This is a genomic window from Catelliglobosispora koreensis DSM 44566 (assembly GCF_000379685.1).
GTDB lineage: Bacteria > Actinomycetota > Actinomycetes > Mycobacteriales > Micromonosporaceae > Catelliglobosispora > Catelliglobosispora koreensis.
This window is the reverse complement of the sequence record NZ_KB903290.1, coordinates 1-54936: the sequence shown is the minus strand read 5'-3', so window position 1 is coordinate 54936 and position 54936 is coordinate 1. Positions and strand designations below refer to the sequence as shown.

At 64.6% G+C, this 54936-nt stretch carries 60 protein-coding genes and 1 pseudogene (1 of these 61 only partly in view); 34 read left to right on the top strand and 27 right to left on the bottom strand.

The genetic code is table 11. From position 1 onward, the window contains the following. Positions 1 to 172: the beginning of a TetR/AcrR family transcriptional regulator gene (locus A3E1_RS0130280; protein ID WP_020524563.1), read on the bottom strand. Its footprint begins 419 nt before the window's first position; 172 of the gene's 591 nt are visible here — the first part of the coding sequence; it begins with the start codon at positions 170 to 172; its stop codon lies off the left edge, out of view. Positions 173 to 242: 70 nt separating this feature from the next. Between A3E1_RS0130280 and A3E1_RS0130275 the strand changes: the two genes are divergently transcribed. From A3E1_RS0130275 to A3E1_RS42890, 4 genes are all read left to right on the top strand, one after another. Further along, complete coding sequence (locus A3E1_RS0130275) at positions 243 to 1049, top strand: alpha/beta hydrolase (RefSeq protein ID WP_020524562.1); 807 nt, start codon at positions 243 to 245, stop codon at positions 1047 to 1049. A gap of 40 nt (positions 1050 to 1089) precedes the next feature. Continuing rightward, the gene (locus tag A3E1_RS42895) at positions 1090 to 1458 is read left to right on the top strand and encodes a cupredoxin domain-containing protein (RefSeq protein WP_157631829.1); all 369 of its coding nucleotides are present in this window, start codon (positions 1090 to 1092) and stop codon (positions 1456 to 1458) included. Positions 1459 to 1472: 14 nt separating this feature from the next. Beyond that, positions 1473 to 2009 (top strand): DUF6529 family protein, encoded by a 537-nt coding sequence (locus A3E1_RS0130265; protein WP_020524560.1) that lies wholly within the window; start codon positions 1473 to 1475, stop codon positions 2007 to 2009. 178 nt (positions 2010 to 2187) lie between these two features. Next, positions 2188 to 2529: an STAS domain-containing protein gene (locus A3E1_RS42890; RefSeq protein WP_083929704.1), complete on the top strand. Its 342-nt coding sequence runs from the start codon at positions 2188 to 2190 to the stop codon at positions 2527 to 2529. 81 nt (positions 2530 to 2610) lie between these two features. Here the strand turns inward: A3E1_RS42890 and A3E1_RS0130255 are convergent, their stop codons facing one another. Both A3E1_RS0130255 and A3E1_RS42885 read right to left on the bottom strand, forming a co-directional pair. Then, complete coding sequence (locus tag A3E1_RS0130255) at positions 2611 to 3543, bottom strand: zinc metalloprotease (protein ID WP_026208985.1); 933 nt, start codon at positions 3541 to 3543, stop codon at positions 2611 to 2613. Between the two features lie 146 nt (positions 3544 to 3689). Further along, on the bottom strand, positions 3690 to 3968 hold the full coding sequence (locus A3E1_RS42885; protein WP_020524557.1) for a DUF1772 domain-containing protein: 279 nt from the start codon (positions 3966 to 3968) through the stop codon (positions 3690 to 3692). Between A3E1_RS42885 and A3E1_RS47450 the strand changes: the two genes are divergently transcribed. Further along, the gene (locus A3E1_RS47450; protein ID WP_157631828.1) at positions 3955 to 4113 is read left to right on the top strand and encodes a hypothetical protein; all 159 of its coding nucleotides are present in this window, start codon (positions 3955 to 3957) and stop codon (positions 4111 to 4113) included. The two genes, A3E1_RS42885 and A3E1_RS47450, sit on opposite strands and share 14 nt — an antisense overlap. A 19-nt stretch (positions 4114 to 4132) precedes the next feature. Next, positions 4133 to 4555 (top strand): GNAT family N-acetyltransferase, encoded by a 423-nt coding sequence (locus A3E1_RS0130245; protein WP_026208984.1) that lies wholly within the window; start codon positions 4133 to 4135, stop codon positions 4553 to 4555. A gap of 99 nt (positions 4556 to 4654) precedes the next feature. Here A3E1_RS0130245 and A3E1_RS47795 read toward each other — a convergent pair whose 3' ends face one another. Continuing rightward, complete coding sequence (locus A3E1_RS47795) at positions 4655 to 4798, bottom strand: GPGG-motif small membrane protein (protein WP_020524554.1); 144 nt, start codon at positions 4796 to 4798, stop codon at positions 4655 to 4657. A 79-nt stretch (positions 4799 to 4877) separates the two neighbouring features. Between A3E1_RS47795 and A3E1_RS0130235 the strand changes: the two genes are divergently transcribed. From A3E1_RS0130235 to A3E1_RS0130220, 4 genes are all read left to right on the top strand, one after another. Further along, entirely contained in the window at positions 4878 to 5216 is a 339-nt protein-coding gene (locus tag A3E1_RS0130235) for a DUF2795 domain-containing protein (protein WP_020524553.1), read from the top strand. Positions 5217 to 5688: 472 nt separating this feature from the next. Further along, the gene (locus A3E1_RS0130230; RefSeq protein WP_157631827.1) at positions 5689 to 6441 is read left to right on the top strand and encodes a hypothetical protein; all 753 of its coding nucleotides are present in this window, start codon (positions 5689 to 5691) and stop codon (positions 6439 to 6441) included. Between the two features lie 94 nt (positions 6442 to 6535). Further along, the gene (locus A3E1_RS0130225; protein WP_020524551.1) at positions 6536 to 7042 is read left to right on the top strand and encodes a hypothetical protein; all 507 of its coding nucleotides are present in this window, start codon (positions 6536 to 6538) and stop codon (positions 7040 to 7042) included. A gap of 52 nt (positions 7043 to 7094) precedes the next feature. Next, entirely contained in the window at positions 7095 to 8066 is a 972-nt protein-coding gene (locus A3E1_RS0130220; RefSeq protein ID WP_020524550.1) for an aldo/keto reductase, read from the top strand. Positions 8067 to 8122: 56 nt separating this feature from the next. Here A3E1_RS0130220 and A3E1_RS47445 read toward each other — a convergent pair whose 3' ends face one another. From A3E1_RS47445 to A3E1_RS0130195, 3 genes are all read right to left on the bottom strand, one after another. Beyond that, positions 8123 to 9025 (bottom strand): LPXTG cell wall anchor domain-containing protein, encoded by a 903-nt coding sequence (locus A3E1_RS47445; protein ID WP_157631826.1) that lies wholly within the window; start codon positions 9023 to 9025, stop codon positions 8123 to 8125. A 232-nt stretch (positions 9026 to 9257) separates the two neighbouring features. Further along, positions 9258 to 10469, bottom strand: coding sequence for a hypothetical protein (locus A3E1_RS0130200; RefSeq protein WP_026208983.1), 1212 nt, complete (start codon positions 10467 to 10469; stop codon positions 9258 to 9260). 10 nt (positions 10470 to 10479) lie between these two features. Further along, positions 10480 to 12018 carry an alkaline phosphatase D family protein gene (locus tag A3E1_RS0130195; protein WP_026208982.1) on the bottom strand — a complete coding sequence of 513 codons (1539 nt, stop codon included), beginning with the start codon at positions 12016 to 12018 and terminating at the stop codon, positions 10480 to 10482. A 97-nt stretch (positions 12019 to 12115) separates the two neighbouring features. On the opposite strand from A3E1_RS0130195, the gene A3E1_RS0130190 reads away from it, so the two are divergent. The 3 genes from A3E1_RS0130190 to A3E1_RS0130180 are packed head-to-tail and all read left to right on the top strand — an operon-like array spanning position 12116 to position 13718. Further along, positions 12116 to 12649, top strand: a complete 534-nt coding sequence (locus A3E1_RS0130190; protein ID WP_157631825.1) for a hypothetical protein — start codon at positions 12116 to 12118, stop codon at positions 12647 to 12649. Next, a complete protein-coding gene (locus A3E1_RS0130185; RefSeq protein ID WP_020524544.1) occupies positions 12646 to 13206 on the top strand; it encodes a hypothetical protein in 561 nt (186 codons plus the stop codon). The genes A3E1_RS0130190 and A3E1_RS0130185 overlap by 4 nt, the downstream gene beginning before the upstream one ends. Further along, positions 13203 to 13718 carry a hypothetical protein gene (locus A3E1_RS0130180; RefSeq protein ID WP_020524543.1) on the top strand — a complete coding sequence of 172 codons (516 nt, stop codon included), beginning with the start codon at positions 13203 to 13205 and terminating at the stop codon, positions 13716 to 13718. The genes A3E1_RS0130185 and A3E1_RS0130180 overlap by 4 nt, the downstream gene beginning before the upstream one ends. Here A3E1_RS0130180 and A3E1_RS0130175 read toward each other — a convergent pair. Then, positions 13608 to 14507: a hypothetical protein gene (locus A3E1_RS0130175; RefSeq protein ID WP_020524542.1), complete on the bottom strand. Its 900-nt coding sequence runs from the start codon at positions 14505 to 14507 to the stop codon at positions 13608 to 13610. The two genes, A3E1_RS0130180 and A3E1_RS0130175, sit on opposite strands and share 111 nt — an antisense overlap. A gap of 23 nt (positions 14508 to 14530) precedes the next feature. Here A3E1_RS0130175 and A3E1_RS45250 point away from each other — a divergent pair, with 23 nt between their 5' ends. The 4 genes from A3E1_RS45250 to A3E1_RS0130155 all read left to right on the top strand — a co-directional run bounded on the left by A3E1_RS45250 (position 14531) and on the right by A3E1_RS0130155 (position 18640). Continuing rightward, positions 14531 to 15202: a GNAT family N-acetyltransferase gene (locus tag A3E1_RS45250; RefSeq protein ID WP_020524541.1), complete on the top strand. Its 672-nt coding sequence runs from the start codon at positions 14531 to 14533 to the stop codon at positions 15200 to 15202. A gap of 74 nt (positions 15203 to 15276) precedes the next feature. Further along, the gene (locus A3E1_RS0130165; RefSeq protein ID WP_020524540.1) at positions 15277 to 15906 is read left to right on the top strand and encodes a hypothetical protein; all 630 of its coding nucleotides are present in this window, start codon (positions 15277 to 15279) and stop codon (positions 15904 to 15906) included. Positions 15907 to 15988: 82 nt separating this feature from the next. Further along, complete coding sequence (locus A3E1_RS0130160) at positions 15989 to 17836, top strand: hypothetical protein (RefSeq protein ID WP_157631824.1); 1848 nt, start codon at positions 15989 to 15991, stop codon at positions 17834 to 17836. Positions 17837 to 17845: 9 nt separating this feature from the next. Then, positions 17846 to 18640, top strand: coding sequence for a DNA-formamidopyrimidine glycosylase family protein (locus A3E1_RS0130155; protein WP_020524538.1), 795 nt, complete (start codon positions 17846 to 17848; stop codon positions 18638 to 18640). On the opposite strand, the gene ypfJ is transcribed toward A3E1_RS0130155, so the two are convergent. Further along, positions 18624 to 19517, bottom strand: a complete 894-nt coding sequence (ypfJ, locus tag A3E1_RS0130150; protein ID WP_020524537.1) for a KPN_02809 family neutral zinc metallopeptidase — start codon at positions 19515 to 19517, stop codon at positions 18624 to 18626. The genes A3E1_RS0130155 and ypfJ overlap by 17 nt on opposite strands. Positions 19518 to 19563: 46 nt before the next feature. Between ypfJ and A3E1_RS42870 the strand changes: the two genes are divergently transcribed. Further along, positions 19564 to 20502, top strand: a complete 939-nt coding sequence (locus tag A3E1_RS42870) for an anti-sigma factor RsbA family regulatory protein (protein ID WP_040392311.1) — start codon at positions 19564 to 19566, stop codon at positions 20500 to 20502. Positions 20503 to 20529: 27 nt separating this feature from the next. Further along, positions 20530 to 22116: a GAF domain-containing SpoIIE family protein phosphatase gene (locus A3E1_RS45245; protein WP_157631823.1), complete on the top strand. Its 1587-nt coding sequence runs from the start codon at positions 20530 to 20532 to the stop codon at positions 22114 to 22116. On the opposite strand, the gene A3E1_RS46710 is transcribed toward A3E1_RS45245, so the two are convergent. Beyond that, on the bottom strand, positions 22113 to 22445 hold the full coding sequence (locus A3E1_RS46710) for an STAS domain-containing protein (protein WP_020524534.1): 333 nt from the start codon (positions 22443 to 22445) through the stop codon (positions 22113 to 22115). The genes A3E1_RS45245 and A3E1_RS46710 overlap by 4 nt on opposite strands. Before the next feature lie 114 nt (positions 22446 to 22559). Between A3E1_RS46710 and A3E1_RS42860 the strand changes: the two genes are divergently transcribed. After that, positions 22560 to 23279 carry a hypothetical protein gene (locus A3E1_RS42860; protein WP_020524533.1) on the top strand — a complete coding sequence of 240 codons (720 nt, stop codon included), beginning with the start codon at positions 22560 to 22562 and terminating at the stop codon, positions 23277 to 23279. On the opposite strand, the gene A3E1_RS42855 is transcribed toward A3E1_RS42860, so the two are convergent. Continuing rightward, positions 23249 to 23806 carry a GNAT family N-acetyltransferase gene (locus tag A3E1_RS42855; protein WP_051105197.1) on the bottom strand — a complete coding sequence of 186 codons (558 nt, stop codon included), beginning with the start codon at positions 23804 to 23806 and terminating at the stop codon, positions 23249 to 23251. The genes A3E1_RS42860 and A3E1_RS42855 overlap by 31 nt on opposite strands. 62 nt (positions 23807 to 23868) lie before the next feature. On the opposite strand from A3E1_RS42855, the gene A3E1_RS0130120 reads away from it, so the two are divergent. Then, positions 23869 to 24153 carry a DUF4193 family protein gene (locus A3E1_RS0130120; protein WP_020524531.1) on the top strand — a complete coding sequence of 95 codons (285 nt, stop codon included), beginning with the start codon at positions 23869 to 23871 and terminating at the stop codon, positions 24151 to 24153. A gap of 1 nt (position 24154) precedes the next feature. Here the strand turns inward: A3E1_RS0130120 and A3E1_RS0130115 are convergent, their stop codons facing one another. After that, complete coding sequence (locus tag A3E1_RS0130115) at positions 24155 to 24610, bottom strand: group II truncated hemoglobin (RefSeq protein WP_020524530.1); 456 nt, start codon at positions 24608 to 24610, stop codon at positions 24155 to 24157. Between the two features lie 464 nt (positions 24611 to 25074). On the opposite strand from A3E1_RS0130115, the gene A3E1_RS0130110 reads away from it, so the two are divergent. Further along, positions 25075 to 25557, top strand: coding sequence for a hypothetical protein (locus tag A3E1_RS0130110; protein WP_020524529.1), 483 nt, complete (start codon positions 25075 to 25077; stop codon positions 25555 to 25557). A 6-nt stretch (positions 25558 to 25563) separates the two neighbouring features. Here A3E1_RS0130110 and A3E1_RS0130105 read toward each other — a convergent pair whose 3' ends face one another. Both A3E1_RS0130105 and A3E1_RS0130100 read right to left on the bottom strand, forming a co-directional pair. After that, complete coding sequence (locus tag A3E1_RS0130105; RefSeq protein WP_020524528.1) at positions 25564 to 27978, bottom strand: ATP-binding cassette domain-containing protein; 2415 nt, start codon at positions 27976 to 27978, stop codon at positions 25564 to 25566. A 58-nt stretch (positions 27979 to 28036) separates the two neighbouring features. Beyond that, entirely contained in the window at positions 28037 to 28249 is a 213-nt protein-coding gene (locus tag A3E1_RS0130100) for a hypothetical protein (protein WP_020524527.1), read from the bottom strand. Positions 28250 to 28362: 113 nt separating this feature from the next. Here A3E1_RS0130100 and A3E1_RS42850 point away from each other — a divergent pair, with 113 nt between their 5' ends. Further along, the gene (locus tag A3E1_RS42850; protein WP_020524526.1) at positions 28363 to 28965 is read left to right on the top strand and encodes an alpha/beta hydrolase; all 603 of its coding nucleotides are present in this window, start codon (positions 28363 to 28365) and stop codon (positions 28963 to 28965) included. Here the strand turns inward: A3E1_RS42850 and A3E1_RS0130090 are convergent. Together A3E1_RS0130090 and A3E1_RS0130085 are read right to left on the bottom strand one after the other, a co-directional pair. Next, positions 28900 to 29463 carry a GNAT family N-acetyltransferase gene (locus A3E1_RS0130090; protein WP_020524525.1) on the bottom strand — a complete coding sequence of 188 codons (564 nt, stop codon included), beginning with the start codon at positions 29461 to 29463 and terminating at the stop codon, positions 28900 to 28902. The two genes, A3E1_RS42850 and A3E1_RS0130090, sit on opposite strands and share 66 nt — an antisense overlap. Before the next feature lie 363 nt (positions 29464 to 29826). After that, entirely contained in the window at positions 29827 to 30333 is a 507-nt protein-coding gene (locus A3E1_RS0130085; RefSeq protein ID WP_020524524.1) for an FBP domain-containing protein, read from the bottom strand. Between the two features lie 89 nt (positions 30334 to 30422). Between A3E1_RS0130085 and A3E1_RS42845 the strand changes: the two genes are divergently transcribed. The 3 genes from A3E1_RS42845 to A3E1_RS0130070 all read left to right on the top strand — a co-directional run bounded on the left by A3E1_RS42845 (position 30423) and on the right by A3E1_RS0130070 (position 33088). Next, positions 30423 to 31520, top strand: coding sequence for a sensor histidine kinase (locus tag A3E1_RS42845; protein ID WP_020524523.1), 1098 nt, complete (start codon positions 30423 to 30425; stop codon positions 31518 to 31520). Next, a complete protein-coding gene (locus A3E1_RS0130075; RefSeq protein ID WP_040392256.1) occupies positions 31465 to 32154 on the top strand; it encodes a LytR/AlgR family response regulator transcription factor in 690 nt (229 codons plus the stop codon). The genes A3E1_RS42845 and A3E1_RS0130075 overlap by 56 nt, the downstream gene beginning before the upstream one ends. A gap of 61 nt (positions 32155 to 32215) precedes the next feature. Then, positions 32216 to 33088 carry a TolB family protein gene (locus A3E1_RS0130070; RefSeq protein WP_026208979.1) on the top strand — a complete coding sequence of 291 codons (873 nt, stop codon included), beginning with the start codon at positions 32216 to 32218 and terminating at the stop codon, positions 33086 to 33088. 7 nt (positions 33089 to 33095) lie between these two features. Here the strand turns inward: A3E1_RS0130070 and A3E1_RS0130065 are convergent, their stop codons facing one another. Further along, positions 33096 to 35957 carry a helix-turn-helix transcriptional regulator gene (locus A3E1_RS0130065; RefSeq protein WP_020524520.1) on the bottom strand — a complete coding sequence of 954 codons (2862 nt, stop codon included), beginning with the start codon at positions 35955 to 35957 and terminating at the stop codon, positions 33096 to 33098. A 387-nt stretch (positions 35958 to 36344) separates the two neighbouring features. Between A3E1_RS0130065 and A3E1_RS0130060 the strand changes: the two genes are divergently transcribed. Both A3E1_RS0130060 and A3E1_RS0130055 read left to right on the top strand, forming a co-directional pair. Continuing rightward, positions 36345 to 37025, top strand: a complete 681-nt coding sequence (locus A3E1_RS0130060; RefSeq protein ID WP_020524519.1) for a ThuA domain-containing protein — start codon at positions 36345 to 36347, stop codon at positions 37023 to 37025. Further along, positions 37022 to 38086 carry a Gfo/Idh/MocA family protein gene (locus tag A3E1_RS0130055; protein WP_020524518.1) on the top strand — a complete coding sequence of 355 codons (1065 nt, stop codon included), beginning with the start codon at positions 37022 to 37024 and terminating at the stop codon, positions 38084 to 38086. The genes A3E1_RS0130060 and A3E1_RS0130055 overlap by 4 nt, the downstream gene beginning before the upstream one ends. A gap of 52 nt (positions 38087 to 38138) precedes the next feature. On the opposite strand, the gene A3E1_RS0130050 is transcribed toward A3E1_RS0130055, so the two are convergent. Together A3E1_RS0130050 and A3E1_RS0130045 are read right to left on the bottom strand one after the other, a co-directional pair. Next, positions 38139 to 40046 carry a glycoside hydrolase family 5 protein gene (locus A3E1_RS0130050; protein ID WP_020524517.1) on the bottom strand — a complete coding sequence of 636 codons (1908 nt, stop codon included), beginning with the start codon at positions 40044 to 40046 and terminating at the stop codon, positions 38139 to 38141. Between the two features lie 79 nt (positions 40047 to 40125). Next, positions 40126 to 41169, bottom strand: a complete 1044-nt coding sequence (locus A3E1_RS0130045; RefSeq protein ID WP_020524516.1) for a substrate-binding domain-containing protein — start codon at positions 41167 to 41169, stop codon at positions 40126 to 40128. A 126-nt stretch (positions 41170 to 41295) separates the two neighbouring features. Between A3E1_RS0130045 and A3E1_RS42840 the strand changes: the two genes are divergently transcribed. The 4 genes and pseudogenes from A3E1_RS42840 (at position 41296) to nadE (ending at position 46391) form a co-directional block, all read left to right on the top strand. Next, positions 41296 to 43002: a DUF5107 domain-containing protein gene (locus tag A3E1_RS42840; RefSeq protein ID WP_020524515.1), complete on the top strand. Its 1707-nt coding sequence runs from the start codon at positions 41296 to 41298 to the stop codon at positions 43000 to 43002. Between the two features lie 211 nt (positions 43003 to 43213). After that, on the top strand, positions 43214 to 45256 hold the full coding sequence (locus A3E1_RS0130035) for a glycoside hydrolase family 27 protein (RefSeq protein WP_020524514.1): 2043 nt from the start codon (positions 43214 to 43216) through the stop codon (positions 45254 to 45256). Between the two features lie 136 nt (positions 45257 to 45392). Beyond that, positions 45393 to 45570, top strand: a pseudogene (locus A3E1_RS47440) (SMP-30/gluconolactonase/LRE family protein); the annotation flags it as partial. Then, on the top strand, positions 45567 to 46391 hold the full coding sequence (gene nadE / locus A3E1_RS0130025) for an ammonia-dependent NAD(+) synthetase (RefSeq protein ID WP_020524512.1): 825 nt from the start codon (positions 45567 to 45569) through the stop codon (positions 46389 to 46391). The pseudogene A3E1_RS47440 and the gene nadE, both read left to right, overlap by 4 nt. Here the strand turns inward: nadE and A3E1_RS0130020 are convergent. Next, complete coding sequence (locus A3E1_RS0130020; RefSeq protein WP_020524511.1) at positions 46388 to 47182, bottom strand: hypothetical protein; 795 nt, start codon at positions 47180 to 47182, stop codon at positions 46388 to 46390. The genes nadE and A3E1_RS0130020 overlap by 4 nt on opposite strands. A gap of 50 nt (positions 47183 to 47232) precedes the next feature. Beyond that, positions 47233 to 47625, bottom strand: a complete 393-nt coding sequence (locus A3E1_RS0130015; protein WP_083929702.1) for a S1 family peptidase — start codon at positions 47623 to 47625, stop codon at positions 47233 to 47235. Positions 47626 to 47876: 251 nt separating this feature from the next. Between A3E1_RS0130015 and A3E1_RS0130010 the strand changes: the two genes are divergently transcribed. Then, positions 47877 to 48116: a hypothetical protein gene (locus tag A3E1_RS0130010; RefSeq protein ID WP_020524509.1), complete on the top strand. Its 240-nt coding sequence runs from the start codon at positions 47877 to 47879 to the stop codon at positions 48114 to 48116. Here the strand turns inward: A3E1_RS0130010 and lexA are convergent, their stop codons facing one another. The 4 genes from lexA to A3E1_RS0129990 all read right to left on the bottom strand — a co-directional run bounded on the left by lexA (position 48117) and on the right by A3E1_RS0129990 (position 51505). Then, a complete protein-coding gene (gene lexA, locus A3E1_RS0130005; RefSeq protein WP_020524508.1) occupies positions 48117 to 48746 on the bottom strand; it encodes a transcriptional repressor LexA in 630 nt (209 codons plus the stop codon). Positions 48747 to 48797: 51 nt separating this feature from the next. After that, positions 48798 to 49457 (bottom strand): class I SAM-dependent methyltransferase, encoded by a 660-nt coding sequence (locus A3E1_RS0130000; RefSeq protein ID WP_020524507.1) that lies wholly within the window; start codon positions 49455 to 49457, stop codon positions 48798 to 48800. Between the two features lie 62 nt (positions 49458 to 49519). Then, positions 49520 to 50488 (bottom strand): alpha/beta hydrolase, encoded by a 969-nt coding sequence (locus A3E1_RS0129995; RefSeq protein WP_020524506.1) that lies wholly within the window; start codon positions 50486 to 50488, stop codon positions 49520 to 49522. 75 nt (positions 50489 to 50563) lie between these two features. After that, the gene (locus tag A3E1_RS0129990; protein WP_020524505.1) at positions 50564 to 51505 is read right to left on the bottom strand and encodes a GlxA family transcriptional regulator; all 942 of its coding nucleotides are present in this window, start codon (positions 51503 to 51505) and stop codon (positions 50564 to 50566) included. Between the two features lie 75 nt (positions 51506 to 51580). On the opposite strand from A3E1_RS0129990, the gene A3E1_RS0129985 reads away from it, so the two are divergent. Then, positions 51581 to 52174 carry an MBL fold metallo-hydrolase gene (locus A3E1_RS0129985; protein WP_040392293.1) on the top strand — a complete coding sequence of 198 codons (594 nt, stop codon included), beginning with the start codon at positions 51581 to 51583 and terminating at the stop codon, positions 52172 to 52174. A gap of 39 nt (positions 52175 to 52213) precedes the next feature. Here A3E1_RS0129985 and A3E1_RS0129980 read toward each other — a convergent pair whose 3' ends face one another. Both A3E1_RS0129980 and A3E1_RS0129975 read right to left on the bottom strand, forming a co-directional pair. Then, positions 52214 to 52546, bottom strand: a complete 333-nt coding sequence (locus A3E1_RS0129980) for a hypothetical protein (protein WP_020524503.1) — start codon at positions 52544 to 52546, stop codon at positions 52214 to 52216. Between the two features lie 68 nt (positions 52547 to 52614). Next, on the bottom strand, positions 52615 to 54936 hold a 2322-nt coding region (locus tag A3E1_RS0129975), incomplete at its 5' end, for an RICIN domain-containing protein (RefSeq protein ID WP_020524502.1).

The following is a 54936-nucleotide window of genomic DNA, read 5'->3' as shown; positions in this document are numbered from 1 at the left end:
AGGCGATCAGTTCCTCACGTGAGGAGAAGGCGTAGTGCACGCTGGCCAGCGACATCCCCGCCTCGGCGGCGATGGCCCGGGTGGTGGCGGCGGCGACGCCCTGTGCGGCGATCACGCGCAGTGCGGCCTGGGCCAGGGCGTTGCGGCGTTCAGCCGCGGGAATGCGTGGCAACGGAAAGCCTCTCCCTTCGCGAAGCGAAGTGGGTCAAGTGACCCACACGATAACAAGGCATCATCTTCCTGTGAAGGAATTCATCCCTCCCCCGGCGCCCCGGCCGACCGTCACCCACGCCAACTGCATGGTCTCCGAGCTTGAGGGCTTCCGCCCGCTGCTGCTCGACCTGCACGTTCCAGCCCACGGTGACGGGCCGTTCCCGGTGCTCCTGTGGATTCATGGCGGCGCGTGGGCCTGGGGTAGCCGAACGGGGCTGCCGCCAACGGTTGATGCGCCCGCGTTCTACGAAACGTTCCTCAGCCGCGGCTACGCTGTCGCGGACATCGACTACCGGCTGTCCTCTGAGGCACCATATCCAGCACCGCTCATGGATATTCAAGCCGCGATTGAGTGGTTGCGGCATTTCGCCGCTCAGCTGAACATTGACCCGCTCAGATTCGCCGCCCTGGGCGAGTCGGCCGGCGCCCATCTAGCCAACATGGCTGCCCTTTCGGGTGAGGGCGACACGGCCATTCAGGCGGTCATCAGCTGGTACGGGCCCGCTTCGTTCGACGTCATTGATCAGGACGACCCGCACCACGTGATCGCCCGGTTGTTCGGCGGAGCGCTGCGTGAGCGCCAAGAGCTCGTACGCGAGGGCAGCCCGCTCTACCAGGTGCACCCCGCGGCGCCGCCATTCCTGCTCATTCATGGCACCGCCGACGACACGGTCCGGCATATCGAAAGCCTCAAGCTCGCCGACGCCTTAAAAGCCCAGGGGGTACGCGCCGAAGTGATGCTTGTGGACGGTGCCGGGCACTGCTTCGAAGGTCATGACGACATCAACGGACTCGTCAAAGCCGGCGTGGACTTCCTCGACACCGTCCTGCGCTAAACGCCACCTTTCGCCTGCGGCAGCGGCGAGAATGAAGATCGTGAACGGTCGTCAGAGCATCGCCGCCGCCCTGTGCACGCTGCTCCTGGCCACCGGCGCCAGCGCCCCAACGCCCGGCGACGCCCAAGTCGTGACCAAGGTGCTCGAATTCGAGCCCGAGACGCTCACCATCCTGGCCGGAACCAAGGTGACCTGGACGGTCAGCGACCGCATCGCTCACACCGTGACCACGGGAACGTTCACGCTCGGCGGCAACGGGCTGCGCACCTCACAAAACCCGGACGGGCGCATCGACTTGCCGCTGACCAAAGCTCACGAGGTGTCCTACACGTTCAGCACGCCAGGCACCTATTCCTATTACTGCACCCTGCATCAGGGCATGACCGGCCATATCATCGTCACGCCTTAGAAAGGTTGGCAGGCATGGCTTCAGCGGCACGGATCCTCATCCCGCTCATAGCCGGGGCGGCAGTCGCGGTCACGCTGGGCGTGTATGGCCGTGTGCACCAGGCCACCGGCGAAAGTGTCTACACCGGACCGTTCTCCAGCGTCTTCGCGATGAAATCCTGGCTGGCCACCGTTGTTGCCGTGCTCGCGATCTGGCAAGCGATCAGTGCACTGTGGATGTACGGCCGTCTGGGCCGGCGGGCCGCCCCGCCATGGGTCAGGCAAGCGCACCGGATCACCGGCGCGTTTGCCTTCCTGGTGAGCGTGCCGGTGGCGTACAGCTGCTTGTGGGCCTTGGGTTTCCAGGACTACTCGCCACGCGTGCTCATCCATTCGCTGCTGGGCTGTCTGCTCTACGGCGTCTTCGTCACCAAGATGCTGGCGCTGCGTCTTCCCGGAGTGCCGGCACGATTCATCCCCGTGGCCGGAGGGCTCGTGTTCGCTACTGTGATCGCTCTGTGGTTCACGAGCTCCTGGTGGTATTTCACCAACGTCGGTTTCCCCGCTTGGTAGGCGGCTCGCAAATAGAATGCGTACTTGTCGCGGCTGGCCAATTTTCGCCAGCGTGATCCCCGGCTGGGGGGTACAGGGCCCGCCGTGGCGAGATCAAGAGAAACTACGGATCCGCAGCCGCTGTCACCACGTCGCCTCGGCACAAACTGTCAGAGCACTAGCCCCGTAACATGTACCGATGACAAGGCAGCGGCCACCGGCGGCGCGATGCGAAGTACAGCGACTCCCCTCAGGAGCGCGCATCAGCCTGACTGGTGAAATCGACCTGTCGGCCGCAAACCAGGTCAGCATGTGGCTAGCCGAACTGATTCGAGCCCATCCAGGCCAGCCGATCGAAGCCGATCTCGCCGGTGTCCGGTTCATGGATTCCACCGGCATCCGCGTTTTTATTAACGCCCAGGCCAAGGCGGCTAACGTGCAGGGTGGCAGCCTCTATATCATCAACGCACACGGCCTGGTCCGGGATCTGCTGCAGATCACCGGTGTCTACAACGTCCTATGCGGAAACCAGCCCACCTAGCGGAAACCTACACGCCTTGGTCCTGATGAGGCACGAGGGCCGTCACACCTTGTGGTGTAACGGCCCTGGTGTCAGTCGCTGTCAGGAGCGGTAAGCGACCCAGTTGTTGCTGATACGGGTGCTCTGGCCTGGCGTGAACTGGTTGTAGCAGGTGTCGTACGAGTAATCCATGTAGTTGTGGATGGGGTCGATTCCCGCCAGCCGACAGGAGTCCCGGCCCACCGGGCAACCGCTGGTGGGGCTGGACTGCGCTGGGGTGTCGGCGACCTCATCGTTGCGCTTGGTGCAGCCGCCCTGGAACGTGTGGTACAGACCGAACCAGTGCCCTGCCTCGTGCGTTGCTGTTTCGCCCAGGTCGAAGTTGGTGGCGCTGCCACCCGGCAGGCTCGCGTAGTGCACGCGAATGCCGTCGATGCTGGGGTTCTTGTTGTAGTCCCAGGGGAACGTGGCGACACCAAGGTTGTCGAAGTCAACGAGCCACATGTTCAGCGCGTTGGCACCGCCCTTGCGCGTCTGCGAACGGTAGGTGGTGCTTGCCCCGTCAACGTGCCAGGTGTCGTTATAGAAACGGTCGGTCCCAGCCAGGTAGAAGGTGAAACCTGTGTTGGCCGCGGCCGTCGCTTCCTGACCGGCGAAGGTCTTGTTGAGCACCGCGATCTGTTCGCTGATCTGCTGGTCGGTCACGTTTCCGGCGCCGTTGACGGCCGCCATGACGTGCACGTAGACCGGAACGCTCGCCGCGGCAAGCGCGCCCTGCGGAATGCCCGCACCGCGATCCTGCTTGGCTTTCAGGATCGAGGCGGTGCGCGCTTCGATCTCCGACTGTTCCTTCGCACTGATCTCCCGCGTGTCCGCGCCACGTCCACCCTTAGCGCTGGCACCGGTTTCGGGCGTGATGCAGACATCAGCTGCGGCCGCCGCGACCAGTGGAGTGGATACCGCGCTGACCGTGCCCACAGCCAGGCCGGCCGTTAGAGCTAAAGCAACGGTTGAGGGTAGAAACCGTCGTCGCATAAGGGATGCTCCCGGGGGTTGTTGCCCGACGGGGGTGTCGGGCCCTTAGCGGCGAAAAGTATTACGGCTGTTAACTGCGTTGGAAGGGCTTTCTTCGATATGCCGCCGAAGACAAGGGAAATCCTTCAGCGTGTTCGGCTATTCCTTCAGGGCCGCCACCGTTGGCGTGAAGCCGTGCTGCCGCAGCCAAAAGGCCAGCGTGGTTCGATCGCCTCGCGCACAGCGGCAAGGTCAGCGGTGCGGCCCGGATCCTCAGCGCTCGCGAGCTGATCGTTGAGCGGCACGTTGACCCCGGCGGTAACGGCGAGCATCACCACGCAGAGCACCGGGCCAGCGATCACCCAGGACAGCGCACGGCGAAGGCCGGCTCGCACGTGCAAGCCCGCGGCCAGCATGGCCAAGAGCCCGCCCATGAACACGGTCATGAAGAGCGGATTGCGCCTCACCAGGAAATATGGCCAGGACTACTTCCTGGTCCCCGATACCGGCGACTTGGCTGGGGATTTGCGCAGCTGGATCCACACCATGGTCGCGGTTTCAACGATGACGATGTGCGCGAGCAACCAATAGTTGACCTAAACTCCGCCTAGTGATCGTGCGGAGGGCCAGCGTGGCCGATGTGGAAGCGCTCGCGGAACTGCGGGGCATCGAGCAAGGCAAGCGCGCGGCATTCGCCGCCTGGGTGGCCGCACACGCGGAGACTCACCTGCCATTTGTCGCCGAGGTGGACGGATCTGTGGTCGGCTCAGCCTGGTTGCACATCGCGGAACGGGTGCCAGGCAACGAATCGCTGGACCGGCGTTACGGCGACGTCCAGTCGGTCATGGTCCGCGAGGAACACCGCAACCAGGGCATCGGCGCCGCGCTGATGACCGCGATCCTGGCCGAGGCCCGTGCCCAGGGTCTGCTGCACGTGACCGTCCATTCCGGGCGCCGCGCGGTCGACTTCTACCTGCGCAACGGCTTTAGCCACCACCGCCAGATCCTGCTCTGGGAACCCGCGTCCACCTGAGCGGACACCCGTGACATCGCTGGAGCACCGTCACGGGTGAGGCGCCCGCCGTGGTAGCTCAGACCAGCCTGCTGAACCTGACGGTTCAGTGGAGGTCTGCTACGTAAATATGCTCACTCCTCCGGGGCCGACCAGGAGACCGACGACGATCAGAACGATGCCCCAAAGGACCGATCCGCGGAAGATCGCGAAAATGCCTGACACGACCAGGATGGCGGCCAGAATCCACAGCACAAGTTCCATAGGTGATCTTTACCCGCCATGGCCGGTCTCAAACTGAGTAACGCCCACCCCCTGGCGAGTTGCTGGGTACGTTGCTGTTATGACCCACGAACACGACGATGGCCCAGGGTTTGACGCCGAGCTCAACGCTGGGCGTCCTGGCGATGACGAACAGCGATGGGATCGTCCAGGCCACGATGGGGTCATCGGTGAGCATGACACCGACCCAGACCGCCGCAATCTGCGTGCCGAGATCGGCAAGTATGTTTCCCTGGCAACGTTTCCGGCCACGGCCCACGACTTGGTGGTCGCCGTGTCCGCCAACAGTGCGCCAGACGAAGTGATTTCCGCGCTGGGCACTCTCGCGCCAGACGCGAACTTTGAGACCGCTCGCGACTTGTGGTTAGCGCTGGGTTTGGAAGCACGCGAACGGTTCTAAAGAACCTAAGTGATGAATTTCAGGCACCACCGGGTACCGTGCTCGAATGATTTTGAGCGGGGGCAGACGATCGTGCGCCGGCGCCTGTACGCGTCGGTTCGGTGCTGTGCGGCAAGGTCGTCAGCGACGACGAATGTGGGCTAGCGCTGTGGATCGAGGCGGGTTCCCAGGCGATGCGCCGCGTTGACGGTGCCCGCCGGCCCGGCAGCTGTCCCTGCTAAAGCGATGCCGCACTGGTGGGAGCTGCCTGCGACCACGACCCGCTGGGGCTCCGAGACTTCCAGGTATGACCGGGCGGGCGTGCGCGAGTGATTCATGATTTGCTGCGCGAATGATGCGGTCGGTAGCGTTTGTCCTTTGTGGACTACTGATAACTGGATTAACAGTGTTTTCAGCTGGTTCCGCTGCTGGAGAGTTACCGCCTGAGCCCGTGCAACCGCGCAAGGGCCCACTGCAACACACGATCATGCTCTTGGACAGCACGAAGCGGTTCTCCTTAGAGCGCAAAGGCATTCAGGGCAACCGCGAATACTTCGTCATCGCCTCGGCCGAAGGAAACCAGGCCCACACTGCCGAACTGTCCATTTACGAGCCTGGAACATTCACTGGAGGGTCCCGGTTACTGGGCGGGCACCGGGTCAAGATCGTAGGACCGGCCCGTGAGTTCCTCATAGGCTACTTCTTAGCCGATGGTCACATTCTTGGCTGGCATTGGGGCGATACTTGGTTCGTCTTGAGGAGCCACACTCCGGGTGACGCGAGGAAGCGGCTTCTCAGCATCGCCGGGCAGATCGGCGGAACAGGCGGAAGCCCCTACCGCGTCCCGTTCTCGGTGGGATACCGGCCGGCCGGCTTCTCGCCCTCGCACGCTCTGCACCTCTACAGTGAGGGCGGCGCAGAAACGCTTGGCATGACTAAAGGCGCGGTAGGCGAGGAAGCTCAGCTCAGCTTCACCGTTAAGCGGCTCCTCGGCAAAGACAACGCTCACATGAGGCAGAGTCTCGGCAAACCTGATTCCACCGCGCACGGCCGGGAAGTGTGGTTCACCAAAATGCCCAGTGCGGCTGAAATCGTGGTGCGCACGGGCGATTGCTTCGCGCACATCATAGTGCGCGACGTCGCTCTCATTCCACGCGCGGAACAGGAAAAGCTCGTTAACGGATTCATCCTGGGCAACTGCGGCGACACCACTAACTGGGCCTACCCCTTCGCCGGCCTGTCATAACGCGTACATCACGAAGCCGTCCAGCAGGTCACACAGCTTTAGGAGCTGCGATAGGCTGCGCCGGTTTCACCCCTCAATCTCTAAGGAATTCACCATGCGCCGCTTCCTGGCCGCTTCTGTTCTGGCTGTCGCTGCCTTCGGCATGGCCGCTTGCAACACGACGTCAGGCACCGAGGCTCAGTCGACGCCGTCGGCCACCGCCTCCCCCACTCCTTCGATCACACTGGTCGACAAGAAGACCACGTGCAGCAACTTTGAAACCGCGACGATGGCCGCGGGGCTGAAGATGCTCGGCGCCATGGGCGAGGCTCTCAAGACCGCTGATGAGAAGGACCCGGCCAAGGTCGAAGCCACCCTGCTGAAGGTGGTCTCCGACCTGAAGGTTGGCATCGCCGAAATGCGCCAGGCCGCCGAGAAGGAAGCCGCCCAGGCCGCCGACGCGGAGCTCAAGGGGCACCTCGTGACCGCGGCCGCCGAGCTCAAGAAGCTCGAAGACGAGATGGCCAAGGTCTCCAAGGTCAGCAGCGCTGACGATCTGCCGAACATGGAGACACCGGCGCTCGACGCGGCGACCGACAAGATCGAAGAACTCTGCAAGTAGCGATCGCGGTGCGGGGCGTGCATAGCGGACGCCCCACACTAGGCTCGGCGGTATGCAATACACACGCTTGGGGAACTCGGGACTCAACGTTAGCCGGATCGCCTTGGGCTGCATGAGTTTCGGTGACACGTCGCGCGAATTCAACAAGTGGGCACTAGACGATGACGCCGCGGAACCGATCTTCCGCCAGGCGATCGACCTTGGCGTGACGTTCTGGGACACCGCCAACATTTACGGGCACGGCTCGTCTGAGGAGATCGTTGGCCGCGCGATCCGCAAATACACGCGACGCGACGACATTGTCTTGGCCACCAAGGTTTTCTTCAAGATGCAGGACGGTCCGGGCGGTTCGGGCCTGTCGCGTAAGGCGATCCTGCAGCAGATCGACGCTTCGCTGAGCCGCCTGGGCACCGATTACGTTGACCTGTACCAGATTCACCGCTTCGATCCGCACACGCCGGTCGAGGAGACGATGGAAGCCCTGCACGACGTCGTCAAGGCTGGCAAGGCCCGTTATCTCGGGGCGTCGTCGATGTGGGCGTGGCAGTTCGCCAAGATGCAGCATGCGGCGCAACAGCACGGGTGGACCCGGTTCGTATCGATGCAGAATCAGTACAGCCTGATGCAGCGCGAAGAGGAACGCGAGATGTTCGGCCTGCTCGCAGATCAGGGCGTCGCCTCGTTGCCGTGGAGCCCACTGGCCAAGGGGCGTCTGACGCGGCCGTGGTCGCAGAACACGACGTTGCGTGCTGAGACGGATCCGCTGCAGGCACGGTACCCAGCTGAGGCCAACGAGACGATCGCCGATGCGGTGCAGCAAGTGGCCGAGGCGCGCGGCATTCCGATGGCGCAGGTGGCTCTGGCGTGGGTGCTCAAGCACCCGATCGTCGATGCCCCGATCGTTGGCCCGACGAAGGCGCATCATCTGCCCGATGCTGTCGCCGCACTTGACGTTGTGCTCACAGACGAGGAGATAGGCGTGCTCGAGCAGGCCTACACCCCGCGGCTGCCCACCGGTTTCTGAGTCAAAAAGCAAGCGCCGGAACGTGAACACGTTCCGGCGCTTGTTTCGTGCGGCTATTAGTCAGCCAGTTCCAGGCGCCTGCGGGTCCCCAGGGCCAGCAGTCCCGCACCGACGAGCATCATCACGCCGGCACCCATGAGCAGCACGCTGATCGGGCTGCCCGTGCGCGGCAGTTCGCCGCCCGGGCTGGGCGACGGTGCCGGGGTGAGGCTTTCCGAAGCCGAAGCACTAGGCGATGCCGACGCGCTAGCCGACGCCGAAGCGCTGGCCGATGCGGAGGCGGAGGCACTCGCCGATGCGCTAGCGGAAGCCGAAGCAGACGCCGACGCGGAAGCACTGGGCGAAGCGCTAGCTGAAGCACTTGGCGAGGCGGAGGCACTCGGCGAGGCGGAAGCACTAGCCGACGCCGAAGCTGACGCCGAGGCCGAAGCGCTGGCCGAGGCGGAGGCCGACGCCGAAGGACTCGGTGAGGTCGGCGTTCCCGGGCACGTGTGGCTCAGGTTGAACTGTGCGTTGGCCTTTTCGTTGACCAGCACTGCCGTCGCACCGGTCAGCTGCCAGCCCGCGGTCGTGAAGACATAGGCGTGCCGGAATTCACCACCCGCGTCGTCAAGGAACGCGGTCCAGCCCGGACCGCTGTCCGGCGTGGACGCGTCCGTGCTGGTGATCGGGCCGGCCACAAGCGGGCCGCCGGGGGTCGAGAAGGTCAGGGTGAGCGAGGTGAAGCCGTCGCCTTGCGCCGCAGGGGCGACAAAGTGCCAGCCGTCCTCGTCGTCGGCGAGCCCCTCGAACGGGCCTTTGCATTCCTTAGTCGGGAACGCCTGGGCCGTGGTCGGCACGTGGCTGGGGTTGATGTTGGCCGCGTAAACCCCTGCGGCGAGGGTGACAGTGCCGATAACAGCCAGAACGGTCGGAAGCCCGAACCGCCGGATGTATGTGCGCGTGCGGCTAGATGTCACGAATTGACTCCGGGTTGAATAGACAGGTGGACAGCGCACGCTAACGCCCCCGGCCAGGCATGCGGCATCGCATGAGCGGTCTGACCAGCAGGCCGAAAGGCCGCCAAGGATAGGCGTGTGGGCAGTATCGATGGATGCCAGTGCCGTAACCAGAATGAGCAGCCACAACTAGCTGGGCACTGATCCCTAGAGGACCAGCGCCCAGCACCGTCGCGGCATTATGTGCGGGAGATCACCAGCCGCTGTTGGCTATGCCGAGGCCGAGAACGATCTGGTCGTAGAGGTTGCCGTCGTTGTCGTCGGTGTACGCGGCGCTGACTTCACCCCACGGCGATACAGCCACGACGAGACCGTTCTGTTTGCCGGCCGTCACCTGGCTGAGCTGCTGGTTTTCCAGACGGCCGGTGCCGTCGCCGTCGGGGCCGTAACCGCGCACCCACGTGTCCACTCCGGACACGGTCCACGCGACGACGACGTTGCCCTGATCGTCGAGCCCAATCGAGGCCAAGGTGCCAGAAGTGGCCGCGGTCACGTCAGCATGCGACGGTGTGCCAGCGGAACTGAAGCCGCGAAACGCCACGGCCCCTTCGCTTTCGAACGCCACGGCGAAGTCGCCGTTGAAACTGCAAGCGACCGAAGCGCCGAACTGCTGACCGTCGCCCACAGAGTTAGCGATGGTTTTCGTCAACGTCACCGTGCCAGCGGCGTTGAAGCGGGTCAGGCCGATGTTGTAAAACCCGTTGTTGTCGATGTCTTCGTCCCAGACGACGAGTGCCGAGCCTGAGGCTGACACCGCGACGTCGGGGCGCTTGTTGACCCCGCCGGTGGCGTGGACCTGCTTTTCATACGAGCGGGTCGCGTTCTTGAACCCGGCCACGCGCACGGTCGGCGATGCCGTGCCCTGAGTGTCTTCCCACGCCACGGCATAGGCGATGGTCGAAGGCGCCGACGGTACGCCGTCAAGATCCACCGACACGGAAGGATTGACCTGCTGACCGTCAGCCGAGGTATTGGCCGTAGCAGAGTGCAGCAGCGTGCCCGTCGGCCCGAACACGCGAACGGGAATGTTGTAGAACCCGTTGGCGTCTGGATCGTCTTGCCACACCACGACAGCGTTGCCCTTGTCGTCAAGGCCAACGTCGGGGTTCAGGTGCCGCCACGCCGCACCCGTGCCGCCAGCGGAAACCTTCTTCTCGTAAACGCTGGTGCCGTGCCGGAACAAGCGAATCCACACGTCGCTGTGCGCGTTGTCGTCAGGTGCGCTGGTGTCACGGTCGTCTTCCCAGACGATGGCCACGTGACCGTTGCGGTTAGCCGCGATGGCGACCGTGTCCTGATCCCCCGTCGAGACGGAATTGCCAGGCAGCCACTCAGGCGCCGCCACGACAGGAGCGGCGGCAGCGAGCATCGATCCACTTAAGACCAAAGAAAAAAGGAGCTTCACCGCGTACCCCCTAAAGGTTTTGAAGGCCTGGAAGGCCCTCTTGGATGACGAAGGAACGCAGGGTGCTCGCCGCGGCGCCGTGTTCGGTAACCGTGGCCACGGCACGGAAATCGGCCTGGATCTGAGTAGGTGTGATCAGCGTGCGGACGTAGCCGCGGTGGTCGGAGTAGAACTTCAGGTGTGGGTTGTTGGCCACGTCGGGGATGGTCGTGGACCCGGATCCGTTGCCACCGGAGGAAATCGAGGTGGTCACCAGCTCCGTGCCGATAACAGCCGAGTTGGCATTGGCGTAATCGGCTTTGAGGTTGTTGCCCCAGGAGCGGTGGACATCGCCCGTGAGCACGACCGGGTTGCGCACCCCACGGGCGACCCAGCCGTTTTGGATGCGGGCACGTGAGGCACGGTAGCCATCCCACGAGTCCATCGAGGCCGCACCGGCGGCATCGAATCGGCGGGCGAAAAACACTTGCTGGCCAAGGATGTCCCAGGTTCCCAGGCGCTGGCCCAGGCCGTCGAGCAGCCATGTCTCCTGCGCGTTGCCGGGCAGGGAGCGGGTCGCCAGGTCGGCGTCGGAGCAGACCTTCCAGCCGTCGCCGCAGGCTTGGTCGTGGCGGTACTGGCGGGCGTCGAGCATGTGGAACGTGGCCAGTGATCCCCAGCGGATCCGGCGGAAGAGCGGAATGCTGTTGCCGCTGTACTTTTGCGCGTTGCGCAGCGGCAGGTTCTCCCACAACGCGCGGTAGGCGGCACTGCGGCGCGCGGTCCATTGGGCCGCTGTCAGGGCCGGAGTGTTGTTTTCACGGACCGTTCCGGCGTAGTTGTTCTCTACTTCATGGTCGTCTGGCACGCACAGCCACGGCGCGATCGCGTGCGCGGCCTGCAAATCGGGGTCCATCTTGTACTGCGCGTAGCGCCGCCGGTAGTCAGCCAGCGAAACGATCTCAGCGCCAACGTTTTCGCGCACCGACCCGGCCGTGGCCGCGTCCTCGTAGATGTAGTCCCCCAGGTGCAGCACGAGCTCTGGACGGTCCTCGGCCAGCCGCCGGTAGGCGGTGAAGTAGCCGGCCTCCCAGTGCGCGCAGGAGGCGAAGGCCATCAACAGGTCCCGCCCGGCGGCACCAAACGCGGGCGCCGTGCGGGTGCGGCCCACGGGAGAAATGTGGCCCTGAGCACGGAAGCGGTAGAAGTAGTCGAAGTCGGGGTTCAGGCCGCTGACTTCGACGTGCACCGAGTGCGCGTCGGCGTAGAGTGCCGTCACCGAACCCGAGGCTGCCAGCGACGTGAATCTGTCGTTTGTGGACACTTGCCAGTCCACGGTGATGTTGGCGTTGGGCATGCCACCCTGGCCATCGGCGTTGAGGGGTGACGGGGCCAGGCGCGTCCAGAGCACCACGCCGTCAGGCAGTGGTTCCCCGGAGGCTACGCCAAGTTTGAAGGGGTACGGAGTCGTTGCCAGCACACTAGGGGCGGCTGCGGCGGCGGTAGCAGCGGTTGCTCCAGCCACAGCGAGTCCACCTAGGACAAAGGTCCGGCGGCTCACCTTTCTCATGAGCCATTTACTACCATCGACCCCTGAAGTATTTCTACATTCACGTTACAGAAAATGAAACTCCCCGGCGCGGCCCTCGGCCGCTATGCTGCCGTGCGTGCGCAAGTGGCCAGGCTTCGCTGCGGCCGCGGCGATCGCCGCGTTAGCCCTCGCCCTTTACCTTGCCCAGCCAGGCGCCGCTCCCCTGCTCAGCGGTGGGACGGCTGTCGACAGTGGACCGTTTCGGGTCACCGTCAAACACCTGCAGCCCACCCCCGCCCGGTTCACGCTGACCGACCCGGCCAACCACTGGATCATCGTTATCGCCACGTTCGAAAAGACCGGCACCCAAAGCTGGCCGTCGCTGCCCAACGGGTTGCGGCTGCGCAATGTCGCCGGTTTGGTGAGCGAAGAACCACAGGTCTACCTGGTACGCGACACCAGCACCGGCGGGCCACTGCTGCCCGGGCTGCCCGAAGATCTGGCGTTCTGCTGGGAACAGCGGGCCGGCACGCAGGCTCCCGCACAGGCCACAGTGGACATTCCCGGCTTTACGGCCATGCCGCTCAGCGACACCGGTGCCGAGCGATGGGCACCCTCTGGGCTCGCCGCGACCGTAACCGTGACTGCTGCCGCTAAGGAAAAAGCATGAAAGGCAGGCACCGCCACAACGGCTGGCTAACGCTGGCGCTGGAGCAGACCGGCGGCATCATCGCCGCGGCCGCCGCGCTCATCACCGCTCTCGTGATCACACTGATTCAGCCGCCGCCGACACATCGCCCGTTCGCGATCAGCTCCGGCGGCCCGGCCAACATCACCATCGTCGCGGTTAGACAGTCAAACGCGGTAAAAGTCGGCACCTCCGTGCACAGCACCCAAGCGGCATGGATCGTTTTGACCGTGCGCGTCAGCGCCGCCCGCGAACCGGTCACGATCGCCCACGCCCAGCTCATCGACGCCGAAGGCAACACCTATCTGGCCAGCAAGCGCCTCGGGCAGGCCCTCATCGACGGCACCCGCCTGCTGCAGCCCGGCATCACCCTGGAAGCCGACCTCGCCTTCGAAGTGCCCGGACCGCTGAGCGGCCTGACCGCCGAATTCGCGCCCACGGCATACAACCCGCTCGGCGCGGTCATCCGCCTGCCGGTCACCGCACCGGGACCCGGCGACGAACAGACCGACATCATGCAGATCACGGTGAAACCATGAACCAGCACGGATGGGGAAGGCGCAACCTCTGGGGCATCCTCGCGCTAGTCCCTGCCGTCGCCGCCTTTCTGGCCGTCCACCTTGAAAACACCCCAGTGGGTACGCCGAAAGCCGTCACCGTGGCCCAAGACGGCTGGGCGAGCTACGCGGGAGGACGCGTGCGCCTGCTGGAAGTCGCCCCCGCCAAGGATGTCCGCGACACCAAAGGCGGATTCCTCAAACTCCCCGATGGCATCGCGGCCTGGCGGGCCGTCGTCGAATACGACACCGAAGACCAAGCGGCCCTCAAAGACTGCCGTCTGTCGTTAGAGGACAGTCAGGGCCGGCTGTTCACACCTAAGCCTTTTGAACTGTCCGGTGCCCAGATCCCGGCGACCGGCTGCACCGCCGAAGACGCGACCCTACGCCGGTATCAAACGTTCGTCTTCTTCGTCACCCCAGCCGGAGCCGAACCCGTCGCGGTCCGTCTCACGGTGACTGGTGAGGACTATGCGCGGCTGACGCGGCCCTGATTTCGCCGCTGCCATCGCGGCGAAACAAACCGTGAGCACGAGCACGAACACCAAGTTGACTCTCGGCAGCAGCCCAGCGACCTGTGTCGCGTGCTGCGGCCCGGCGATGAGCCGCTCCAGCTCCCACAACCAAGCGCCACCAAGGGTGAGCACCGCATAGGCGAGCACGAAGAACGCGGCCTGAACGAAGTCGGCGCGGTGCACCCGATGCCAGAACACACTGATGGCCAGCCATAGCCACGCCGCCGGAATAAGCAGCACAGCGGCCGCGTGCTCGGCCCACTGCGGCACCGGTTCGAGGATTTTCTGCCCGGCCGGGGTCTGTGCCGTGAGCACCACCGCCCCGGCCGCCCACACCAGCGCCGCTATCCCAAAACCGTGATACAGCAACACTTTGGTGTAGCGCTGGCGGCGCTCGGCTGTGTTCCAGAACCGCACGCCCAGCCACGCCAGCCCCGACACCACGGCCAGGCACGCCATCAGCCATCTGCTCAAGACAGTGGCCGCCTCGGGCGGGCTGGCGAAAAGTCCGGTGGAGAAGTAGACCACCGTGAATGGAACAAGTTCGATCCCGCGCCTGGCACCGGGCGGCCCAACGGTGCGCAACATCAGCAGCAACGCGGCCGCGAGACAGCCCGCGGCCAGCGGCAGCAACAGAATCGCCGGCACCGGATGCCAGCGCGCGACAACGCCGGCCGCACGCAGCACGGCCTCGTGCGCCGCGACAGCGCCGAACATCAGCGCGAACAGCACCGGCCAGTGCCGCAACAGCAGCCTCAGCGCGTCCATGGCGGTGATAATAGACTCCGGAAATGATCGAGCCGGAGCGCTACATCGATAATTCTGTCGCCCTGCTGGCCAGCCTGGTCCCCATCACCGAACCAGCCCCGGGCGTTGTGCGCGGCGAACGTGAGCACGTGACCCGGTTCGTGACCACCAAACCGGTGCCGTCCCAGGTGATCTGCGAGCTGATTCTTGCCGAGCCGCGATCCAAAGCCGTGGTCGCCGAGGACTCCTTCGGCGTACCAGCCGACGGTCCGCTGCCCGAAGGTGTTGTCCTCAAACACATGCCGGTCATGGTCCGCCCGCCCGGCCCCATCGTGGCCACGGGCGACGCGGCCCGCGTCGACACCGTATCGTTCGCCGACGCCACGAAGGTGATCGTTGACGGGTTCCCCGCGATCGCCGGGTTTCCACCGTCCATTTTGGAGCTTCCCGGCTGGCACTTCTGGCTATCGGAACGTGATGGCGTCCCGGCCGCCGCCGGATACGGTTTCGACGACGGGCAGTCCGTCGGGATCTACCTGCTGGCGACGTTGCCTGAACACCGCGGCCACGGCCTCGCCCGCGCGATCATGACGCACACGATCGCGGCTTGCCCCACCCGTAAAGCGGTCCTCGTCGCGACCCTCGACGGTCAGCCGCTGTACGAAAAACTGGGCTTCAAAACTGTCTCCATGGCGACCTGGTACATGCGGCGATAGGGGTGGGAAAAGTCAGCGTTCTCGATTAGAATGTGTGTACTAATAGAGGCGCTGACCTGCGAGGAGCCGAGGACATGACCACCCAAGAAGTGCTGCCATACGCCACCATGCTCAGCTTTGCCCGGTATATCGGGCGCACCGGTCCCGCCAAGGCAACCTTCGTCGGGGGGCTGCGCAAGCAACGCGAAAGCGGCGGCGGTTTCAACCCGCACGGCCAATTCATCAAAGCCCTGAAAGCCGACATTCAGTTCCGCACCGGCGGCACCCACATCGCCAAGGTGGTGCACACCGTCCACCCGCGCTGGCAGCGCCTTTACGCCACGCTCGCCGAGGGCGCCAAAATCTACCTGCGCGATCTGGGCACCCCGGGCGACGCCAGCCTGCTGCCCGTCCACGACGCGATCGGCATCATCAGTGGACTTCCCGTCAAAGTCAGCGCCCACTTTGGCCTGTTGCGCGACAGCGGCCAGCGTGAAGCTGTCCGCCTTTACTTCGATGAGCACGAGCCCAGCGACGAAACGCTGACCGCCATGAGTCACCTCATGGCCAGCCAAATCGACCAGATTCTCCCGCAAGCCACCCCTGTCATCGTCGACATCCGGCGCGGCATCGCCCACCGTCCCACGCGAGCGTCCAAAGAAGACACTCAGCGCTGGATCGACGGTGAAGCGGCCGGCTTCCGCGCCATGTGGCGAGCGGCCTAGCTTTCTCCTCCAGCGGCCGGCCCGTGAGACCCTTCGGGCCGGCCGCCCCCACGAACTGGCAGCTCCCCGCTATCGTGCCGTCGTGACCTTGACCCCCGCCCGGCGTTTGCCATCGTCGCTCGCTTTGACACTGGCACTGCTTCTGCTAGCGCAAACCGTTTGGCAGCTATTGTTTTCCGCCGATGAGGCGGCTGTGGTCAACGGCGTGCTGCGCTTGGGGACGGGCGGCTGGACCGGGCTGATTTTGACCGTCGTGGGCTGGGTGTTTCTGATCGTGCGCGGCCTTATCGTGCTGGACGGCAAGGAATCTCAGCCAACGGCCCGTGCGCTCAAAGCCATGCCGATGGCCATCGGAGCTGTGCTGGCCAGTGCCATCGCATTGGTGCTGGGCATGCTGCTCATCGCCTTTCTGAGCTTCGGTCAGCCAATGTTGTTGCTGATCGCGGGCCTAGTCATCCTCATCGTGACCTTGCGCCTCATCGCCCCGCTCTTAGTGGCCATTCCGGTTGCGGCGCTGGAACAGCCTCAAGGTGCGCTGAATCGTGCCGTGACGCTGATGCGAGCCAATGCCACCTCCACCGTGACGATGAGCTTCGCCGGGCTCGTCCTGCCGCCAGCGGCGGTGATCTGGCTACTCAACGAGGCGTCGGCCAAGCTCGATGGCACCGTGGGCGGATTCGCCCTGGTGCTGGCACAGACCCTGGGCTGCGGCATCGTCGCTTACCTTCAGATCCTCACGCTCTACTGGATGCGCCAGCAGCTCCTGCCCCCGCTACCCACGCCAGCCCGTGCGCCGCACCCGCATTCAGGGCTTCGATACGTGCCTATGGTCGTTGCTGGGCTCATCGCACCGGCGCTGCTGGCCACGGCGGTCAGCCAATCTGGCACGTTGCCGGGCTTGCAGGTTGTAACGGTTCAAAGAGCCACGGAACCTATGCCTTATCAGCCACTCGCGGTCGCCTGGCCGGCCGGTGGCCATCCAGTCATCGTTGGCGGCGAAGCCATTTACGACTGCCAGGACGAGCGCTGCCAGGACATCGACCCCACCGCGTTGCCGCATCGCGCCAGCGGTGCCGCCATCAATCGTGACGGGGTGGTCTTCACGGTTGGATACGGGCGCTTGCAGCGGTGCACCACGGGCCTGAGGCTATGCGCGAGCACGCAGGAACCTCTGCCAGCGTTGCGGGACGTCAGGATGACCGATCTCGCTCTGTCGACGGTCAACAGCACTTTGATGATTCCCACCGTCAAAGAGGTAGACGATTCCATTGAGCTGGGAATGGTCCGCTGTACTGACGAGGTGTGCGCCGATCCAGGGATTACCGTTTTCGGAAAGATCCCGGCCAGCACCGACCGCAGCGAGACGCGAGCCGTGCTATCGGACTATCTCGCGGTCGGTTCTGCCCGTGACGGGCGGCCTATCGTCTTTTTCCGGCCACCGTCACAGCCCCAGTCCGCCTGGGTGGCCTGGTGCGAAACCATAGGATGTGTCCACTTCGGACTGGCTGAGTTCGGCGCTACCGCGGCGGGAATGCCATCGGCTGACGATTTCATGCCACTCGCTCAGAAAGTCCCACCGCCCTGCTCTTCCACCTGCGACAGGGCCCACGAACTGCTCGCCTCCGCTCCTGCGGGCGACCGTTTTACCGCCCTGTCGCTCCGCCGCACAAAGGAGCCCTCGATTCATGTCGGTGAGCCGTCAGCGGTGCGCAGCTGGCTCGCCCTGCACACCTGCCAAGACGCGACGTGCACGGAACGTGACAGCACTTCCCTGCTCGCGGTCTTATCGCCAGAGGGCGGATTCGCCGCTCATACCCCACCGCCGCGCTGGCTGATGGCTGCCGACGAGTCTGGCCGGAACCTGCTGATCATCGCTCAAGAGCAGTTGCACTTCGAGAGTCGGCTGCTGATTCTGGCCACACTTCCGTAGCCTTGAGCTGTGCCTGAAGGCGACACCGTCTGGAATCACGCTCAGCAGCTGAATGAAGCGCTCGCGGGCAAGGTGCTGTCCGGTTCGGACTTTCGGGTGCCGCAGCTGGCGACGGTCAGTCTGGTGGGCTATACCGTGCTGGAGGTCGCGTCCTACGGCAAGCATCTGCTGATGCGGCTGGCGTCGCCTCAGGACCGGCGGATGACGCTGCATTCACACCTGCGCATGGACGGCACGTGGCGGCTTTATCAGCCGGGCCAGCGCTGGGGAGCCAGGCCCGCCCACACCATCCGGGTGGTGCTGCGCAGCGGCGAGGTCACGGCCGTCGGTTTTCATCTTCACGATCTCAAGTTGGTACGCAGTGAGCACGAGCACGAACTCATAGGTCACCTGGGCCCCGACTTGCTCGGCCCCAACTGGGACGCCGATGAGGCCGCGCGCAGGCTGTCGGCTCACGGTTCGGAGACGATCGCGCAAGCGCTGCTCGACCAGCGCAATCTGGCCGGGATCGGCAACCTCTACAAGGCCGAAATTCTGTTCCTGCACAGGGTTTCGCCGTGGGCTCCGGTGCGCGAAGCCGGTGATCTGCGTGCACTTGCCGACACCGCGCACCGTCTGCTGACCGCTAACAAGGGCCGCTGGCTGCAGAGCACCACCGGATCGGTGCGTCCCGGCGAGACGACGTTCGTCTACGGCCGGCGTGGGCTGTGCCGCCGTTGCGGCACTCCCATCAAACACACCGATCTTGGCGAACGTGTCACGTACTGGTGCCCTGGCTGCCAAGGTCCTAAACCGCCCCGCTGAACGTGTCGCACGACTTGCCGTCACCGCTCTTGTAGCCGGTGCTAAACCAGCTGCGCCGCTGCTCTGACGTGCCGTGGGTGAACTTGGACTCGTCGACCTGCGTGCCTGACTTCTTCTGAATCGCGTCATCGCCGATGGCGGCGGCCGCTTCAAGGGCCTCGTTGATGTCGGCTTGGGTCAGGCTCTTGAAGATGGGCACGCCTTTGGTGTCGGTGGTTCCGGCGGCATGACTGGCCCACACGCCGGCGAGGCAGTCGGCCTGCAACTCCATGCGCACGGACAGTTCGTTGGCGTTGCCGGGATCGCGTTCCTGCTGACGGCGTACGTCAGCGGCGGTTCCTAGCAGGTTCTGCAAGTGGTGGCCGTATTCGTGGGCCAGCACGTAGGGCTGGGCGAAAGCGCCGTCGGCGCCGAAGCGGCGGGCGAGTTCGTCGTAGAACGACAGATCAATGTAGACAAGCTGATCGAGGGGGCAATAGAACGGGCCTACCCCGCTGTCGGCGTTGCCGCAGCCCGTGGAAACCGCCTGGGAGAAGAAGACGGTGTCGGTCTGCTTGTAGGGCTTGCCGAACGTTTCAGGCATGGCCGATTGCCAGTAGGCCTGGATCGAGTTGACATAGAGGGTATTGCGGCACTCGGGAACGGACAGCCGGTCGGGGTTGGCCGTGGAACAGGCTTGCGCCACGCCGGGTCCGCCTTCGCCGCCCAAATTCGGTGCAATGAACGCTCCGGCGATCACCAGCCCGATGACCAGCAGCGTGCCTAGCAGGCCGCCGCCGACGGGGATGGGGATCCCGCCAAATCCGCTGGAGCCACCGCTACCACGGGCATCCGTGACTTGGCTCGTATCAATCTCAGCATCTTTGTTCAGTTCCACGGCAACAGGGGTACCCAGAACGCGAAAACCGAACCATGATGGGGATATCGCAGCGAATACGTTATTTGAGCACCTAGGCGCTCCCTACCGGAACGTCCACGACTACCTGTCGGTGACCGTGGACTTTGCTGAGCATGCCCTGGCCCGGGGAAATCCGGTGCTGGTAGCGGTTCCCGGCCACAAGGTCGACGTCATCCGGACGGGTCTGGGCGCGCAGGCGGGCCAGGTGAGCTTCGCCGATATGGCCGTGGCCGGGCGCAACCCCGGCCGGATTCTGCCTGCTGTGCTGATCCGCTTCGCTGAGCAACATCCCGGCCAGCGGGTCAGCGTGATCGGGGAGCCGACGTGGGCCGGGCGGTCCGCGGCGGAGTTCCCGGCCTGTGTCACGCACGAAGCTCTGATCAATGAGGCGTTCGCCGGGCGCGACGCCGAGATCCTTTGCCCCTACGACATCAGCGCTTTGGACCCGGCCGCCATCGCCGACGCCTACAGCACCCACCCGCTGTTGCGCGACAGCACCCGCACGTGGGTAAACACCGGTTATGAGGATCCACAAGCGACACTCGCGCGGCTCAACTTCGCCCTGCCCGCACCGTTTCACGCCCAGCGGCTCAGTTACGCCCTTCCCGAAGACCTCGTGATGGTACGCAAGTTCGCCGCCAGCCACGCGGAGGCCGCTGGCCTGAGCCAAGACCGCATCGAGGCGCTCACCATCGCCGTAAGCGAACTGGCCGCCAACACCACCTTGCACACCAAGGCACCCGGCGAAATCGCGGTATGGGTGGAAGACGGGGCGTTTATCTGCCAAGTAACAGATTCCGGCTATCTGTCCGATCCGCTGGCCGGGCGCGTGCCGCCATCGAGCATGGAGGTCGGTGGTCACGGCCTGGTGCTGGTCAACCAGCTCACCGATCTGGTACGCGTGCACACCTCACTGCTAGGCACGACGATCCGCCTGCATCAAAACCTGGATGTGGTGGCATGATCGGCATGTGCATGGGACAGTCACGCGGTGACTAAACGCCCGCCGGGACCCGAGCGCCTTTGGCGACCGCAAAGCATCTTCCGCTTCGCGGCGGGGATGGCTTGTGCCGTCACACTTCCCGTGCTGGTCACCAAAGCTGTCCTAAGTGGATACACCGCACAGTTCCCTTCGCTGCCTTACATTGTGACCGTAGTGATCGCCGCGATGGTCGGCCGTTTCCTCGCCGGCGCTGTCGCGACCGCGGTCTCCCTAGCACTGATTTACTACTACGTTCTCGTGCCCACGGGCAGCCACCCGCTCGATCTCGCCGTCTTCGGTTTGGTCGGACTGCTCATCGCCGGTGTCCTGGCCGGGACGGACCGCTCACGGGGCGCAGCATTGCTCGCCAGGCAGGCCGCCGACGCCGCCCATCAGCGCGTCACCATGCTCGCCGAGGCGTCGCGCATCCTTTCAGCGTCCTTTGACCTCAAGTCCACGATCGCCCAAGTCTGCGAACGCGTCGCCCACGATGGCGGCTGGTATCACGTGATCGTGCTGCAGCAGGAAAACGGCGGGCTGCACTACCTTGGCGGCGCTCACGCTGGCGGGGCGCGGGAGGCCGATCTGGAGGCGCTGGAAGCGCCGGAAGCGGTGGCCGCCGTTCAGTCACGCCAGATTCTGGTGCTCGACGCGCCGGGCTGGCGTACCAGCAAATTTGGTCCTTGGCGTTTTCGAAGTGGCCTGGTCGTGCCGCTCATCTCCGGCGCCGAGACCCACGGGATCCTGATCCTGTTGCACGTGGCGAAGGGACACACCTACTCCCCCAACGATTTGGTCTACGCGGGCGAGATCGGCGGCCGCATCGCCAGCTCCGTCGAAAACGCCAGCCGCTATCACCAGCAAGTCCACATCGCACACACACTGCAGCAAGGTTTGCTGCCCCGCAGCGTCCCAGACATCAAGGGCGCCAACGTTTACGTGCGCTACCAAGCAGGCGCCGGCACCGAAGTCGGCGGCGACTTCTATGACGTGTTCGGCATCGGCGACAACCGCTGGATGGCCATCATCGGCGACGTGTGCGGCAAAGGACCCGAAGCGGCGACCGTCATGAGCGTCACCCGGGCGACGCTGCGGGCGCTAGCCCTGCACGAGCCGAGCCCCAAGCGGTTGCTCGCCAAGCTAAATGAAGCCCTGATAACCCTGGTCCCCGACGACCGGTTCGTCACCGTCAGCTGTGCCGTTTTCGAGATCATGCCCGAGGGCGGCGCTCGTGTGCGCCTCGCCAGGGCCGGGCACCCAGCGCCAGTCATCACCACCGTTGGCCAGCCGCCACGGCTGGCCAACGGCAAGAGCGGCATGCTACTCGGCGCTTTCCCCGAGGTCGTCCTGCACGAGAAGGTCGTCGAGCTGGCACCCGGTGAAGCCATCACGTTCTACACCGACGGCATCGAATCACGGGACATGGCCGCCGAAGACAAAGCGATGCAACTGTTACGCGAACACGGCGATGACCCAGCCGACAGCATCGCGGCCCGTTTCGCCAACGCGGTGCCTGGTGAAATGGGCAGCAAAGCAGACGATCTCGTGGTGCTGACCTTCGAAGTGGTGGCGGCGCAACACCCAGCCCGCGTCTAGCCCCCGGCCGGAGTCGTCAGCAACCCGAACACACCAGTCAGGCGCAGCACCATCTCGACCCGCGACCGCACGCCGCTAATCCACATGACAGCACCCACGTCGTTAGCGGCACGCTGCGCTAACACCAGCGCCCGGATGCCCGTGGAATCCAGGAACGTCACCGCGCTCAAGTCGACCTCAGCCTGACTCGCCTGATGCGCCGCGATGCCCTCAGCGATCCACGATTGCAAATCACTGGCGACCGCCAGATCGATCTCGCCGGTGACCCTAATGCGGATGCCACCAGCCACAACCTCGACCTCATGCGTTGCCCGCCGCGACTGCTTCACCCGCTCATTGTCCGCTGACCGGACGGTAAATCCTAGTCGCCCTGCCTTGGTATATAGGATCGCCGGGTCGTTTGTGGACTCACCGCGGTCGTTTTCACCCTTCGGAGCGCCCCCATGCAGGACCTTCTGATCAACCTCCTCGCCAGCGTCATCGCTGGTGCCGCGGTCTGGCTCACCCAGCGGCTCCTGCGGCTGCGCCGGCTCGCCCGCAAGCAGGCGTTCTTCGGGGTCCGGCCCGGTGACGAGGTGCTCCTTTATGTAGCCCGGCACGCCTCATCACACCGTGAGAACAGCGTGCACCGCGCCGACGTCGCCAGCCTGATCGAGCTCGCTTCCGTGATCCGGGAATGCGGCGGAGTGCCTTCCCTGCTCGCGCCGGACGAGAACCGCCCGCAATCCGGGCGGGTCGCCGAGTATTGCGTCGGCGGGCCACTGACCAACCCGCGGATGGCCGCCTATCTGCGGTCAGAATTTCCTGGTATCACCTTCGCGCAGCTGCCCGGAAAGAACGAACAGCTGCCTTTTTCCGTCGGCGGCAAGGAATACCTGCGCACGGCCGACCGCGAGGAATTCGTCCTGCTGGCTAGGGTCCAGGCGCCCGAGCCAGCCCGCCCCGCGTTCCTCCTGATTGGACAGACGGCCGAGTCCAACCTCGCTGCCGCCCGGCTCCTCGCCGAGCGGCACCGCGAGCTGACCGCCACCTACCCACCCGGAAGCACGTTCTGTCTACTTTTACGCATTGGAGAACCGGCGGCATTCGGCACCGACCGGGTGGAAATCGCCGCAGATGTCACCCTTGCGGCTCAAACAGCGGCCGAACCCGTGGCGAACTGACGCGCCTCGATACCAAACCAGCGGTTCGTCAGCCCCTCCTCAGCCATCCCCAGCCGGCCTGCTACCGCCTTGGACGCGGTGTTACCGGGATCCGTCAAAGCGAGCACCCGCGGCAGGCCAGCCCGCTCCAGCAAGGCCCTGGCCGCCTCGGTGACCAGCCCCTTGCCCTGAAAGTCCGGGTGCAGGTGCCAGCCGATCTCGACCTCATCAGTGAGCCCATGAGCGTCATGCAACGGCATGAGCAGCACCGTCCCGACTGGACGGTCCTGCCCCTCCAGCGGAACCAGCGCCCACAGTCCTTGCGGCGGCTCGATGGCAGCCGTCCGCTCCGCCCAGCGTTCTAGTCGCTGCTTGGCCTCAGCCTCATCCGCGATCACGCGGCGCGGATGTGGCCCTAACCACCTCATGATCTCCCAACGGGAGTAGAGGTCATAGAACGCGGCCAGGTCACCGGCGTGCCACTGACGTAAAGCGACCCGCTCCGTGCGCAGCAACTCCATCGCTCCGACCGTCCTCTCAGCTTTCATACAGGAAACCGTGTCACCCTCTTGCCTCATTAGACAGTGGGGAAATGGGGAAAGGGGTAACCATGGCTGGCATCACCGACTACGACGCACCACGCACCCTGGCCAACGAGCCGGCGGCGGACAGCCTCGACCTCCTGCAGGAACGCCGCAACGCGGGTCCTGAGGAAGATTTGGCTGAACCCGAATTTGAATTGCCCGCCTACGACATCATCGACGAAGAGCTGACCGCGCCGGTCATACCCGTGCGAGCCGACGAATTCCGTTGCGGCCGTTGCTTCCTCGTCTTGCACCGCTCGATGCACGCCGGCACCCGCAACGGTGCTGACACGTGCCGTGACTGCGCCTAAATCACGGCACCAGCCCTGACCACCCCCACCGTGGGGACGATCCCGGTTCGCCGAGGTCCGTTCCCACGGGCAGGGCGGAGACTTCCACCGCGATCTTCGTACCCCAGTCGAAATACTCCAGGACACGCTGGCGCAGGAGTTCGTTTTCCGGCAACTCCTGCTCCACCGCGACCGCCATCAGCTCAAGCCACCGCTGCCGGTGCTCCTCGGTGATGCCCAGGCCAAGATGGCTGTGCAGCAAATGCTGGTGCCCGCCGACGTGTGCGGTGAACTCGGCGGGCCCGCCAAAGACTTCCGCCAGCCACACCGCCACATGATCGGTGTGCTCAGCGGTAAAGTTCGCGAAAACCGGTGCCAGTAAAGGATCCTGCAGCACCTGCGTGTAGAAGGCACTCGCTAGCTTGCGCAGGACCGGCATTCCACCGATCGCGTCGTACAGCGACTCAGGTTCCGTCATGCCCCATTTCTACCTGGGCTCATTCACGTTCTGCCACCAAACGGGTGGCCTTGTCCTGGCGCGGGCGTGGCTCGGGTGGCCAGGTATCCATTAAGGACGCCCGGTGAACCTGGGTGGTCGTGGACCGCAGTGGCTGCGGCACATCCACGAGCGGGTTCCATCGGCCCGGGCCGTGCCAGCGTGGCGGTGAATACTTCATAGAAGGGCCTCTACCCCATCGGCTGGCACCCAAACGTGGCGCGGTGCCGTTATGCTGCCGTGTCGCAGCTCGTTGACCTGGCACACACCGCTGTAACAAGACCATGAGGAAGAACTTCTTGGACGGGTGCAACTTCGACAACACGATCTGTGACAATGTCGTGGTTCACGAGGTGGTCCAGCTAGTTCAGCATCAGAGCCCGGCGGGCTGGGGGATACCTCACATTTGGGTTTGGCGAGCTGATCATTGCGGTAATTGGCGAAACGTGAATTCGTACCTGCCGATCGTCTTAGGCGACAATGTCAGCTCGCGCCCCAGCCTGGCTAAGGCCGAGAAGCTAGCCGAATTAGCGGCAGAACACGAACTTATCGACCGGCTGTGCGCGGATCTGCTGGCTAACCCCAGCCGCACCGGCAGCGAGGCACTCGCCGGCACCGTCTTGCGGCATCTTGTGAGCGAGCAGCTGTTCTTCGGCACCGATGCGGGCCCGGGTCTGCTCGACGCCGCGCAGATAAAGTCCGATACCGACATTCTGCGCTGGACAGACCCGGCGACAGACCTTTGGGATGAAGCGCTGTCGCGTTTGGACAACACTCTGCGTCTGCACCGTGGGCACTTCCGTGACCTCATCGCACCGGCGCACGCGCGCACCAGCAAGCGGCTGCCGGTCACCTCCCACCATGGATCGGCCCGTCACCTGCCCAGGCAGCGGCACGCCCCGGCGGACCGGACGCGTCCCGCTGCCTAGCTCAGGTCACTTGCGTGCGCGCTTGGCCGGGGCACCCACGTAGGCGGCCAGGTGCTCGCCTGTGAGGGTTTTGCGGTCAGCCACCAGGTCGCTGGGTGTGCCCTCGAAAACGATCCGGCCGCCATCGTGGCCAGCGCCCGGACCGAGATCAATGATCCAGTCGGCGTGCGCCATGACCGCTTGGTGGTGCTCGATGACGATGACGGACTTGCCAGAATCCACGAGGCGGTCGAGCAAGCCGAGCAGCTGCTCGACGTCGGCTAGGTGCAGGCCACTGGTCGGCTCGTCGAGGACATAGACGCCGCCCTTTTCGGCCATCCGGGTGGCCAGCTTGAGCCGCTGCCGCTCGCCGCCGGACAGGGTGGTGAGGGGTTGTCCGAGGCTGAGGTAGCCGAGCCCGACGTCGGCGAGCCGGTCGAGGATGGCGTGCGCGGCGGGGGTGCGTGCCTCACCGGCGCTGAAGAACTTTTCCGCTTCGGTGACGGACATCGCGAGTACTTCGCTGATGTCACGCCCGCCGAGGTGGTATTCCAGCACGGAAGCCTGGAAGCGCTTGCCTTCGCACTCCTCGCACGTGGTCGCGACTCCGGCCATCATCGCCAGGTCGGTGTAGATGACACCGGCGCCATTACACGTGGGGCAAGCACCTTCGGAGTTGGCGCTAAACAAGGCTGGTTTGACACCGTTGGCCTTTGCGAAGGCCTTGCGGATCGGTTCGAGCAGCCCCGTGTAGGTGGCCGGATTGCTGCGCCGTGAGCCGCGGATGGCGCTCTGGTCAACGGCGACAACACCTTCGCGTTCAGACACTGAGCCGTGGATCAGCGAACTCTTGCCCGATCCGGCGACACCGGTGACGACGACCAGCACCCCGAGCGGGATGTCCACGTTGACTTTCTGCAGATTGTGCGTTGTCGCTCCGCGAATTTGCAGCGCGCCCTTGGATTTGCGCACGGTCTTCTTCAGCGACGCCCGGTCGTCCAGATGACGGCCAGTGATGGTTCCGCTGGCGCGCAGGCCTTCGATGCTGCCCTCGAACACGACTTCACCACCGGCGGTGCCGGCACCGGGGCCGAGGTCGACGATGTGGTCGGCGATGGCGATCGCTTCGGGCTTGTGCTCGACAACGAGCACCGTGTTTCCCTTGTCCCGCAAGCGCAGCAGCAGTTCGTTCATGCGCTGGATGTCATGGGGATGCAGGCCGATCGTTGGCTCATCAAAGACGTAGGTCACGTCGGTCAGCGATGACCCGAGGTGGCGGATCATCTTGACGCGCTGGGCTTCACCGCTGGAAAGGGTGCCAGAGGGCCGGTCGAGGGACAGATAGCCCAGTCCAATCTCGACGAACGAGTCGAGCGAATGCTGAAGCGCGCCAAGCAATGGCGCGACCGAGGAGTCCTTGACTCCGCCGATCCACTCGGCCAGATCGCTGATCTGCATCGAGGAGACGTCAGCGATGTTCTTGCCCTTGATCTTCGACGACAGCGCCTCTTTGCTCAGCCTGGTGCCGCCACAGTCGGGACAGGTGGTGAACGTGACAGCCCGCTCGACGAAGGCCCGGATGTGCGGCTGCATCGTGTCGACGTCTTTGGACAGCATCGACTTCTGGATTTTAGGGATCAGGCCTTCGTAGGTCAGATTGATCCCGTCAACCTTGATCTTGGTCGGCTCCTTGTAGAGCAGGTCGTACTGTTCCTTCTTGGTGTACTTGCGAATGGGCTTGTCGGGGTCGAAGAAACCGGCGCCCGTGAAGATGCGGCCATACCAGCCCTCCATGCTGTAGCCCGGGATCGTGAGCGCACCCTCGTTAAGCGACTTGCTGTCGTCGTAAAGCGCCGTCAGATCGAAGTCGGTCACCGAGCCCATGCCCTCGCAGCGCGGGCACATGCCGCCGAGACGGGTAAAGGTCACCTTCTCGGTCTTCGTCTTGCCCTCACCTCGCTCCACCGTAAAGCCACCGCTGCCGCGGACCGAGGGAACGTTGAAGGAGAACGCGTTGGGCGGCCCGATGTGCGGCTTGCCGAGGCGGCTGAACAGAATGCGCAGCATGGCACTGGTGTCGGTGACCGTGCCCACCGTGGACCGGGCGTTGGCGCCCATTCGTTCCTGATCCACGATGATCGCCGTGGTCAGACCGTCCAGCAGGTCGACTTCTGGCCGCGCGAGCGTTGGCATGAAGCCCTGCACGAAAGCGCTGTAGGTCTCGTTGATCATCCGCTGCGACTCGGCGGCGATCGTGCCGAACACGAGCGAACTCTTACCTGAGCCAGACACGCCAGTGAAGACGGTCAGCCGGCGTTTTGGCAGCTCGACGCTGACGTCCTTGAGGTTGTTCTCGCGGGCGCCTTGCACACGGATCAGATCGTGGCTGTCGGCGGGGTGCAGTGCAGGCGCCTGCTTGCCCGCCTTCGTAACCTTGCTCATCTTGTCTCCATCCCGTCTGTTCGTCGCCTGCCTAGCTTGATCTAACCAGGCACAGCCCCTACGCCCAGGTCCCTTTCCACTTGGTCACGTAGGGCAGCGCGAACAGGTACAGGCCGGAAAACATGAGCAACCCGAGCGGAAGCAGCGGCGTGAAGAACACCCACTGCGGGGGCTCTTCCTGTGCCACAGCGATAAAGCACGCGATGACCGTTACGGTAAAAGTCATAGCCAGCCAGCGGTGCGTTTGGCGAATCCGTGCACTCCAGCTCATGGAGAACCCTCCTTAGGGCAGCGATTAGCGTCGAATTCACGCTAACCACGCCTCAAGCGCGCCCGCTTCTTCATTCCTGACCGGTTGGCGATGCGTCGCCTAGAGTGGGGCGCATGCGCGTCGAGCCGGTCCGCCGCCTCAACGACGACCCGTCCGCGGTCGTCATCCTCGCCCACGGCGGCAGGGCCGATAGCCGCGAACCCACGCGCAACCGTCAGCTGACCTATCTGTGGCAGCTTGCCCACAGCAGGTCGCTGGCTCGTGCACTCACCGGCACCAACGTGCAGATTTGGCGCCTGCGATACCGCTATCGCGGCTGGAACGGCAGTGCACAGGACCCGGTTCACGATCTGCGCTGGGCTATCGACCACGCGTCGGGCCCGGTTGTCCTGGTTGGACACTCGATGGGCGGCCGCGCCTGCACCTATGCCGCTTCTTCGCCGAAGGTCATAGCCGTTTGCCTGCTCGCGCCATGGCTTGAGCCGGGCGATCCCGTGGGAAACCTTTCCGGGCGGCCCACACTCATCATCCACGGCAGCGCCGACCGCATGACGAGCGCTGAGCGCTCACGCGCCGCCGCGCAGGCAACCGGCGCCAGCTATCTGCTGCTTCCAGGCGCTGGGCACGCGATGATCTCACCCAAGGTGCTCTCAGCGGTGGCTAGCTTCGTCCGCGAGGCCGTTACGAACCCAGTCGGCGGCGAGGAGTCCAAATAGGACGTCGTCGGTCCACTCGCCTTTGATCCAGGTGTGCTGACGCCGCAAGCCTTCGCGGGTAAAGCCCACTCGCTCCAACAGCCGCGCTGATGCCGTGTTGCGGGCGTCGCATTCAGCGGCCACCCGGTGCAGTTTTCGTTGTGTGAAAAGATAATCCAGCATCGTGGTCACGGCTTCGGTGCCCAAGCCCCGGCCATGAAACGGTGCGGCGACGGTGAAGCCGAGCTCAGCCTGCATCAGGTTGTCGCTGAGGCAGACCCCGATGTCGCCTACGAGCTGGCCCGTTTCACGGTCCGCTAAGGCGTACTGAAACCAGCCGGGCTCGTGCGGGTCGCCTTCGGCGAATTCGGCCACGAGGCGCTCGGCGGTCTCTTCGGCGAAAGGGACCGACCAGGATTGATACCTGGCCACGTCAGGGTCGGACCGGTACGCGTGGAAAGCGCTCACATCAGCCGCCTGAAACCGCCGGATGCTCAGGCGCGGGGAAAGTAGCTGCACCCGTCCACTATGCAACTGTCCAACAGATCAACGTGATGTAGACCTTTGGATATGGACGATTCAACAATATGGGGCATATCGTGGTGCTCTGAACATTCGCGGCGTGGCACCGACGGCCCGGTTGTGTGCCCCGTGAGGTGTTCTGGGGATGGGTAACCGCTCCGGACGGGGGTCGGTGCGGCTGCCTGCATAGCGGGTGGGCCGGCACGGGGCGCTTTAAGGCGCTTCTAGGGCCGGCCTACCGGCCTGAGAACCCGCCTTATCTGGCTGTCCTTTTTTGCCTATTTGGCCTACCGCCGGCGCTGGTCAATCGCGTTACGTTTACGTGAAGCCGGGCGGCTCCCCCCGTGGCCGCCCGGCTTTTTACCTGCTCACAGGCGCCGACAGCGCGGTGAAGAAGCCCGAAAGCTTGGTGTGCAGGCGCGCCACCTGTTCCGCTTCACTAAGCGACTCTTCGATCCGGGACCCGTTCACCGGCGTCTTCTTGCCCCGCAGATATAGCGAACACGCCAGGTCGGTGCACACGTACAGCCCCGCGGAGTTGCCCAGCCTCCCCTGCTCGCCGGTCTTGCGAGCCGTCATCATCGACACACCGTTGCCCGAATGCGCCGTCAGGCACAGCGAGCAGATGTTGGTGTGCATCAATCCACGCTTCTGCGTCGCGATGCGCAGCGCGATCCCGGTCAGGTCACCGGCTAGCTCGGCCACCAGATAACTGCGCTCGGGCGCTTGCGGGTCATGCCAGCCCAGAAAGTCCAGATCCTCCCAAGGCTGCGTGGCCAGGTTCCTGGGCACGGGAAGCCGCTTGGCCTCGCCCTTGGAACAGTTGATGAACGAGTTACGGATGTCCTGTTCGCTTGCCGATCTCACGACACCGCACCGTACCGGGTCGCCGCCGGCGGAGAAACCGACTTTCACGCATCGCCGTGCGGTGGTGAAGCAGGCTATGCTGCGCGGCCATGAGCGTGCGTCGCGTCATCGTCGCCCTCGCCGTGGTGAGCGGATGGTGGGTGGCCTGGGGGCTGATCGACATCATCAACCTCGGCCAGATGCACCTCGCCGGGGGTGAACCAGCGCCTTGGGCGCATTTATGGCGTACCAGCATGGCAAGTAATTTGCTCTGGATCCCCACCACCCTGGCCGCGCTGTGGCTCGCGGCCCGGTGGCCCTTGGGCCGCACCGGAATCGCCGGGATCGGTGTGCATGTGCTCGGCCTCGCGGCCACCGTTTTCGGCCGGGCCGTCGTGGTAGCGCTTTTCAACCCCTTCATCGGCTGGTACGCCGAAGCTGTGCCCCCTTTCGGCGAGCTGATGATGATCAGCGTCTATAACAACCTGTTCCTCTACGGACTGATAACCATTGGGGCACATGCGCTTTACTACGCCCGCGCGCATCGCGAGCGCGAGGCGCAGCTGACCCAGGCCTCGCTGCACGCTCTGCGCACCCAGCTGCAGCCGCATTTCCTGTTCAACACCCTCAACGCCATCGCCGCCCACGTGCACGATGACCCCGACACGGCCGAACGCATGATCGCCGGGCTCGGTGACCTGCTGCGCCACAGCCTCGACAGCGACGGCAGACTCCTTGTGCCCCTTGACGAAGAGCTGGCTGTGCTGCGGTCCTATGTGGACATTGAGCAGATCCGTTTTGCCGACCGGCTGACCGTCACCTGGGACATCGATCCCGGGACACTGCCGGCCGCGGTGCCGCCGCTGCTCTTGCAACCGCTGGCCGAAAACGCCATCCGCCACGGGTTATGGCCGCGTTCGGCACCCGGCGTGCTCGCGATCAGTGCCCGTCACAACGACGGCCAGCTCCTGCTGACGATCAGCGACGACGGCGTCGGCATCGCTGCCGAGGCGGCTCACGGCATCGGGCTGAGCAACACCGCGGCCCGGCTACGCCGCCTCTACGCGGGAAAACACGATTTCCGCGTGCGGCCGGGCCAAAATGGCGGAACCGTGGCCACCATTCGCCTGCCCTTCAGCGTCATAACAGGTGATGATTCGCACCCTGGTGATAGACGACGAGCCGCCGGCCCGGCGCCGGTTGCGTGACCTGCTGCGCGACTGTCCCGACGTCGATGTGGTCGGCGAAGGCGGCACGGTCGCCGAAGCCCGCGACCTTATGCAGGCGACGCAGCCGGACCTGATCTTTCTGGATGTCCGGATGCCCGGCGGCGACGGGTTCTCCCTCGGGACCGTCGCGCCAGAGGTCATTTTCGTCAGCGCGTTCAGTGAGCATGCCTTGCGCGCATTCGAGTTCGAGGCCCTCGACTACCTGATGAAGCCGTTCACGCGCGACCGGCTGGCCCAGTCGCTCGATCGCTATCGCCAGCGGCGGCCCGTTCAGCCGGTCACCCCGCTGCGACGGCTGCCCGTTGACGTCGGCCGGACGATCCGTTTCGTTGACGTCGATTCCATCGACTGTGCGCGGGCCGAAGGCAATTACGTGCGCGTGCACTCCGGCCAGCAGTCCTACTTGCTGCGCGACACCCTGGCCAACCTGTGCACACGGGTGGGTTTGCTGCGGGTGCACCGATCCTGTGCCGTGCGGCCCGATCAGGTGCGCGAGGTGGAAACCCTGGCGCACGGTGAGTTCGTGCTGCGCCTCGGTTCAGGAGCATCAGTGATCACCGGCCGGTCCTACCGTGACGCGGTCCGCGCCGCCCTCGGACTGTCCGTCCACTGATTTCTCCCGTTCGTCACAACGCTTCTACCGCAAGCTCTGGCGGGTTCCTAACCTCTGGCGCATGAAACTTGTGTTCGCCTCGGCCGTGCTGTTGCTCAGCACGGTTGTTGCCTCGCCGGCGCAGGCCAAGCCCGGCACCGGTGACGTCTTCGCCCCTGGGGTCATCTCCACCGACGCCGAGGAGTACCGGATCGTTTTCGATCTCGACGGCGACACGGCTTATTTCGGGCGCGGACAGGACTTCTTCCCCATCTCGCGCGAAGCCACCATCATGGTGTCGCGCAAGGTAAACGGAGCCTGGACGGCCGCCACCCCCGCCCCCTTCTCGGGCACACACAGCGATCTCGACCCGTTCATCACCCCGGACGGTTCGCGGTTGTTCTTCTCCTCGATCCGCCCCGTCGGCGGTGCCCCACGCTCCGATGTGGACCTGTGGATGGTGCGGCGCACCAGCTCCGGCTGGTCGTCACCCCAGCACCTCGGTTCCGTGAACAGCCCGTCCGACGAGCTTTACCCCTCGGTCGCGCTCGATGGCACGCTGTATTTCGCCAGCGACCGAACGGGCGAGTTCGACATCTACCGCTCCCGCCCCCTGGCCGACGGCACGTATGGGCCGGCGGAAAGCCTTGGGGCACCGGTCAATACGGCCGGCTGGGAGTTCAACCCGGTCATCCTGCCGGGCGGCAACGTCTTGTTCTTCACGGGACTGGAACGCGCTGGCGGGCAGGGCCTGGGCGATCAGTGGGTATCGGTTCGCATCGGCGGCAGGTGGACCACACCCCGCAACCTCGGACCGGCCATCAACACGGCGGCAGACGAGTACCACCTGTCGTTCTCGCCGGGCTATGACCGGGTGTATTTCGTCCGGCACACCTACGACCCGTGGGTGCCAGGCGACCTCTACACCATGCCGACCTGGAAACTGATCGGCTAGCGAGGAATTAGCTGCCTTCTGGTGCGCCAGAAGGCAGCTTTTCTTTCAGCTGGTGCCGGGAGTTCACGTTCAGCTTGCGGTAGGCGTTGCCGAGATGGACTTCCACGGTCTTCGGGGTGATGAAAAGCTCTTGGGCTATCTGCCGATTCGACAGTCCCGTTGCCGCCAGCTCGGCCACCCGCTGCTCGCTCGGCGTCAGGGTCGCGGCGATGCGGTTGGCGTGCTTGCCCGGATGGCCGCCTGCGGCTAGGAGTTCAGTGGTGGCCTTTTCGAGAAGAGGCGCTGCTCCGCACTGCTGGGCTAGCTCAACAGCACGGCCCAGCGGCATCCTGGATTCACCACGGTGCCCGGAGCGACGCAGGGCGGTGCCGAGATCGAAAAGCGCGCGGGCGTGGTCCAGACTCGCTGACGACGTGGCAAGTTCGGCCACCGCTTGGGTCATCAGCTCGATCCCCTGATCTCCGGCGCGGGCCAAGCCCAGCACATGCCGGGCCCGGCCGATGGGGCCAGGTGCCTTCCAGCGCAGAGCCCCGTCGAGTTCACCTGCGGCGAGCCCAGCTGCCTCCTCACGCCTGCCAAGCGCGATCAAGTTCAGCGCGGCCTCGGTACGCCATGGCAGGACAGCGGGATTGGTCCCGCCCCGGGCTTCCTCGGAGTGGCCGACGCGCATCGCTGAGTCATAAGCGCGAGTGTGGTCACCTTGGGCACGGCGCAGCCGGGCGAGACAGAGCAAGGTGATGTAGCCCGACGGGTGGTGTTCGAGGGTGGCCATCATTTCCGGTGCGGTGGTCCGGGCGAGCACCTGCGCCGCCTCATCGATGCGGCCTTGTTCGATGAGTGCGCCGGTCAAGATGGTCAGGGCATGATGCCGTGCCGATTCCACATGTGTCGCCTCGATCAGCGCGAGAGCCTCGCGCGCGTCTGCCTCGGCGTCGGCCAGAGCACCCCGCGCCAGCCAGGCAAGTGCCCGGAACATGGTGGCGACGGCGGCTCCGGTTGACGAACCATGCTCGTGCACCTGGGCCACCGCATCGTTAAGCGCGCCAATTGTTTCGGGAGCGTCTGCCGCGATGAGGGTAATCCAGATCGCTGGGACCGCTTCGGGTGCGACGTCGAAATCCAGCAGGCCGCCTTGCAGCGCACGGCGGGCTCGAGCCACCGCGGATGGATCGCACGCCTGGCATTTCCACATGGACAGCACCGCGTCGAGCAACTTGCCGCCATAGGTCGCTGCCGGCGGCAAGGCCAGGCATTGTTCAAGGAAGGACAGCCTTTCTCGGTCAGGGGGAACCATTATCGACACGATCGACAGGGCGGCCAGGCACCGGCGGCGCACATCTTGCTCCTCGGCGGGTAGCAAGTCCATCGACCGGCTGAAATAGTCCTTGCCCTCGTTGAACTGTCCTGCCCGAAGCAGCCCAACTCCTAAGTCCGCGGCCAGGCGCGCCTTTTCCAGGGGTTCAGTTTCCAGCTCGTAAGCGTCTTTGGTGCAGGCGACGAAGGCAATGAGGTCGACGGCACGCGCCACCGATTGCGCTTGCTTTAGGAGTTCGAGACGCCGTCCACTCGGCATCTGCTCGGCAAGGGCACGCTCGAGATAGCGGTAGGCGTTGCGGTTAGCGCCGCGGGCCAGCGCCTCCGCCGCGGCACGCGCTAGACCGTCGGCGACCTCGAGGCTGTCCGCTGGCGGAAGCTGAAGCAGATGCGCGGCAACAGCTTCAGCCGAATCACCACTGTCTGACAGCAGCCGCCACGCCCGCCGATGTCCGGCGAAAAGGTCACCCGGCGCGATGCTGGTGTAGATCGCCGTTCGCACCAAGGGATGGACGAAGCCGCACACCTCCGGCCGTTCGGCGTTCTCTGACGCCAAGATGTCCGCGGCCTGAAGCCTTCGCACCGCGTCTTGCACTTCGGGTTCGGACAGCCCGGTCAGGCCGCGGATGTTCGTGATGGTGGCGCTGTCGCCGAGCACCGCGACGGCCTCACACACCTTCACGCATGCGCCCGGCAAAGTGCGCAGCCAGCCCCGGACTCTGCGGGTGAGCATGTCACTCGTGCCGGTGGTGATCAGCTCCTGGTTTCCAGCAACCGGGGCGATTCCCTGCGCCCGCGCGGTTTCGGCGCATTCGAGCACCAGCAATGGATTCCCGCCACAGGCCTCGTGGCAAGAAGCCGCGAACGCCGGATCCGCTTGAGCCGAAACGACTTCGCTAATGAGCATCGCTACGGAGTCAACGGAAAGCGGCCTTGGCCGCAAGGTCACGCAAGCGGGATCCGTGGTAATCAGATCAAGCAGCTCCTGGTTCTCGCCCGTCGCCGCCCCGGGCCGCAAAGTAGCGAGCACGATCACTGGAAGCTCGCTTAGGCGTGGCAGCAAATGGGCCAGGAACCGCAGCGACGATTCATCGGCCCAGTGCAGGTCATCGCAGATCAGCGCGAGTGGCTTGTCCTGGCAAACGTTTAATGTCAGCCAGTACAGGCCATGCAGCACTGCGAAGTCACCAACGGGTTGTGCCGCAAGCGTTTCGTGGCCAACCGCCGCCGTCGCCTGTGCGGCCGGGCCAGACAACCATTGCTGCCGCTGGGTTTCGCCCGCCTCGGCCAATAGCGGATCGAACAGCTGCCTGACCAGGCCGTAGCTGTGATTCTGCTCGAGCTCTGAGCCACGTGCCCTTCGGACCGTTGCTCCGGCGGTGGCCGACATCGCCGCAGCCTCGGCTAGAAGCCGGGTCTTGCCTATGCCCGCGGCACCTTCAAGCGCCACGAACTGCCCTTCGCCCGCGGCTGCGGCTGCGGCTCTGACGGCCTCTTGCAGCGCTTTCAGCTCGTCCACCCGGTCGCAGAGGCCAGCCGGGTCAGTGTGACCCATTTAACCAGCATAGGGGTGTTAGGGGCCGTATACGGGACATGCCTAATGCCGGCGATCTGCCCGAACTGCGACGCTTAAGACCTCCCCCGAGAAGGCGGCGGAGACCCGGAAGGTTAGTGCAGACCCGGAACTTCGCCGCCGGAGCTTTCATCCATCTCCTCCCTGGGGAAGACCTGGGCCGCCACCGTGGCCCAGGTCTTCCCCTTCGCATGAGGGCAGCCGGCGCCGCAGGTATGCCGTCCAGTCCGTCCCATGCAACGGATCGGTTCTTGTGCGCCGGCCGACACCCGCCTAATTTGTGGCGAACAAGTAATCGCCTTCTGTCGCGGCCAGTAGGGCGATGGCGAGGGCCGCGGCGCACGCCACACGTCACCTGGAGCGACAATCATGCGTCACAGCGGAAAAGCACTCATCGTCCGTGGAGGCTGGGAAGGGCATGATCCGGTGAACGCCACCGACATATTCATCCCTTTCCTGAGTGCCCATGGCTACGAGGTACGCGTCGCCGGCTCACCCACCGCGTACCTCGAGGATCTGTCTAATGTCGACTTGATCGTCCAGTGCGTCACGATGGGCACTATCGAGCCCGCGGAGCTCGACGCTCTGCTGGCTGCTGTCGAAGCCGGGACAGGGCTAGCGGGATGGCACGGCGGCATCATTGACAGTTTCCGCAACGCGAGCGGATACCTGCACCTGACCGGTGCCCAGTTCGCCGCTCATCCTGGCCCGGAGGGCGGGCAATCGGTCCGCCACACCATCCGGATGACCCCTGCTGGCAAAGAGCATCCGATTACCACAGGTCTCAGCGACTTTGACCTCGTAACCGAGCAATACTGGGTTCTCGCCGACAGCTACATCGATGTGCTCGCGACAACCACTCAGTCCTGTTCGGACGGTGACCCGTGGCACCGTGAGGTCACCTCGCCAGCGATCTGGACACGCCAGTGGGGCCGCGGCAGGATCTTTGCCGCTACCCCAGGACATTCCACCGCCGTTCTGCAGCACCCTTCCGTCCGTACCATCATCGAAAGAGGCCTGCTGTGGGCAGCCACGAAGGACACCGAATGAGCCAGGCACAGGGCATCGGCATCATCGGCTGCGGAACTATCGCCACGCAATACGCTGGCACGCTAAAACGCCTGCCGTTGCTGGATCTCATCGCGGTCGCTGACCTCGAACCGTCCCGCGCCAAAGCGTTCGCCGCGGTGCACGGCACGAAAGCTGTCCCGGTCAGTGAACTGCTGGCTGACCCCTCCATAGCCACGGTTCTGAACCTCACTGTGCCGGCGGCGCACGCCGAGGTCGCCATCGAGATCCTCACCGCCGGCAAACACGTGTACTGCGAAAAGCCGATCGCGACTAGTACCGCCGATGCGCACCGCATCCTCGCTGTGGCCGAGAACGCCGGGTTACGGGTGGGCTGCGCGCCGGATACCGTCTTGGGCTCCGGCATTCAGACGGCCCGTAAAGCCATCGATGACGGTCTCATCGGCCAGCCGGTCGCAGCCACCGCGACGATGGTGACCCCTGGGCATGAGACCTGGCATCATCAACCCGACTTCTACTACCAGCCCGGCGGTGGCCCGCTCTACGACATGGGCCCCTACTACCTGTCAGCCCTGGTTCACATGCTTGGGCCGGTGTCATCCGTCATCGGCGCTTCAAGCCGTTCCCGCGACAGCCGCGTGATAGCCACCGGACCCCGTGCCGGGCAGCCGATTCCGGTCGGCGTCGACACTCATGTCACCGGCGTGCTGACCCACGCATCCGGAGCACTGTCCACCATTGTCATGAGCTTCGATGCTGTCGACACGGCGGCAGCCAAGCTGGAGGTCCACGGACAGGACGGCTCACTCATCGTCCCGGACCCCAACCATTTCGACGGTGACGTTCTGCTCAAGCCCAATGGCGCTGCCCAGTGGTCCACGCTTGCTCCTGCGGCAGGTTTCCTCGGCGGAGGCCGGGGTATCGGCCTCATCGGCCAGGACCGGGCTAGCGGCAAGCTGGCCCTCCACATCCTCGACATCATGGAATCGGTGCTTCGGGCAGCCGCATCCGGCCGGGCGCAACCCATTGAGCACCAAGCTGAACGGCCACTGGCAGTCCCGTTCAGCGTGCTGCGCCGGTAACGAACGTTGGCGGCTCGCCTTTGCGGGCGAACCGCCCACCGCCCATTCTGCGTTAGAGCTGGCGGCACAGCAGCGCGTCGGGGACGCCACCGTGGTTCCACCTCCAGGTGTAGGCGACTCCCGCCACGTACTCATTGTCGGCGCACTGGCCCTTGTAGTAGCCGACGGACCAGTCGCTGGCGGTCGAGCCGCCACCGGAAGGCCGGTTGTCGCCATGGTCGAACCAAACGTTGCGCCCGGTTTTGGAAAGCGCACGGGACGCCGGCGCACACAGGAGAGCCGCCATGGAGTTGCTACGGACGGCATAGCCGACAGCGAAAGAGTTGGCCGGGCACTGCAGCTTGTTATAGCCCCAGGCCCAATCGCCATCGGTCACATACCGTTCGTCGCTGACGACGACCGGAGCGACGGTCGCGCGGGCGGGCGCGTTGAGGTCACCGCACAATCCACGGCTGCTGCTTCGGGCCACACCGGCCAGGCGCTGGCTGTCCGGGCACGTGCCCTTGCGGTTGCCCACGGACCAGTCCGGTTGCGACAGCATGGTTTCCGAGGCGTTGTGGTCAGCGAAATCCAGGTTGAGCATGTTCCAGCGCGGCGGTGCGGCCACGAAACCTGTCCTATGTGGAGCGTTGAGGAGCTTGTTCCAGTCAGCGGTTCGCCAGTCGCCCGGATCGTTGACGCCAAGGCGACTGCCATCAGCGGCATAGGACAGCAAAGCGTAGGTCTCGTTGGGCACACCGTTGGTGGACCAGCCGATGGCCGGCCAGTAGGCGAAGTCAGCGTCGTGGCGTACCAGCAGATCGGTGAAGTTACGGAACCAGGCTTTGTCCAGTGCGCTGGTTTCGACACGGCCGCTGACCCCGAATTCGCTTATCCAGACAGGGGCGGTGAAATGCTGGCCGTCTTGGGTCACGAAGAGCGACTCGTCGTTGACCACCGATGCCAGTTCCGCAGCGGTGAAGTCACGGTAGCGCGGGTCGCTCGTGGCGCCCCAGCCACTGTCGGCACCGCTGTTGGCGGGCCCGGTGAACCCGTAGTAGTGCGCTGCGTAGACGAGCTTGTCCGACTTCATCAGCGTGTGCGAAAGGTTCCGCACTGGCTTCAAATGTGGGCGGCCATGGGAGAAGAGCACATTCGGGATGCCGTACCAGTTGATGCCCTCCATCACGATAAGCAGATCCGGATTCGCCCGCAGGATCTGCTCCGCCGCGCGCTGATAGGCCCAGTACAGGTCGTGTTCGTTGCCCCAGCCCCAGTTCGGGTCGTCCCAGGTGTCGCGGCGAACCTCGTTGCGCAGGTCAACTCCCGCGACGCGCTTGTTGGTCTTGTAACGCGCTGTCAGGAATAGCCAGTCGGCGATCCACTGCTCCGTTGACTGGCCACTGTTCCAGCGCTCGTTTCCGTCCAGTCCACAGCACCAGCGGTAGGTCGTGTTGTGGTTGTTGAGAATCACGGCGAAGCCATCGGCGGTTAGCGCGGCGACGACGGCGTCGAAGATCTGCAGCGGTGTCTTGCCGCGCAGGTGGGGGTTCGCCGCGACCGCCGCATCCGGCACGGGAGTGGTGTCACGGATCAGGGCGTTGGCGAAGGGCAGCCGGATGCTGTTAATTCCTAGCGAATGCAGGTCTGCGATCAACGTCGGCAGTGGAACGCGGTCGAGCCCGGCCGGGATGTTGTGCGACGGTGAACGGCCCGCGTGGTTGGCTGGATCAGCCGGGTCACCTGAGCCCAGATACGTGCCCTGCGCACCACTCCAGTTGGCTGACACCAGCTTGAAGCGCTGACCGGCCGCGTCAACGACATACCTTCCGCGGGTGCTCAACGGTGCTGTCCAGGAGGAAGCCGATGCTTGCCCAGGCGCCGGGTCAACGGCTTGGGCAGGCAAGGGTGCTCCAATGAGGACGCTCAGCACCACAACGCCAAGGGTGAGCGCGCGCCGAGCGAAACGTGTGGCCCTCATGGTTTCCTTTCATGGCAGGAAATCGATGCGCATATGACAATACATGGAAGCGCATAGATGCATCGAGCCACGGGACCGGTTAGCGCACCTCGGCGCCGCACGAGGTACGCACCTTGAGCGACGGCAGAAGGGACACATGTTGAGTGGGTAGCTCGTCACGGCGGTTGAGACGGCGCAGAAGCAGTTCCATCGCGACTTGGCCAACCGCCCGTTTGGGCGGCGCGACCGCAGTCAGCGGTGGATCGGCCAGAGTCGCAAAGACATCGTCGTAAGACACAAGCGCAAGATCGCTCGGGATCCTCACCCCGCGAGCACGCAACAGCGAGGTGAGCTGGATGGCGGCGTCATCGTTGTGCACCAGCACCGCGCGCGTTCCGCGAGCGATAACACCGCCGATCTGGTCGGCGACACCCTCCATATTGGACGAGGGAATGTCCACGACCGGCTGCTTACGCAGGCCCAGGATCTTTACGGCAGTGGCATACCCAGCGCGCACATCGTGCGCGGTCCAGGTGTCACGCCGGGCAGCTAGTGCGATCGAGCTGTGCCCGAGTGCTGCCAGGTGACGAAGGGCGATCAGCACGCCGTGTTCATGGTTGGAGCTGACCGAGTCGAGCTCGGCCGCAGGTGTCCCTGGCGTTGGTGCTCTTTCGGCAAGAACCACCGGGACCGAAAGATCGCCCATCCATGCCGAGTCGCGAGAGTCGCCGTCCGGAGGCCAATTGGGGGTCAGCAGCAACCCTTGTGCCCCCGATTCAAGCAGTTGCCGAGCCGCTGACTGATCGTCGGCAGATTCATACGGGGCAATTCCCAGAATGAGCCGGGTCCCCGCCGCGGCCGCCACTGCGCGGGCACCGTCAATCACTTCGTCGAAATACTTGACCGCCGTTGGCACGAGCATGCCGACAGCGCCCACTGAGCTCGGTGACCCGTGGGATGAGGGCACGGAGACCGCGCCATGGGTCCGGTGCAGCAGTCCCTCTTCGGTCATCGACGCGACGTCGCGCCGAACGGTGACCTCCGGCTGCCCCAGCCGGGCCGCGAGATCCGCCACGCGCAGAGTGCCCTGAGCACGGACCAATTCCAGGATCCGTGCGCGCCGCTCAGTCGCCGTCACTGTCATGTCGCCTCCACGGGCGCACTGTAGCAGTCGACTGGTCGATCAAAGAATACCTTTATCCGATCAAGTTTCGATCGAACGATCTCTTTTGCTTGACTTCGATCACGATGGGTGGCGACACTCTCGGCTATGAGCCGCGGTGTCTATCTCAGCGAAATCGTTCTGCCGGTCGCTCGGCTAGGGCAGGACAATCCCCTGCCCTGCTTCAGTAAACCGCGCCACGTCAGCCCAGGGATGGACGCTGGCGAAGCCGACATCGAAATGACCCGAAACCTCGCCTATGGCCGGCCACTGACCATGCTGCCCTACACCGTCCAGGATAGATACACCCGCGACCGCCTAAACACCGTGCTTAAGACAGCGGTGGTGGAAAACGAGTTCATTCGCGCTGAGTTCCTGCTCGATTACGGCGGCCGCATGTGGTCACTGATCGACAAGCGCTATGGCCGGGAACTCCTGCATCGCAACCCGATTCTGCAACCCGCCGACCTAGGGCTGCGTAACGCTTGGTTCGCAGGCGGGGTCGAATGGAATCTGGGGACGACCGGGCACTCGCCGCTCACGTGTTCGCCCGTTCATGCCGCCCGCGTGGGCAAGAACGTATTGCGGCTGTGGGAGTTCGAGCGTATGCGAGAACTCGTCTACCAGCTCGACATCTGGGCCGAGGACGCCACGCTGTGCGTCCAGGTCCGGGTCACGAACCCGTTCCCCAAAGAAACCGCGGTCTACTGGTGGTCCAACATCGCCGTGCCTCAAACGCCGGGCATGCGGGTGCTCGCACCAGCGTCACAGGTATGGCAAGTCGCGGCCGATCGGAAACTGCGGAAAACTAAGACGCCGCAAAGTCTTTCGTTCCCTCAGCCCGTCGACTTGTTCTACGACATTCCTGAGAGCGAAACGCCATACATCGCCGCGCTTGACACCAAGGGCATCGGGCTGCTCCACACTTCGACGCCGATGCTCGAGGGCCGCAAGCTTTTCCACTGGGGAGACGGCGAGCGTGGGCGGCGCTGGCAAGATTGGCTGTCCCCTAACGGAATGCGCTACGTGGAGATACAGGCCGGCCTTACCCGGACGCAGTTCGAGCACCTGCCAATGCCAGGTGAGGCCCAGTGGACCTGGCTCGAGGTCTTCCGCCTCGCCGACGGCGAAAACCTCAACCTGGCTGTGCCCCCAATAGATCTCGCCGTCGCCGACCGTGTTCCGGATCAACGCCTTCACACCGGCTCGGGCTGGGGTGCGCTCGAAGGCCTCCGCTTGCCAGCCACCCCGTTTGACGACGACACCTTAGGCCGGGACCAGCAGAGCTGGCTGAGCCTGGCACGGTCGGGCACAATGCCCGCACCCGCGCCGAGGCTGGCGCCCGCGTCGTACCAGGTCGCTCCACAGTGGAGAGACAGGCTCGAAAACGCTTCCCCGCATAACTGGTTCACGCTGTATCACCTTGGCGTAGCCCGCTGGCAGGCCGGCGACCACGAAGGCGGACGCGTCGCGTGGAAAAGTTCGTATGAGAGCGCGCCGAACCCATGGGCCATGCGCAACCTGGCCTTCGCCGAATCCGACATCCATCAAAAGGTAGAACTCCTCAGAGGAGCGCACGCCTTGGTGCCCACAGCAAGAAGTGTTGCCGTGGAAGCAATCCAGGTGCTCCTTGACGCGGGGAGGCCTGCCGAGGCGCTTTCCCTCATCGACAGACTCATCCCGGATCTGCGCATAGACAGCCGAATCCGTTATGCCGAATGCCGCGCTGCGGTCGACGCCGGGCAACTGACTCGGGCCTCCCGGCTTCTCAACGCCGGCGTCGCACTTGACGACCGGCCCAGCGGTGACTTCTGAACCCCTGTGTAGGCAGCACTAGATATGATCAGAAAGGTTGATCGTTCGCTCATTCGATCGCCCATCCGATCATTTGCTACAAAAATCTTGACTCTGATCTAAAGCGGTCGCAAGATGTCACCACCGAAGCCTCCGGATACCCGGGCCGGGGCATTGGACGGGGTTCCTATTGCCAGTCCCTCAACATCGCCCGAATATCAAGGAGTTCCGTATGGATCCCTCCAAGCTCCTCGTCTACGGCTCCCACCGCAGAGTCATCGCATTTCTTACCGCAGCGGTGGCTGTCAGTGCCTTAGCCATAACGATCACCGCGCAATCAGCGACCGCACTGTCGCGAACAGTCCCGGCCGACACCGTCAACATCGATCACTCCTATGCCAAAACACCGCGCATGATTCTGCGTTCAGAATCCTGGACTCGAACCACCGCGGCCAGCATGAAGAAGACGGCCGATGACGCCGTCGCCACCGGCCTCGCCACCTTGGGCTGGAACACGGTCTCGTTCGACGACACCTGGGCCGTGCGGTCCGACTGCACCGACTGGGACACCGCCGCTACGGTGGTGCCCAATTGCAGCAACGGACGTAACACCACGACGGGCAACCTGATCCCATCGCCGGCGAAGTATCCCAACGGCCTCAAGGATGTTGGCGACTACCTGCACAGCAAGGGACTGTTCTTCGGCGTATACGCCAGCGGCGGCAAGTACATGTGCGACTACGGCAGCAGCGGACACCCCGCCGCACCCGGAAGCTTCGACCATTTCGAGACCGACTTCAGGTTCTTCGCCAGCGTCGGCGCCGACTACATCAAGCTCGACTACTGCGGTGAGCCGAACACGACCAACAAATGCTGCTTCACCGTCCTCGATAGCGACCTTGAGATCAACACGGCGATCGAGTCATCACGCCGGGCAGCGAACGCTATCAACGCGATCAAGGCTGACCCCGATCCCAGCAAGCGCAGGGCGATGGTGCTGAACATCTCCGCACCGGCATATGCGAACTGGGACAACGACAATTTCCCCACGCCGCTTTTCCAGCGCATGATGAACAGCATCGTGCCCGCCGGGCACGCCTACCGCGTCGGCGGCGACGTCGGTGGAACAAGCTGGGGGTTGACCACCACCCTCGTCGATATGATCGAAGGGTTGCGCCCCTTCGGCAAGCAGGGTCACTTCCTCGATCCCGACCGGCTGTACTTTGACGACACCGTCCTCACGACCGATAACAAGCTTGGCGGCTATGTCATGTGGGCGATGCAGAACAGCCACATGGTCGCGATGATCCGTAACTCCAACGCCAGCGGCGCGATCTCCTCCGCACAAGCCAGCCTCATGAACAAGCCCGGCATTATCGCGGTCGGCCAGGACGCGCTAGCGGCGACAGCCAAGCGTGTCGCCCGGGGCACCGGATACGACGTGTTCGCCAAACCGTTGAGCAACGGCGACTACGCCGTCGCCATCATGAACCGGTCGAACACTTCAGCGGTCACCGCGACAACAAGCGGGACGGTTATCGGAACAACCGCGCGCACGTTCTCGCTCACGGCGATCAATGGGCCCGCTGTATCCCCTGACGCCAACGGCAACTTCAGCGTCACGGTCCCGGCGGGAACCGCGGTCATGTACCGGCTCAAGCCGGCTAGCGCCTCATTCCACACCGCGTGGACCTTTGGCGCCAACGGTTCCACCTCGCGCAACTCCACCGCGATCACCGATGGCGACGCGCCCACCGCGGGAAGCCTGGACGCCAGCGGCCGGACCCTCTCATCAGACCGCCTGGCCAACAACACCCAGCTGCCCAACGGAAGCGCGCTAAGTGTGCGGGCGGGCCAGACGGTCACGATCGGCGGCGTCGCTTACGTCTGGCCGAACACGACGTCTGGTCAGTTCGACTCCATCAAACCGACCGGACAGACGATCGACTCGCAGTTTTCCGGAACCCAGGTGAACTTCCTCGGTACCTCCGGCATCGGCGAATCTGGCGGAACCATCCGCCTCAATTACTCCGATGGCACCTCGAGCACTGCGGCGTGGGGATTCCCTAGCTGGAGTTGTGCGCCGGCGACGGCCTACCCCGCGACCGTCGCGTTCCGGGTGTTCGGGCGCAACGACACCAACGGGTTGACCGACACCAGCACCGGATTCTGCGTCTACACCAGATCGGTGCCGATCACCGCCGGTAAGACCCTGCGGTCAATCACCCTGCCAGACGCGCCGAACGCGCGCATCTTCGCCGTCAAGGCGAGCTGACCCGAGCGAAAGCGGAAGCAGGATCTGGGAACTTGTTCTGTTCCCAGACCTGCTTGAAGCAGGTCATTGAGGCCGTCAAAACGCAGCAACGTCGAAGGCGCCGGGGACGGCAGCGGCGAGCCGGTGCTGCCGTCGCTTCACATCCGGCGGCACGCTGATCGGCAAACTGCTGCTTGCCCGAATCCATTGCTAACCTCACCTTTGGCGGACCCAAGCGCAACCACCTGTTCATCACGGCAGGCACCAGCCTGTGCGCGCTGCGCGTGACCGTCAACGGAGCCAAGTATCCACAGCAGACAGAGGTGCACGCGTGACAGCGCAATGGCAGCAACAGATCGCCGAAGAATTGACGGTAGCCACCGGATTCGACGCCGCCGCCGAAGCTGACCGGCGTGCCCGGTTCCTGGCTGAGCGGCTCCTTTCGACAGGCCGTCAAGCACTCGTCCTGGGCATCAGCGGCGGTGTCGACTCGGCTTGCGCCGGCAAGCTGTGCCAGCGCGCTGTGGAAGAAGTCCGCCGCGACGGCGGCCAGGCCACGTTTGTCGCGATGCGGCTGCCCTATGGCACGCAGCGAGACGAGGACGACGCCCAGCTGGCCCTCACGTTCATCGAGCCCGACACCGTGCTGACCGTCGACGTCCGGCCCGCCAGCGACGCCGCCTTGCAGGCCCTGTTAACCGCCGGGTTCACCTTCCGCGACGCGTACCAGCAAGACTTTGTCCTTGGCAATATCAAGGCCCGGCAGCGAATGATCGCCCAATACGCGGTCGCCGGGGCACTTGATGGTCTTGTCGTCGGCACCGATCACGCCGCCGAAGCGGTGACCGGGTTCTTCACCAAGCACGGAGACGGCGCGGCCGACATCCTGCCGCTGGCCGGGCTGACCAAGCGCCGCGTTCGCGCCATCGCTAGCACGCTCGGGGCACCGGATCGCTTGGTACACAAGACACCTACCGCCGATCTGGAAGATCTCGCGCCCGGTAAGGCAGACGAAGACTCACTGGGGCTGAGCTACGCCAGCATCGATGACTTCCTGGAGGGCCAGCACGTGAGCCCGGAGGTCGCCGACGCGATCGTCGCCCGCTATCAGCTCACCGTCCACAAACGAAACCCGCCGATCGCTCCGCAGCCCTAGGCCTGCCGCAGCAAGGACCGCAGCTCCTCGGCGTCGGCGGCGAGGTCGCCACGGATCGCCTGGCCGAGGATGGCCAGCCGCGGGTCTCCTGCGGTCAGCCACCGGTCCGCGAGTGGAACCCACATCCGGCGGGCCTCCGACATGGCGGTCAGTTTCAGCAGGTCACGGATCGGGCGTTGCGACCACAGGAGTCCTTCATCGTCGAGGGCATCGTGCAATTCGTCGGCGAAGGCAGCGATCAAGCCCGGCACCGTTGCCGAATCACTGGACAACGCCACCAGCGCGAGGGTCAGGAAGGGCCGTGAGGCGAGGTCATCGCGCCAGTCCCCCGGCTCGTTGAGGCGGCACCAGGCCAGGAAGCCGCGGGCCGCTTCAGAAGCGGCTGGCCCCAGCGCGACGGCCGACTCCACCAGCGGCATCAGCGAATCGACTGGCCTGCCATCCGAAGTTGAGGCGCTCACCAGCAACGTGCAACAGAACAACCGCATCACGTGCCGCCGGCGGGTTTCCTCGGGGCCCAACTCCGAACTGTCCACAGTGGACCAGCGAGTCAGCGCCAGCACCTCCGCCGCCGGATGCCCGATGAGCTCACTGGGCAGGCGCGAGACGAGACGCAGCTCCGCGACGGCGTCGCGGTACTCGGCCACGCCAAACCCGTAGTCAGCGGCCGCTATCTCGTCCAGCATCGATGAGTCGAGCTGGGAGGCGACCCAGTCGCGCAACACCAGCTCGGAGGGGCGCAGGCCGTCGAGCAGCCGCGTCAGCCCGGAATCAGCTGCCACCAAGGTCACCAGCCTCCAATGTGGATGTCCTGGGCGACAGTGTGCCAGCCGGGCTCAAGCTACGGCAGAAGCACCTCGACATTGAAGTATTTGCCCGCGTTCTCGCCGTACAGCTCCACGCCGTAGACCTCAATCGTTTTGCCCGCGTTAGCCTGCGCGATCTCGCAGTAGTACTGGCCCTGAATCTGCCCGCTGCCTGCACCCGCTCCGGTCACCGTGTTGATACCGACAAGTTCACGGGCGCTGTTGAGCAGAGGCCCGCCCGAGTTGCCGTGATTGAGTGGCGCCTGGTGCAGGATCAGCGACGGATGGCGTGGCAGGTCACTGCCGACTACCGTTGGTGTATCCGGTTGCGAGACGGGCCCGCTGACGGCGACCAGGCGAGGTGTTTCCGCGCTCTGGTCAATGGTTTCTGGGTAACCAAGCGCGAGCACTTCTTCTCCGGCTTTCAGCTCGCGGCTGCCGCCGCGACCACAACCACCGCGACGGTTAGCCCGAGCGCATAGGGTTCATCGCCAGCCCTCCCCTTCATGGGTAGATCGCTGACTAACTCGATTGCACCACGCTCGGCTCCTTCCCGCCCGGGATCGAAGAGGAACCGCTTCTTTGGGGTGACCTAGGGGTGTTGCCGAATGCCGTTCGCGCTCAGCGGAGCGCATATTTGAGGTACGAGCACCTTCAGCAAGTTAGAGGTGGTGTGCGAATGTCCAACCGCAGACCCGGCCTGACAACGGCCGACAAGGCAGAAGTCCTGTTCGCCAGTCCCCTGCAGCCCTCCGACGAGCCAACCTCGAAGCAAGTAAGAAGCGCGATCCTCCACACCCTCCGCGCGAACGGCGGCGTGAAGGGATGCGTCTCGCTCGTCGCGGCGGAGTTTGGTGAGCACCCCGAAACCGCGTGCCGGCGTATGCAGTGGGCACTCGGCCTGATCAAAGCCGCGTAGTTAGACGCGGCGCATCACCGACACGACCTTGCCGAGGATGACCGCCTCGTCGCCGTCGATGACGTCGTAAGCCGGATTGCGCGGCTCAAGGTAGACGTGACCGCTGCGGCGGCGGAACACCTTCACGGTCGCTTCCCCGTCGAGCATCGCGGCCACGATGTCACCGGTGTACGCGTCCGGCTGCTGACGCACCACGACGATGTCCCCGTCGCAGATCGCCGCGTCGATCATCGAATCGCCTTGTACCCGAAGGCAAAACAGCGTTCCTCGGCCGACCAGTTCCCGGGGCAGGGTCAGCATTTCCTCGGTGGACTGTTCGGCCAGGATCGGCCCGCCGGCGGCGATGGTGCCCAGCAGCGGCGCCAGCACCGGCTCCGGGGCGTCGTCTTCGGGACTTGTGCGCTGAAGGAACATGCGAACGTCAACCGGCCGGGTCAGCCCGGGTGAACGGCGCAGAAAGCCTTGTTCTTCAAGGTTTTTCAAATGTGCCGACACCGCTGACGGCGACTTGAGCCCCACCGCCCGTGCGATCTCGCGTGTCGTGGGCGGATAGCCGTGCCGGACAATCGAATCCTGGATGGTGGCCAAGATCTTGCGCTGGCGGGGGTTGAGCGACGAGGTGTCAGTCACCCGGGCAGCCTAAGGCATGATCGTCGCCCGGCTCGGCCGTGACGCGCCCGGTCAGCGGCGGATGAACTCCGCGACCCAGTCAATGACCTCTGGGCGGCGTTCGACCGGGGTGATGCTGACGGTGTCGAGCCCGTTGGCCGCGAAGGCCTCGATGTCAGCGTGCGTCATCCGCCACGGCGGCCCTTCTTCCAGCGATTCTCCTTCGTCTTGGCGCCCGGCGATGACGACGAGCCGCCCTCCTCCCGCGGCGACGAACTGGCTGACGCTGGCGGTCAGCGCGGGCCGAAGCTCACGGGGCAGGGCCTGGACAGTGAAGATTTCCACCACGAGGTCGAAGGCGTGGTGCCAATCCGCGGGCGGGTGCAGCAGGTCGGCGACGCGATAGTCCACAGTGGACTCGGGGTATCGCTCACGGGCGCTATCGATCGCCGTTTGGGAGACGTCGAAAGCGGTGGTGGCGAAACCGAGCGCGCTGACGAATTCCGCGTCGTTGCCCAGTCCACAACCGACCACCAGAGCGCTTTTCCCCGCGCTGGCCGGTTTGGTGGCCTGTGCCCAGGTGACCAGGAGGGGATGCGGCTCGCCACGGTCCCACGGCACGATCGCTTCACCTGCCGTGGCTTCCGTGTAGAGCCGGTCGAACCAGCCGATGGGGTCGCCTTCTTTCAGCGCCTCCTGAGCCAGGATGTTAACGCGGTCACGCGGATCCATAACCTGATCTTACTGCGGGACAACCAGAATCCGGGGCACCACCGCGGGTGCCCCGGGACGGTCTATCCAGCGCGGCGCAGCCGGCCGAGCATGCCATTGAGGTCGTGGACGAACAGTTCGTGGCGGAAGTAGTGCCCACCCGGGACCTCGTGCCATTCGTGCGGAATGCCAGCCCGGCCCAGCTCGGCGCGGAACTCCCGCTGCCCGGCGAGGACCTGTGTTTCGTTGACGGAATCGAACCAGTTGACAGGATCCGGTGAGGTGCCAGCGGCCAGGAAGATGCGCTTGTTGTGGTAACTGCCAATGCGCTGCACCGGGTTGTCAGCGCTGACGCGGGCCTCGTCCCAGAACGGTGCGCCATATACGGTTGCGCCGCCAAGGTCGAGCGCCGCGGAAGTCGCGTTGGCCCAGTGCACGACAAGGCCGAAGTCGCGGCGCAGGCTCGCCGGCCCCGAATGTGAACTGACCGAACAGAAATGCCCGTAGTACTTAGCCGTGTATTTCAGCGCCCCGAACCCGCCCATCGAGAAACCGGCCACGGCACGGCCGTTGTATTCGGGGAAGGTGCGAAAGTTCGACTCGATCCACGGCAGCAACTGTCCGATGTGGAACGTCTCCCAGTTGCGCGGGCCGGTGTTGCTGCCGACCGGGTTGCAATACCACCCGGTGGACGCGTCGGGCATGACGACGATGATTTCCTTGCCCGCCGTCAGGTTGATGATGTTGTCCTGCATATGGAAGGTACGGAAGTCCGCGTTGCCTCCATGCAGCAGATATAGCACGGGATATCGTTTTCCGCTCCAGTGGTATCCGTCAGGCAGCAGCACGTTGACCGCCGGGTCCCACGCGATCGCGTCGGTGGCGAACCGGTAATACTGCAGGCGGCCGCCGTTTTCGTTGCGGTCCACGATGCGCAGGCCATGACCGTCACCAGCGGCACTGGCGGGCAGGGGTGCGGCCAGTGCGCCGCCAACCAGGCCAGCCGAGCCCAGCAAAAGCGCCCGCCGGCTTGTTTTCGAAGTGATGCTCATGCATGCCAGGGTATGAAGAAAAGTTTCAGAACGGAACCCGTAAATCGATTTCTGTCCTATTTGTACTACTACTTCTTACGACCGGAACGTCCGCCGGTACATTTGCGGCGAAATTCCACGCCGGGCCGTGAACTGCTCACGTAACACCGCCGCGCTCGCGTAGCCGACCTGACGGGCAACCTCCTCTATGGACAGTGCCGTTGTCTCGAGGAGATCCTCGGCCCGTTGCAGGCGCTCGGCGACCAGCCAGGCGTTCGGTGTAGTACCAGTGGATGCTTTGAAGGAACGGATAAACGTGCGCTTGCTCATCAGCGCGTGCCCCGCGAGATCGTCAATGGTCAACTTGCGATCGAGCCGGCTACGCGCCCAGTCAAGGACTTTCGCCATCCGGTCGTCGCCGCTGCCCGGCACCGGCGACGACACGAACTGCGCCTGGCCGCCCTCGCGATGCGGCGGGATCACCATGTCCCGCGCGATCGCGTTAGCCGCGGCGGCTCCATGCTCACGCCGCACCAGGTGCAGCAACAGATCCGCACCCGCGGCCGCGCCAGCTCCGGTAAGAATCCGGCCCTCATCGACGTAAAGCACATCGGCGTCGACATCGACCTGCGGATGCCGTTGCGCCAGCAGCGCCGCGAACCGCCAGTGCGTCGTGGCCCGGTGGCCGTCCAGAAGCCCAGCCGCACCAAGCAAATACGCCCCGACACAGATGCTCGCCACGATCGCACCACGCTCATGCGCGTTCTGGAAGGCTGCCACAGCACCAGGTGCCGGGTCGGCCCGAAACTCGTTGCCAGGCAACGCGAGCACGAGATCCGCCCGCGCCATCGCCTCCAGGCCCGCATGAACTTCAACCCCAAGACCGAGATCAGTGGGTACGCTGCCCGCCTGATCCGAGCACAAAGCAAACGTGAACGGCGGCAACCCCGGGCGGGGGCTGAACAACTCCCCCACCAGCCCGAGGCTGAGCATGGTCACGCCCGCGGGCGCGTAGGCGGCGATCGACTGAAACGGCACTCTGGCACGATACCCGCGCACATTGGCAATCGTGCCAGTTTCGGGTCTGAGCTCACACGGTGCATGATCGTCACCATGACCGACGCACCCCTGGCCCGCACCGCGGCCTACCACATCCTCAACACCGGCTACACCAGCTCGACCGGGCCGGGCGTGGCCGCAACGGTCTCCTATGTCACCGACGGCGAGTTCCACCTCATCGTCGACCCAGGCATGGTCGCCAGCCAGTCAAACATCCTCGAACCCCTGGCCGCCCTTGGCCTGTCAGCCGCCGACATCACCGACGTGATCCTGACCCACCACCACCCGGACAACATCGTCAACGCTGGCCTGTTCGGCAACGCCCGCATGCACGACCATCACGCGATCTACCACGGCCACCACTGGACTGACCGCCCCGCCGAGGGCTACGAGTTCACAGCATCGCTGCGCCTGATCAGCACGCCCGGCCACAGCCGCGAGGACATCACGCTGCTCGCCGGCACGTCAGAGGGCATCGTCGCCTTCGCCGGCGACGTGTGGTGGCGGCCAGACGGCCCGGCCGACGATCCCATCACCCCCGACCGCGAGCAGCTGGCGCTAAGCCGCAAACGCATCCTCGCCGTCGCCGACGTGATCGTCCCGGGACATGGCGGACCGTTCCGTCCAACCACGACAACCCCGGTCTAGTCCTCCGCCTCGGCCGGAGCGTCAATTCAAACCCGCCGATCACATGAAAAGCGACGCGATCCACATAGGCGAGCCGCCTGGGTGGATGACCCACGACCAGACGAGCGGCACAGCCAACGGCATCACCAGCAGACCGGCGCCCCAGCCGAGAAGCATGCCCTTGCCTACCGGCCGCCGGGTGCGCGATACCAGCGGCACAGCTATGAGCAGCACGATTTCGGCTAGCAGCATGCCGTAGAGAAAGAACCACGTGCGGTCCTCGTCATAGGCGTTATCCGGCGCGGCGAACGCCAAAGCGAGCACGGCGCAGACAATCAACGCCAGGACGTGCCCGCCAACAGCAACACTTGCGCCACTGATCCTGCTTCGCATCCCCGGCAGTCTACTGTGGACAGAGCCAAGCGTGGGCCCGGCTGAATTAGCCGGGCCCACGAAACAACTCAGACGACGGTCAAGCGCCAGCGCTGGTTTTGGCCGGTGTGACAGGTCCATTGGATCAGAGCCGCGCCGTCGGCGGTTGAGCCGCCGTTGACGTCGAGGCACTTGCCGCTGTGAACCGCCTTAAGGGCATACACCCCAACGGTTGTCGTCGCCACAGCTTCCCACTTCTGGTTGTTTTGGTTGTTACACGTCAGCTGCACGATCGTGGCACCATCAGCGCTGGAGCCACCGGAGGCGGCCAGGCACTTGCCGCTGTGCACAGCCTTGAGGTAGACGTAACCGCCGCCCGCGTCGACGGCTTGCCACTTCTGGTTGTTGCCGCCCGTCGCGGCCCACTGGATCGCCGCCGCGTTGTCCGCGGTGGACACCCCACTGATGTCGGCGAGCTTGCTGCTGTGCTGGGCGGTCATCGTGTAGGTCTTGCCCGCGATGCCACCACTTGGCGTGGTTCCCACGCCCGCCCCGCCAAACGTGAACGAGTCCACATCGAACGAGTTGTTCTGCGAGGACTTGAAGACGAAATACAGGTTATGCGTCCCGGAGAGGGCTGAAACCGGTACCGCCGCGAGGTTTTGGTAATTGTCCCAGCCCCCGGTGTTGGGAACTGGCACGGTGGCCAGAAGCTGGCCCGTGGGTGAATCAGCACGCAACTCGACTGTTGAGCCGCCGTTGGGAGACGACACCCGCAAGCTCAGCGTGTTGATGTTCTGCAGGCTCATCGGGCTGAACATGATCCAGTCGTTGTTGCTGATGTCCCCGATGCGGTTTCCGCTTTCGGCGCCGGCCTGTGCGACGACCCGGATGCCGGACTGTGCCGTGAAGTACTCAGCCTGCTTGTGCTTAGGCTGAAGGACCGCCGAGGCATATCCGGTCAGCGGAGACACCGAGCCGTTGCCGTTGTCGGTGTAGCGGGCGTTGAACAGATAGAACAGGTTGGCTCCGTCCGGATGACCGCCAAGGATGGTGGTGTCAACGGTTCCCGAACATCCCGGCATGTCGGTTGTCGGGTGGGCGTGGTCATCGTGGCCCAAGGCGGGGTTCATGATGACGCGGCTGCAGTTGATCGTCCCGTCCTCGGGGTCGGAAACGCTTACGGTGTAAGCGACGTTCTGCCCGAAGTCGAGCATGCCACCGTTGGGAGGCATCGTGATGTTCACCGTCGGAGCACGGTTGCCGACCGTGATCGGGATAGCGGCGACGTTGGTGAGCCCGCCACTATCGCGCACGGTAAGCCGGGCGGAATAGTTTCCGTTGGTGGTGTAGGTGAATGACGGGTTGGGGGCGGTGGAATCGGTGGTGCCGTTGCCGTCGAAGTCCCACGCGTAGGTGATGGTGTCGCCACTGTCGGGATCGCTGGAACCCGTGCTGGAGAAGGCGACGTTAAGTGGCGTGATGCCGTTGGTCGGTGTCGCGCTCGCTCTGGCGACCGGGGCACGGTTACCGCGTACGTAATCGATGCGGTAAAGACCCGAGTCGGCGTTTCCGCCGCCGAAGCCTGATCCCCACTCGATCAGATACATGGCCCCGTCCGGCCCAAAGCGCATCGCCATCGGTTTGACGAACGTGACGCCGGGCAGGAACGGGTTGATTTTCACCAGGTTCCCGGAACTATCGAAATGGATTTCCTTGATGTAGTTACGCATCCACTCGAAGAAGAAGTGCGTTCCGTTGTAGTAGGCCGGGAATTTCGTCGCCGAGGTGCTGGCGGCGTTGTAGCGGTAGACAGACCCGCCCATGGGACCGGCACCGCCCGTGCTCATCTCGGGGAACTCGGCCGAAGCGCCGTAGCCGTACCAGATTTGCGGTTGCACGAGTGGTGGCAGGTTGCGCAGGCCGGTGTTGTTGGGTGAGTCGTTGACGGGGGCGTTGCAGTTGAACTTCGCGCCCACCACACCGGTGTCGGGGTTGTACGGTGCGTACGGCTGGTTGTTGCCGTGGCAGAACGGCCAGCCGAAGTTGCCGGCTTGTTTGATGACGTTGAGCTCGACTAGGCCTTCGGGGCCGCGGTTGGTGGTGCAGCAGCCGCGGTCGGGGCCGTAGTCGGCGACGTTGAGCCATCCGGTCTGCTGGTCGACATCGAAGCGGAATGGGTTGCGGAAGCCCATCGCGTAGATCTCGGGCTTAGTCTGCGCGGTGCCCTGGGGGAACAGGTTCCCGGCCGGAATCGTGTAGGTGCCATTGGTTTCCGGGTGGATACGCAGGATCTTGCCACGCAGATCGTTGGTGTTACCGGCTGTTCTGGCGGAGTCGAGCATGCTCTGCCCTGGGCGCCAGTCCAGTGGCGCGTAGCCTTGCCAGTGCGTGGACAGGTTCGGCGGGAC

Excerpts from the sequence above, each read along its gene's own strand:
- A3E1_RS0130265 (WP_020524560.1), top strand. The coding sequence starts at position 1,473 with ATGGCTTCAGCGGCACGGATCCTCATCCCGCTCATAGCCGGGGCGGCA.
- A3E1_RS42890 (WP_083929704.1), top strand. The coding sequence starts at position 2,188 with ATGACAAGGCAGCGGCCACCGGCGGCGCGATGCGAAGTACAGCGACTC.
- A3E1_RS0130255 (WP_026208985.1), bottom strand. The coding sequence starts at position 3,543 with ATGCGACGACGGTTTCTACCCTCAACCGTTGCTTTAGCTCTAACGGCC.
- A3E1_RS47450 (WP_157631828.1), top strand. The coding sequence starts at position 3,955 with ATGAACACGGTCATGAAGAGCGGATTGCGCCTCACCAGGAAATATGGC.
- A3E1_RS42885 (WP_020524557.1), bottom strand. The coding sequence starts at position 3,968 with ATGACCGTGTTCATGGGCGGGCTCTTGGCCATGCTGGCCGCGGGCTTG.
- A3E1_RS47795 (WP_020524554.1), bottom strand. The coding sequence starts at position 4,798 with ATGGAACTTGTGCTGTGGATTCTGGCCGCCATCCTGGTCGTGTCAGGC.
- A3E1_RS0130235 (WP_020524553.1), top strand. The coding sequence starts at position 4,878 with ATGACCCACGAACACGACGATGGCCCAGGGTTTGACGCCGAGCTCAAC.
- A3E1_RS0130225 (WP_020524551.1), top strand. The coding sequence starts at position 6,536 with ATGCGCCGCTTCCTGGCCGCTTCTGTTCTGGCTGTCGCTGCCTTCGGC.
- A3E1_RS0130220 (WP_020524550.1), top strand. The coding sequence starts at position 7,095 with ATGCAATACACACGCTTGGGGAACTCGGGACTCAACGTTAGCCGGATC.
- A3E1_RS0130195 (WP_026208982.1), bottom strand. The coding sequence starts at position 12,018 with ATGAGAAAGGTGAGCCGCCGGACCTTTGTCCTAGGTGGACTCGCTGTG.
- A3E1_RS0130185 (WP_020524544.1), top strand. The coding sequence starts at position 12,646 with ATGAAAGGCAGGCACCGCCACAACGGCTGGCTAACGCTGGCGCTGGAG.
- A3E1_RS0130180 (WP_020524543.1), top strand. The coding sequence starts at position 13,203 with ATGAACCAGCACGGATGGGGAAGGCGCAACCTCTGGGGCATCCTCGCG.
- A3E1_RS0130175 (WP_020524542.1), bottom strand. The coding sequence starts at position 14,507 with ATGGACGCGCTGAGGCTGCTGTTGCGGCACTGGCCGGTGCTGTTCGCG.
- A3E1_RS45250 (WP_020524541.1), top strand. The coding sequence starts at position 14,531 with ATGATCGAGCCGGAGCGCTACATCGATAATTCTGTCGCCCTGCTGGCC.
- A3E1_RS0130165 (WP_020524540.1), top strand. The coding sequence starts at position 15,277 with ATGACCACCCAAGAAGTGCTGCCATACGCCACCATGCTCAGCTTTGCC.
- A3E1_RS42860 (WP_020524533.1), top strand. The coding sequence starts at position 22,560 with ATGCAGGACCTTCTGATCAACCTCCTCGCCAGCGTCATCGCTGGTGCC.
- A3E1_RS42855 (WP_051105197.1), bottom strand. The coding sequence starts at position 23,806 with ATGAAAGCTGAGAGGACGGTCGGAGCGATGGAGTTGCTGCGCACGGAG.
- A3E1_RS0130120 (WP_020524531.1), top strand. The coding sequence starts at position 23,869 with ATGGCTGGCATCACCGACTACGACGCACCACGCACCCTGGCCAACGAG.
- A3E1_RS0130115 (WP_020524530.1), bottom strand. The coding sequence starts at position 24,610 with ATGACGGAACCTGAGTCGCTGTACGACGCGATCGGTGGAATGCCGGTC.
- A3E1_RS0130105 (WP_020524528.1), bottom strand. The coding sequence starts at position 27,978 with ATGAGCAAGGTTACGAAGGCGGGCAAGCAGGCGCCTGCACTGCACCCC.
- A3E1_RS0130100 (WP_020524527.1), bottom strand. The coding sequence starts at position 28,249 with ATGAGCTGGAGTGCACGGATTCGCCAAACGCACCGCTGGCTGGCTATG.
- A3E1_RS42850 (WP_020524526.1), top strand. The coding sequence starts at position 28,363 with ATGCGCGTCGAGCCGGTCCGCCGCCTCAACGACGACCCGTCCGCGGTC.
- A3E1_RS42845 (WP_020524523.1), top strand. The coding sequence starts at position 30,423 with ATGAGCGTGCGTCGCGTCATCGTCGCCCTCGCCGTGGTGAGCGGATGG.
- A3E1_RS0130075 (WP_040392256.1), top strand. The coding sequence starts at position 31,465 with ATGATTCGCACCCTGGTGATAGACGACGAGCCGCCGGCCCGGCGCCGG.
- A3E1_RS0130070 (WP_026208979.1), top strand. The coding sequence starts at position 32,216 with ATGAAACTTGTGTTCGCCTCGGCCGTGCTGTTGCTCAGCACGGTTGTT.
- A3E1_RS0130065 (WP_020524520.1), bottom strand. The coding sequence starts at position 35,957 with ATGGGTCACACTGACCCGGCTGGCCTCTGCGACCGGGTGGACGAGCTG.
- A3E1_RS0130060 (WP_020524519.1), top strand. The coding sequence starts at position 36,345 with ATGCGTCACAGCGGAAAAGCACTCATCGTCCGTGGAGGCTGGGAAGGG.
- A3E1_RS0130055 (WP_020524518.1), top strand. The coding sequence starts at position 37,022 with ATGAGCCAGGCACAGGGCATCGGCATCATCGGCTGCGGAACTATCGCC.
- A3E1_RS0130050 (WP_020524517.1), bottom strand. The coding sequence starts at position 40,046 with ATGAGGGCCACACGTTTCGCTCGGCGCGCGCTCACCCTTGGCGTTGTG.
- A3E1_RS0130045 (WP_020524516.1), bottom strand. The coding sequence starts at position 41,169 with ATGACAGTGACGGCGACTGAGCGGCGCGCACGGATCCTGGAATTGGTC.
- A3E1_RS42840 (WP_020524515.1), top strand. The coding sequence starts at position 41,296 with ATGAGCCGCGGTGTCTATCTCAGCGAAATCGTTCTGCCGGTCGCTCGG.
- A3E1_RS0130035 (WP_020524514.1), top strand. The coding sequence starts at position 43,214 with ATGGATCCCTCCAAGCTCCTCGTCTACGGCTCCCACCGCAGAGTCATC.
- A3E1_RS0130010 (WP_020524509.1), top strand. The coding sequence starts at position 47,877 with ATGTCCAACCGCAGACCCGGCCTGACAACGGCCGACAAGGCAGAAGTC.
- A3E1_RS0130000 (WP_020524507.1), bottom strand. The coding sequence starts at position 49,457 with ATGGATCCGCGTGACCGCGTTAACATCCTGGCTCAGGAGGCGCTGAAA.
- A3E1_RS0129995 (WP_020524506.1), bottom strand. The coding sequence starts at position 50,488 with ATGAGCATCACTTCGAAAACAAGCCGGCGGGCGCTTTTGCTGGGCTCG.
- A3E1_RS0129985 (WP_040392293.1), top strand. The coding sequence starts at position 51,581 with ATGACCGACGCACCCCTGGCCCGCACCGCGGCCTACCACATCCTCAAC.
- A3E1_RS0129980 (WP_020524503.1), bottom strand. The coding sequence starts at position 52,546 with ATGCGAAGCAGGATCAGTGGCGCAAGTGTTGCTGTTGGCGGGCACGTC.